Annotated in this window: 43 protein-coding genes and 1 pseudogene (1 of these 44 running past the window's edge); 18 read left to right on the top strand and 26 right to left on the bottom strand. The window is 53.0% G+C overall.

From position 1 onward, the window contains the following. The coding region (locus tag CA54_RS29925; protein WP_231963225.1) for a hypothetical protein at positions 1–347 on the top strand (347 nt) is incomplete at its 5' end. A 98-nt stretch (positions 348–445) separates the two neighbouring features. Here the strand turns inward: CA54_RS29925 and CA54_RS27455 are convergent. Then, entirely contained in the window at positions 446–2,557 is a 2,112-nt protein-coding gene (locus CA54_RS27455; RefSeq protein ID WP_146374225.1) for a hypothetical protein, read from the bottom strand. A gap of 385 nt (positions 2,558–2,942) precedes the next feature. Between CA54_RS27455 and CA54_RS27460 the strand changes: the two genes are divergently transcribed. The 3 genes and pseudogenes from CA54_RS27460 (at position 2,943) to CA54_RS30285 (ending at position 6,253) form a co-directional block, all read left to right on the top strand. Continuing rightward, a complete protein-coding gene (locus tag CA54_RS27460) occupies positions 2,943–3,494 on the top strand; it encodes an RNA polymerase sigma factor (RefSeq protein ID WP_146374226.1) in 552 nt (183 codons plus the stop codon). 14 nt (positions 3,495–3,508) lie between these two features. Next, positions 3,509–5,971: pseudogene (locus CA54_RS27470) on the top strand (protein kinase domain-containing protein); the annotation flags it as partial. Between the two features lie 33 nt (positions 5,972–6,004). Continuing rightward, on the top strand, positions 6,005–6,253 hold the full coding sequence (locus CA54_RS30285; protein WP_390817713.1) for a hypothetical protein: 249 nt from the start codon (positions 6,005–6,007) through the stop codon (positions 6,251–6,253). A 49-nt stretch (positions 6,254–6,302) separates the two neighbouring features. Here the strand turns inward: CA54_RS30285 and CA54_RS27475 are convergent, their stop codons facing one another. Next, positions 6,303–7,913: a mechanosensitive ion channel family protein gene (locus CA54_RS27475; protein ID WP_197532894.1), complete on the bottom strand. Its 1,611-nt coding sequence runs from the start codon at positions 7,911–7,913 to the stop codon at positions 6,303–6,305. 704 nt (positions 7,914–8,617) lie between these two features. After that, positions 8,618–9,037: a potassium channel family protein gene (locus CA54_RS27480; protein ID WP_146374230.1), complete on the bottom strand. Its 420-nt coding sequence runs from the start codon at positions 9,035–9,037 to the stop codon at positions 8,618–8,620. 436 nt (positions 9,038–9,473) lie between these two features. Here CA54_RS27480 and CA54_RS27485 point away from each other — a divergent pair, with 436 nt between their 5' ends. From CA54_RS27485 to CA54_RS27495, 3 genes are all read left to right on the top strand, one after another. Further along, entirely contained in the window at positions 9,474–9,878 is a 405-nt protein-coding gene (locus CA54_RS27485) for a hypothetical protein (protein WP_146374231.1), read from the top strand. A 644-nt stretch (positions 9,879–10,522) separates the two neighbouring features. Next, positions 10,523–11,455 carry an NAD(P)H-binding protein gene (locus tag CA54_RS27490; RefSeq protein ID WP_146374232.1) on the top strand — a complete coding sequence of 311 codons (933 nt, stop codon included), beginning with the start codon at positions 10,523–10,525 and terminating at the stop codon, positions 11,453–11,455. Further along, entirely contained in the window at positions 11,452–11,931 is a 480-nt protein-coding gene (locus CA54_RS27495) for a hypothetical protein (RefSeq protein WP_146374233.1), read from the top strand. The genes CA54_RS27490 and CA54_RS27495 overlap by 4 nt, the downstream gene beginning before the upstream one ends. Before the next feature lie 268 nt (positions 11,932–12,199). Here the strand turns inward: CA54_RS27495 and CA54_RS27500 are convergent, their stop codons facing one another. From CA54_RS27500 to CA54_RS27515, 4 genes are all read right to left on the bottom strand, one after another. Beyond that, positions 12,200–13,483, bottom strand: a complete 1,284-nt coding sequence (locus CA54_RS27500; RefSeq protein WP_146374234.1) for a glycosyltransferase family 2 protein — start codon at positions 13,481–13,483, stop codon at positions 12,200–12,202. A 27-nt stretch (positions 13,484–13,510) separates the two neighbouring features. After that, a complete protein-coding gene (locus tag CA54_RS27505) occupies positions 13,511–14,530 on the bottom strand; it encodes a response regulator (RefSeq protein WP_146374235.1) in 1,020 nt (339 codons plus the stop codon). Continuing rightward, a complete protein-coding gene (locus CA54_RS27510; protein WP_197532896.1) occupies positions 14,524–15,828 on the bottom strand; it encodes an HlyD family secretion protein in 1,305 nt (434 codons plus the stop codon). Before CA54_RS27510 ends, CA54_RS27505 begins: the two co-directional genes overlap by 7 nt. A 437-nt stretch (positions 15,829–16,265) precedes the next feature. Next, complete coding sequence (locus CA54_RS27515; RefSeq protein ID WP_197532897.1) at positions 16,266–18,512, bottom strand: ATP-binding protein; 2,247 nt, start codon at positions 18,510–18,512, stop codon at positions 16,266–16,268. A 1,062-nt stretch (positions 18,513–19,574) separates the two neighbouring features. Here CA54_RS27515 and CA54_RS27520 point away from each other — a divergent pair. Next, entirely contained in the window at positions 19,575–21,620 is a 2,046-nt protein-coding gene (locus tag CA54_RS27520) for an FAD-dependent oxidoreductase (RefSeq protein ID WP_197532898.1), read from the top strand. Between the two features lie 100 nt (positions 21,621–21,720). Here CA54_RS27520 and CA54_RS27525 read toward each other — a convergent pair whose 3' ends face one another. The 9 genes from CA54_RS27525 to CA54_RS27565 all read right to left on the bottom strand — a co-directional run bounded on the left by CA54_RS27525 (position 21,721) and on the right by CA54_RS27565 (position 31,926). Continuing rightward, the gene (locus CA54_RS27525; protein ID WP_146374239.1) at positions 21,721–21,912 is read right to left on the bottom strand and encodes a hypothetical protein; all 192 of its coding nucleotides are present in this window, start codon (positions 21,910–21,912) and stop codon (positions 21,721–21,723) included. Between the two features lie 193 nt (positions 21,913–22,105). Continuing rightward, positions 22,106–22,843, bottom strand: coding sequence for a DUF5684 domain-containing protein (locus CA54_RS29635; protein ID WP_197532899.1), 738 nt, complete (start codon positions 22,841–22,843; stop codon positions 22,106–22,108). Between the two features lie 107 nt (positions 22,844–22,950). Next, complete coding sequence (locus CA54_RS27535; RefSeq protein ID WP_146374240.1) at positions 22,951–23,583, bottom strand: hypothetical protein; 633 nt, start codon at positions 23,581–23,583, stop codon at positions 22,951–22,953. Beyond that, positions 23,574–24,413: a DUF692 domain-containing protein gene (locus tag CA54_RS27540; protein WP_146374241.1), complete on the bottom strand. Its 840-nt coding sequence runs from the start codon at positions 24,411–24,413 to the stop codon at positions 23,574–23,576. Before CA54_RS27540 ends, CA54_RS27535 begins: the two co-directional genes overlap by 10 nt. A 19-nt stretch (positions 24,414–24,432) precedes the next feature. After that, positions 24,433–25,329: a TIGR04222 domain-containing membrane protein gene (locus tag CA54_RS27545; protein WP_197532900.1), complete on the bottom strand. Its 897-nt coding sequence runs from the start codon at positions 25,327–25,329 to the stop codon at positions 24,433–24,435. A 44-nt stretch (positions 25,330–25,373) separates the two neighbouring features. Continuing rightward, positions 25,374–26,225, bottom strand: a complete 852-nt coding sequence (locus tag CA54_RS27550) for a hypothetical protein (protein WP_197532901.1) — start codon at positions 26,223–26,225, stop codon at positions 25,374–25,376. A gap of 65 nt (positions 26,226–26,290) precedes the next feature. After that, the gene (locus CA54_RS27555) at positions 26,291–28,189 is read right to left on the bottom strand and encodes a thiamine pyrophosphate-binding protein (protein WP_146374244.1); all 1,899 of its coding nucleotides are present in this window, start codon (positions 28,187–28,189) and stop codon (positions 26,291–26,293) included. A gap of 73 nt (positions 28,190–28,262) precedes the next feature. Then, on the bottom strand, positions 28,263–29,771 hold the full coding sequence (locus tag CA54_RS27560; RefSeq protein ID WP_146374245.1) for a flavin monoamine oxidase family protein: 1,509 nt from the start codon (positions 29,769–29,771) through the stop codon (positions 28,263–28,265). 184 nt (positions 29,772–29,955) lie between these two features. After that, the gene (locus CA54_RS27565; protein ID WP_261343782.1) at positions 29,956–31,926 is read right to left on the bottom strand and encodes a serine/threonine protein kinase; all 1,971 of its coding nucleotides are present in this window, start codon (positions 31,924–31,926) and stop codon (positions 29,956–29,958) included. On the opposite strand from CA54_RS27565, the gene CA54_RS29640 reads away from it, so the two are divergent. Continuing rightward, positions 31,819–32,118, top strand: a complete 300-nt coding sequence (locus CA54_RS29640; protein WP_197532903.1) for a hypothetical protein — start codon at positions 31,819–31,821, stop codon at positions 32,116–32,118. The two genes, CA54_RS27565 and CA54_RS29640, sit on opposite strands and share 108 nt — an antisense overlap. An 89-nt stretch (positions 32,119–32,207) precedes the next feature. Here CA54_RS29640 and CA54_RS27570 read toward each other — a convergent pair whose 3' ends face one another. The 3 genes from CA54_RS27570 to CA54_RS27585 all read right to left on the bottom strand — a co-directional run bounded on the left by CA54_RS27570 (position 32,208) and on the right by CA54_RS27585 (position 35,083). Continuing rightward, positions 32,208–32,810, bottom strand: coding sequence for a sigma-70 family RNA polymerase sigma factor (locus tag CA54_RS27570; RefSeq protein ID WP_146374247.1), 603 nt, complete (start codon positions 32,808–32,810; stop codon positions 32,208–32,210). Positions 32,811–33,571: 761 nt separating this feature from the next. Beyond that, positions 33,572–34,180 carry a hypothetical protein gene (locus CA54_RS27575; RefSeq protein ID WP_146374248.1) on the bottom strand — a complete coding sequence of 203 codons (609 nt, stop codon included), beginning with the start codon at positions 34,178–34,180 and terminating at the stop codon, positions 33,572–33,574. A gap of 504 nt (positions 34,181–34,684) precedes the next feature. Beyond that, complete coding sequence (locus CA54_RS27585) at positions 34,685–35,083, bottom strand: DUF4419 domain-containing protein (protein ID WP_146374249.1); 399 nt, start codon at positions 35,081–35,083, stop codon at positions 34,685–34,687. A 100-nt stretch (positions 35,084–35,183) separates the two neighbouring features. Here CA54_RS27585 and CA54_RS27590 point away from each other — a divergent pair, with 100 nt between their 5' ends. Then, positions 35,184–35,867 carry a lysophospholipid acyltransferase family protein gene (locus CA54_RS27590; RefSeq protein WP_146374250.1) on the top strand — a complete coding sequence of 228 codons (684 nt, stop codon included), beginning with the start codon at positions 35,184–35,186 and terminating at the stop codon, positions 35,865–35,867. Positions 35,868–36,080: 213 nt separating this feature from the next. Here CA54_RS27590 and CA54_RS27595 read toward each other — a convergent pair whose 3' ends face one another. Both CA54_RS27595 and CA54_RS27600 read right to left on the bottom strand, forming a co-directional pair. Beyond that, entirely contained in the window at positions 36,081–36,524 is a 444-nt protein-coding gene (locus CA54_RS27595; RefSeq protein WP_146374251.1) for a hypothetical protein, read from the bottom strand. Between the two features lie 175 nt (positions 36,525–36,699). After that, a complete protein-coding gene (locus CA54_RS27600; protein WP_146374252.1) occupies positions 36,700–37,752 on the bottom strand; it encodes a class I fructose-bisphosphate aldolase in 1,053 nt (350 codons plus the stop codon). Positions 37,753–38,002: 250 nt separating this feature from the next. On the opposite strand from CA54_RS27600, the gene CA54_RS30040 reads away from it, so the two are divergent. Beyond that, on the top strand, positions 38,003–38,137 hold the full coding sequence (locus tag CA54_RS30040) for a hypothetical protein (RefSeq protein WP_261343771.1): 135 nt from the start codon (positions 38,003–38,005) through the stop codon (positions 38,135–38,137). A 56-nt stretch (positions 38,138–38,193) separates the two neighbouring features. On the opposite strand, the gene glgX is transcribed toward CA54_RS30040, so the two are convergent. Continuing rightward, entirely contained in the window at positions 38,194–40,242 is a 2,049-nt protein-coding gene (gene glgX / locus CA54_RS27605) for a glycogen debranching protein GlgX (protein WP_146374253.1), read from the bottom strand. Positions 40,243–40,835: 593 nt separating this feature from the next. On the opposite strand from glgX, the gene CA54_RS27610 reads away from it, so the two are divergent. From CA54_RS27610 to CA54_RS27635, 7 genes are all read left to right on the top strand, one after another. Then, positions 40,836–41,450, top strand: coding sequence for an RNA polymerase sigma factor (locus tag CA54_RS27610; protein ID WP_197532904.1), 615 nt, complete (start codon positions 40,836–40,838; stop codon positions 41,448–41,450). 189 nt (positions 41,451–41,639) lie between these two features. Further along, positions 41,640–46,271, top strand: coding sequence for an FG-GAP-like repeat-containing protein (locus CA54_RS27615; RefSeq protein ID WP_197532905.1), 4,632 nt, complete (start codon positions 41,640–41,642; stop codon positions 46,269–46,271). Between the two features lie 325 nt (positions 46,272–46,596). Further along, the gene (locus tag CA54_RS27620) at positions 46,597–47,889 is read left to right on the top strand and encodes a PEP-CTERM sorting domain-containing protein (protein WP_146374256.1); all 1,293 of its coding nucleotides are present in this window, start codon (positions 46,597–46,599) and stop codon (positions 47,887–47,889) included. Between the two features lie 109 nt (positions 47,890–47,998). Continuing rightward, positions 47,999–48,607, top strand: coding sequence for a hypothetical protein (locus CA54_RS27625; protein WP_146374257.1), 609 nt, complete (start codon positions 47,999–48,001; stop codon positions 48,605–48,607). Beyond that, positions 48,604–48,702: an H-X9-DG-CTERM domain-containing protein gene (locus CA54_RS30290; protein WP_390817715.1), complete on the top strand. Its 99-nt coding sequence runs from the start codon at positions 48,604–48,606 to the stop codon at positions 48,700–48,702. Before CA54_RS27625 ends, CA54_RS30290 begins: the two co-directional genes overlap by 4 nt. Before the next feature lie 24 nt (positions 48,703–48,726). Beyond that, positions 48,727–50,577 carry a retropepsin-like aspartic protease family protein gene (locus CA54_RS27630; RefSeq protein WP_146374258.1) on the top strand — a complete coding sequence of 617 codons (1,851 nt, stop codon included), beginning with the start codon at positions 48,727–48,729 and terminating at the stop codon, positions 50,575–50,577. Positions 50,578–50,640: 63 nt separating this feature from the next. Continuing rightward, on the top strand, positions 50,641–53,136 hold the full coding sequence (locus CA54_RS27635) for an SUMF1/EgtB/PvdO family nonheme iron enzyme (RefSeq protein WP_146374259.1): 2,496 nt from the start codon (positions 50,641–50,643) through the stop codon (positions 53,134–53,136). A 275-nt stretch (positions 53,137–53,411) separates the two neighbouring features. On the opposite strand, the gene CA54_RS27640 is transcribed toward CA54_RS27635, so the two are convergent. From CA54_RS27640 to CA54_RS27655, 4 genes are all read right to left on the bottom strand, one after another. Next, positions 53,412–54,605, bottom strand: a complete 1,194-nt coding sequence (locus tag CA54_RS27640; protein WP_146374260.1) for a PEP-CTERM sorting domain-containing protein — start codon at positions 54,603–54,605, stop codon at positions 53,412–53,414. A 135-nt stretch (positions 54,606–54,740) separates the two neighbouring features. Continuing rightward, positions 54,741–55,235: an EF-hand domain-containing protein gene (locus CA54_RS27645; protein ID WP_197532906.1), complete on the bottom strand. Its 495-nt coding sequence runs from the start codon at positions 55,233–55,235 to the stop codon at positions 54,741–54,743. Between the two features lie 36 nt (positions 55,236–55,271). Continuing rightward, complete coding sequence (locus CA54_RS27650) at positions 55,272–56,240, bottom strand: AAA family ATPase (protein WP_146374404.1); 969 nt, start codon at positions 56,238–56,240, stop codon at positions 55,272–55,274. A gap of 14 nt (positions 56,241–56,254) precedes the next feature. Continuing rightward, positions 56,255–57,671, bottom strand: partial view of a transglutaminase-like domain-containing protein gene (locus CA54_RS27655; RefSeq protein ID WP_197532907.1) — the 3' portion only. 1,022 nt of this gene lie beyond the right edge of the window; 1,417 of the gene's 2,439 nt are visible here — the last part of the coding sequence; the start codon falls outside the window, past its right edge — the gene reads right to left on this strand; it ends in the stop codon at positions 56,255–56,257.

The following is a 57,671-nucleotide window of genomic DNA, read 5'->3' on the forward strand; positions in this document are numbered from 1 at the left end:
TGCAACAGCGGGTGAAACAGCCGGGACATCCCGTGCCTGTCTGTGATTTCGATAAGGTGTTGTCGAATTGGGAGATCGCATTGTTTTTGTACCCCGCCGGAACGTGCGTCACAACAATTCGGCGCCGAAAGCTGGGGGTGTCGAACGTTGAAAAACGTCTCTTTGTCGCGCATGCTGTTGACCAATGGATCAAAGGTTTTGGCACTCCCCTCCGGTTAACACAAAGCGAGACATTTCTGTTCACCAGAAATCGTGCGCGACACAGTCGATTTTGTCGCGCTAAGCCGATTTCGCATCGCTTGCCCTGCCCCGCTCTCTCCGTCACCTGCGCACGTTCCATGCTTTAGGTAGCGGCGTCCGTCAAATATCTCTTTGCACAAAGAGATATTGGTTCGAAGAGGGTTTCGAACGGGGAGACTACTGGCGTTTCCGAGATTCCGCCAAATCACCTTCCCGCAAGCGCGCGATTGATCTGTACGATGGCCTCCGCGAATTCTCGACGGGAATTCTCCAGTTCGCCAGGTCGCAGACTACACACGTATTCGAACCACCGTCCACGAATTGACTCGTAGCGCTCTTGGCGGACATGTTGCGCCTGCGCGATTGCGACTCTCAAGTCATCTGAAGGGTTGGATTGCTCAAGTCGGTGCTTCGCTGCGGCGATTGCGCGGTCGAGGGTCTCGAGGTACCGCACGTCATTGATGCCTGCGCGATGAGCTTCCCAGGCGAGTGTTGGAATCGGTTCGCCGAACTCGTCCGGATAGCTGACCTGGTGGTTGATGGCATCGGGATCATAAATCCGCTCATCAGGTGCATCTCGGTAGGCCCACGGGCTGGAGCCGAGATAACCGCAGGATTTGTTGTACAAGCCGGTGAAAGCTCGATACCAAAGCGGATAGATCGTCGCCGTGGTCCAATACGAGATGGGACGAAAACCCTTCTCTCGGGCGTACATGGCCGCAGAGTTGTCTTTGCCACCGAACACGTAAATGTTGTAGACGGGGCGATCGACGAAGTCTCTCGTTGCAAGTTGCGCCTTCGTGCTATTGATCGCGGTGAGCATGTGCAACCCCAATCCGGCTCGCCGCTCGGCTTCCTTACGGCATCGCTCGATCTGAGCCGGATTCCTCGGTTCATCGACCCCATAGTAATAGAGATCCTCCAAGCCGATCTTCTTGGCGTGTTCCACCTCACCTTGCGCCGAATCACCAGGCCAATGCATCAGGCAAGGTGCTCTGGTCATCCCAGCCCGTTTGGCCAGGGAAATCGTGGAGAAGCCGCCGTACAACGTTGTCGCGTTCAAACCGTGCCGTACCTGATCCTTTAGTTCCGCAAGGAACCGTTGCTCGGAAACATGCAAGAGTTCGGTGGGTTTGGCCGGGTTGTTGGGATAGTAAATGCCATAGTAGCCTTCGGCGGGAAGAAGTGTCAGAGGAAGCACTTCCAACTCGATCGGCAGATGCTGCAATCGCTCTTCCCCACCGTTGGCGCGAAGTATAATTTCGCCGCGATAGAGACCAGGGGGTGATTCAGGCGGCACGCGCACAGTCAGCCAGAACTGGCGGCTGTGGTGAGCCGGGATCCGCGTGACACAAACTCCGCCGCCATAGCCGCCTTGTTTGCCCCCCGGCGGAAGAGCCGTACGGTCGTCGCGAAGCAAGAGTTCGGGCACGAGAATTCGTCGGCGGCTGTGTCGAAACAGGGCATGCTTACGCTCGCGGACATGAACGACGCGCAGGTCAATCTCATCGGCCGCAAGCAGGACGCCGTCGGGACCGGCCAATTGATTGAGTGACACGCGAAACTCGTTCGTTGCATCAAGCATACGGACAGCAAACGTGGAGTTGACGTACTGGTTTGCCGCTCCCCAAAGTTGAACACGCTCCAGCACACGATCGCGTTTCGGTATCCAGTCGTAGAGCAGCTCTTCATAGGGAATTGACGACCCCACGATAAAACCTCGTACGCCGGCATCATTCTTCAGGAGAACATCGTCTCGATAAGTACGCAAAGCCCTCAAGACAGGCTTTTCGACCGGATCAGGAAGGGAGCCTCCTTCGGGTTGTAGATCGGCATCCAACGTGAAGAGTATCGCGTCGAGCATTCCACCGGGAACGGCCACATCAACATGATGCCGACCTTTGGTGATAGTGTACGTTCCTAAATGGGTCCAAACATATCGCGCGCCGCCCGGTCCGCCTTTCCCCTCAGCAAGAGATTGTTCGTCCACGAAAACTTCAACCTGACCGATTCCACCGTATTGGCGAGCCCATACGTGATATTTACCAGGCAGATCGAACGCGTGGACCCATGTCAATGATGCCGGCTTGCCACTGCGATTCCAGGCTGCGACCTCCTGCAAGGGTTTGGTCCCGTTGTAAGCCTGGCCCAGCGGATAAAATCCCCAAGCAGGCATGAGGGCGGCTCCGGTAGTCCAGACCGTATTTTCACCAGACTGTAACTCCGCAACCGGTTCAGCACGGTCCTCCGCGAAAGCCTCAGTGAGAAGCGAAATTGCAAAGACAGCTATGAACAGCGCAGATTTCATTGTGGGCATAGCATTCCTTATGCTAGTGAACTGATCACTCTCCTATTGAACAATGTAAGACATAAATAGTCCATTGGGCACGTGACGGTCTTTCGGATGTTCACGCAACTAACAGACTGGCAAGGAATGTCTTCTTCTGCTTGGCGACACTCCGACAAAACTTGGTTCATCAAGCCGTCAAATGCTCAATGTTTTTGGAAAGCCGTAAATTTGCCCCTGCTCTTGACACAGACTCCACGCTCTGAAAAACGGTTGGGATTTTCGAAATCCGCGTGATACAGCTCAACGACATTGCCGTACTCGCAAAAAAACTTTTCGAAAACTGGTAGAATTGTGTGTTTTCCCCGTAATCCGTATCGCTGCGAACACGCTTACTTTCGTAGAGGACGTGTGAATGACCGATCACACCGGCAAATTGGAGAATTACCGTGAATTGCTGGGGTTGCTGGGGCGTATGCAGTTGAGTGTAGAATTGATCGGCAAAGTCGATGTATCAGGTGTTGTCCAAGTGACATTGATGGAAGCCCACCATGGCGGATGGGAAAAACTTGCGGAGGATGATCGCGCCCCGTGGCTGCGGCTTGTCTTTGCCAACAACTTGTTGGACGAAATTCGCAAATATCGGACGCGAGCCCGCGACGTCGAGTTGGAACAATCCATTCAAGCGGCGGTCCATCAATCCGCGTCGAGGCTTAACAGATGGATGGTGTCGGAGCAAACATCCCCCAGCGAGAAGGCGGTTCGGGCGGAGAATGGTGTGCGGCTGGCAAGTGCACTCGCTTGCCTCCCATCCGCACAGAGACAAGCAATCGAGTTGCACCACCTTCAGGAGCTGCCACTGGAGGAAATCGGAAAGAGGATGAATCGTAGTAAGGGCGCAGTGGCCGCGCTGATCTTTCGCGGAACGACCCGGTTGAGGGAATTGCTGCGAACCGGAGAGGAGTAACGAAAATGGCGAGCATGCACGACTCCAAGTTTCTGGATAATCCCAAATTCGTATCTCGGCTAGTCGCCTGCATCGAGTCGCTCCAGCAAGGCGAGCCTTTCGACCGCGACTCGCTCTGCCGCGACTTCCCCGAGTATGCCGCTGACGTGGATGAATTTCTGCATGGCCAGAAAGATCTCAACAAGCTAGTGACTGATCTCGGCAGGCTGAGCGGCGATCCTTCTGTCGAAAAAACAGTCGGTGCAGATGGCAGCATTGATGAATACCGCATCGGTGAAACAATTCGCTTCATCGGTGAGTACGAGCTTCTCCAAGAGGTTGCACGTGGCGGCATGGGAATTGTCTTTAAGGCGCGACAGCAATCATTAAATCGTATTGTTGCACTAAAGATGATTCTGGCGGGGCGTTTGGCAGATGCATCAGAAGTTGAGCGGTTTCAACGCGAGGCCCAAGTCGCTAGTCGCATCAAGCATCCCCATATAGTTCCCATCCATGAGATTGGGCAGCACGAGGGGCGGCACTACTTCACGATGGACTTCGTGGAAGGGAAGAGTTTAGCGGAATAACTCCGTGAAGGATCACTCGCGCCGGACCAAGCTGCGGAAGTAATCCACAAGATCGCATTAGCCGTACAAGCGGCACACGAACATGGCGTGCTGCATCGAGATCTAAAGCCGGCGAACATCTTGATCGCACAGGATGGAATTCCTCATGTGACCGATTTTGGATTGGGGAAGGTGCTCGACTCGATTAACGAGGAATCACGCGCCGACCTGACAGCTTCCGGTGAGATTCTGGGGACTCCCAGTTACATGTCCCCTGAGCAAGCAGCGGGAACGCCCAAGGCGGTCGGGGTTCAGTCGGATGTGTACTCCTTGGGAGCGATTCTCTACGCCTGCCTCGCCGGCCGTGCACCGTTTGTCGCGAATTCACCGGTAGACACGCTGTCGCAAGTTATGCACCAGGAGCCAGTCGCTCCACGCATCTTGAATTCGTCGGTACCCAAAGACTTGGAAACAATTTGCCTGAAGTGTCTCGATAAGGCCCCCCGGAGACGCTACCAATCGGCCGAGGAATTGGCCGAAGAGCTCAAACGATTCATGGATGGAGAAACGATATTGGCGCGGCCAGTAAATCGAGCAGAGCGGTTGTGGCGGTGGTGCAAGCGCAAGCCCGGTGTGGCTGCGGCCTGGGCGACAGCCATAACCTTATTGCTCACGCTGAGCATCGGCGGGCCGCTGGTCGCCTATCAGCAGCGACAAATAGCCAAACAGCAACAGGACTTCGGAGCACAAGAGCATCAATTTGCGTTGCAACAAAAGAAAAATGCGGAAGAAGAACGCGCCTTGCGGTCACAGGCTGAATCGGCACGGGAAAGCGAAGCGGCAGCGCGGAAACTGGCGGACACCAATGCGGCGCTGGCCCAGACTGAACGAGATGCCAAGGCTCGGCAGCTGTACCTGGCCCACATGAACATTGCCCACCAGGAATGGCTCAATAGTCACGCCGCCAGAACGCGCGAACTGCTGGCGCTAAATATGCCGGAGCATACCTCTGGCGAAGACTACCGCGGCTGGAAATGGAATTATCTTTGGCGGCTTTCTCATGCTGAACTGAACGCGATTGAAACGACACCGCCCGAACTCAAGTCCTATCCGAACCAGCAAGACTTTCACCTCAGGCTGCTTTTTTCGCCTGATGGTCAATACTTACTGACGGCAGGCTATCGCGGCGAGTTGACGGTTTGGAACGCGGACGGGGCAAAAAAACTTAGATCCATACGTGCACATAGCGAAGCAATTAGCAGTATTGATGTCAGTTCAGATGGGATGTACGTGGCCACCGGCAGCGCCGACAAAACAGTCAAGTTGTGGAACGCAAGAGATTGGACTGTCGTACGCGAATTCTCCGGTCATGAGAAATCTTGGTACGGAATGGCATTGAGCCCTGAAGGGGACCGCATCGCGGTTGGAGACAAACAGATCGTGATCTACGACACGTCTGCAGGAAACGAAATCGTGCGATTGTCGGGGCATGGTGGTTCCGTCAAAGAATTGCGTTTTTCCAGTGACGGGCGACAGCTCGTTTCAAAAGGCATGCATGCCACCGGCATTTTGTGGGACGTGGAGACCGGCCGAAAGCTTCATCGATTTCCCTCAGTGGATACGATCAACATCAGTCCCAACGGAAACACGATCGTCACTGGATCCCGAGGTGGAGATGTTACATTTTGGCAAGCGGATTCCGGGAAAGAAATTGCCACCTTGAAAGAACACGCTGGAGCGCTAAAACGAATTCAATTTCGTGCCGACGGAAACCGCATGGCGACTACGGGAAATGACACCACAGTTAAGGTCTGGGATGTGCACTCTCGACAAGTGATCCACACATTTTACGGACACGACGGACCGGTCACCGACGTGGCGTTTTCGCCCAATTCCGATCACGTCGCTTCGTGCGGTTGGGATCTTGTCAGCCGCGTATGGGATACTGCGAGCCGGCACGAGTTGATGTGGACTGGCCCCAATCAACTCAACGGGATTTGTTTCAGCCCCGATGGAAAGTTCTTGTTGGCTGGAACCGGAAACAAACTGATGGTGTACGATGCCAACAGTCGCGAGCTTATATGGGAGCGGAAAGAAACTGGTTATTCTTCACAATGGTCGTTTCCGGCTCGATATGATGAAGCGGGCCACCTTATTGCCAGCGGGCGAAGTGACGGGTCGGTCAGTCCAGTCGCATCGTCTAACGATGGGTGATATCCAGCATCGAAGCTTGGAGTCCGACTGTTGATATCCCTCGAAGCCGCTAACTGCCACGACTGTTGTCGACCATTCGCACGTCGAGGGGAGCCTGTTCGCTGTTGAGAGAAGTGTGCGTGACCCGATTTGGTAACGAAAAACGGATACCTTGGTTTTCGAAAGCATGAAATACCGCTAGATTGAACTTTTCGCCAAACGCGAGGTAATCCCAGTAGTTCGGTGGGTGATACCAATAGATCACGCGAATCGTGAACGCAGTCGGCAGAAAATCCACAAAGTAGACGCGTGGCGGATAGTCGGGATTCATTCCTTCATGGTTGTCGAGCTGCTCCTGCAGAATTGCCACAGCAGCTTCGACCTTTTCGGAAGGGGTGTCCAAGGGAATGTGAATGTCGGTCACGCGCTTGATGCATTGGCGTCGTCCGACATTTTCAATGTCACTTCGAGCCAACTCGTCGTTAGGGATTGTGACTTGATGACTTGTGAGCAATCGAATTCTCGTTGAGCGTAGCCCAATATCTTCGACCACGCCGTCGTAACCTTTAATAACGATTCGCTCACCCACCCGAAACGGCTTGTCGGCCATCAGCATCAAGGTGCCAAACAAAGTTTTTAGCGTGTCTTGTGCTCCCAGCGCCAGCGCTAGGCCACCAATTCCAGCACTCGCTAAAAGAGTTCCCACCGGGATGCCTAAGTACTGTCCACCGACCATCAGCACGATGACCGCTAGGACAAGACTCGTTAACTTCGACGCAATGCGTATCAATTGTGCGTTGAGGCCCTGCCGATTGACTCGAGGAGACGCAATCACCGTCTCGGCAACACGGTTGGAGGCTGCAAAGACAACAACAATACCCGCCAGCGTGGCTGTCGCATTTGCACAGAAGCTAACAATGTAGAGAGGAGTTCCTCGGATCGTTAAATAATCACGTGCGAACCACTCAAAGAGTAAAGGCACCATCGTGGCGGCGACTGGATAGACAATTGTCAGGCAATAAGCCAGATTTCGGCGTCCGCGCGTGCGTTGTGTGATCACTAAATGCCATCGGTAAATCAACACCATGAAAGCGACCGTAATTAGCAAAGCGACAAGGAGAGCTGGCCATTTCCAATTCGTTAAGCCGAGAGTGCGGCCGAATCGCATTCCATCCGGCAAACGACGCACGATTGCAGCAACGAATGGGTTGTGCGGCGTAGACATGTACCATTTGTGCAAGTCTGGTGAGGTGAGTGGTCCATCGGTGCGATAGGGGCTTGCCTGGACGTCGCTAAAGTAATCGACTGCGCGATCAACAGTTCCAGTCGAGAACAAGTATTCATGTTTTTGCGGGCCTTCCTCGATGCGCGCAATCGTGATCCGCGTGCCAGGGACCCTCCAGATTGAGAATTGCTCGAAGCCACCGGCGGACTCGATTGCGGCTGTGTCGGGTATTTCGTCCCGGGACGGCAACTGATGGCGATCGAGAATCTCCTTCAAGCAGATTGCCGCCTCAGCGGCTCGCTCTTCGCGCTCGAATGCTGGAAGATTACTCGCATCGATGCAATCCAGAATCCGCGTTTCAACTGCTAGATGTTGCGGGTTTTTCGAATCAATGTAATGCTCAGTTAGAATTAGCTGGTGCAATTCATTGCAGGCGTCAATGAAACTCTTGAGCATCGAGCGTGGGCTTGACGTATCCGCAACCGTGGGCTCCATGCTTTGCTGTGCGTATAAGGGCGCAGAATGCAGAGAAAAACACACGAATGACAGCAACACTATCCCGCTAAATCGCCACTTCATGATTGATGCCATAGTTGAATCGCTTGCGCTCATTCTGCAACTAGAGGTTTTTCGACATTGTAGTTTCTCTCATCGTCGGAGCGAGATCGCGTCACCACGGAAAGGGAATATGGGACTCTGACGCTCCGCTCAGCGGAACTATCTTCACAATACGTGATTCGCCTTTGCAGTAGCAATATCCACCGGGGATTCTTTGAGCGATTACGTACAAGCCCCGGTGATTTGTCTGATTGCGCGGCCACGGAGAGGCGAATCAAGAATGCCGGACAACACCCTTGGTTGAATCCCACATGTTGTGAGGTTTGTAAGCCAAGCGGCATTGCCTTGGTCACCTCTCAAGCTGACTTCCGACCAGCGTAACCTCCGGCAGAATCATTAGAGTTGCCGCGCGACTTGCGCCTTGACGAACGATGCCAATCGGAGCGAAGTTCAGCTTCGTGGTTTCGTGGAACCCAGCACCCAAGGAACATTGGGAATAACTTGCCAAGTCTTGAAGCACGGGCACGCACAAATGACGCCTGACATCGCTGCGGCTCATGCCTAAGAACCGCTCGCTAAGTGACGTTTACGTTGCCATACGGCTAGCCATTGGATTCGGGTTTGCCTTGAGCGTGCAGAGATTCCTTAATTGTTTCCGTGAACGCTCGCGTTGCTACGGTAACCATGAGTCCAAAATATATTGTGCCGACAAACGCGAGGAAGACACTGATGCACTGCCCGATTCCGGTTTTGGGTGTGATGTCGCCAAATCCAACGGTTGACGATGTGATCAGTGGAAAATAGATCCCTTGCGAATAGGGGATGCCTTGACGCAGGCCGCACGGTGATGATGGCGGACTGAATCCCAGCATCCCCAATACCCAAACAAGGAAAACGCCACCGACAACAACAAGAAAAGCGACAGTTGACCATGCCGGATGAAAGCCCGAAATGCCCATCACAATCAAGGTACAGCACAAGACTGTAACAATGGCCAACGGGATGTCCCAGTACCATTTCATGACAAGTGCTCAGTACGCGCAAAAAGGCATTGCTGTGTTTCAACAAGTTCCACGACGACTCTTTTAACAATCTCCAGGTTGACGTCCAACTTAAAGATGCTGCCCGGATTAATATCGCCTTCTGCAAGTGTAGGCCCGGCAGACCGACGTAGGTTGCACAGCCCACGAATTAGGATAGTTCAGCGGATCGTCCCAAAAAATCGTGGCGACTGAAACACATTGAAAAACGACCGATTTGTCAAAAAACGTTGCCCGTTAGGTTTTTGACACTTGCCGACTGTCCAACGTATATCGAGACAATCATTCGTCGCCATGGTTCTTGGCCACAAGCATTTGATTCCGCTAAGATTGTCATCCATCGTCGCCGATTTGGTGCATCACAATCAGCACGATTCCGAAGACTACAGATGAATCTCAAATCAAAGATCGAACTGCCATGAAACACACTCTCATTCTCTTCCTCGTTCTGCTGCTGACTCCGCTGGCCCCGATCCAGGCTGCTGAAACCTTCCTTGTCGAAGACGGACAACCGCGTGCGGAAATCATCGCGGACAATCCTCAGCGATCCGTGCGACTCGCGGCTCAGGAATTGCAGGACTACGTGCTGAAGATATCCGGCTCGAAGCTGCCTCTGGTCACGCAGCCGAGTGAAAATGCAACGAAGATCTTTGTGGGCCGCAGCCCCAACACGGATGCCCTGAAACTCACGCCCTTTGAATTGAAGTACGGCGCGTATCGCATTGTGTCGGGCAGAAACTGGCTCGCTTTTCTGGGCGATGATACTGACTTCGTTCCGATTGAACCTTGGGCGAAGAACAACAATCACCGGGCCAGCGGCTGACTGCAGTCTGAGTGGGACAAGTTCACCGGCCATCAGTGGGGTGTGCCCAATGGTGGGATGTATAAGAATCGCCTCCGGCTACCGGGTGCCATCGGCTCGTTTCGGGTACATCCTGCGAGCAGAAACAGTAGCGGCTGGAAAACCCGTCCCATCTTGATAGATTCCCTTCAAATACTGCGGATTCATGGGGGTGTTCAAAACTATTGATACACCGCTGAGACGCTCGCCACACCCGGTTGAAGGGCCGAAATGAGCCTTCCCAACGCATTGACCATCGCTGGTCCTCAAAGCCTGCGCAGATTACCGCTTCGATTTTACGCGCGGGCTGTTAACCAACTTCCAAACAGTTCGAAGAGGGTTGGTTACGTTTCGAGCCACCGTGACGGACTCGAAATTTTGTAAACCCTTGCTACTACTGGGTTTTAAAAAACAGTCCCAAAGAGCATGGTTACGAAGAGGGTTTGACACGGGGAGGCTCGAATCAGGCTACTGCAGGGATAGCATTTTGACCTCTTTAACGTACACTGGGCACTGCATGGTACTGATGCGAGTTGAATCGGGAACTGTACCGGGAATTTCACCAGAACAACGTTCTTGCGATCACGCGGTGCGAGCGAGGCCACATGTCACCGGATGAGTCAACAATGAGTTCACAGCCGGTTGTACTTTTGACAGGGGCCACAGGCTATGTCGGAAGTCGACTGGTTCCGTTGCTGGAACAGCGAGGTGTCGTTCTGCGATGCCTAGCACGAAGTCCTGAAACACTTCGGCAAAAGGTGTCCGCATCCACCGAAGTTGTCCAAGGCGATGTGCTGGACAAGAAATCGCTCGAATTGGCTCTTGCTGGTGCGGAAACGGCTTACTATCTCGTCCATTTGATGGCTTCTTCGGCCGACTTCGAGGCAAATGACCGTAAAGCCGCAGAATACTTTGGCTCCGCCGCCCATCAGGCGGGCGTTAAAAGAATCATATATCTGGGTGGACTAGGTGACGAAACTGATCCCAAACTCTCACCACACCTGCGCAGTCGGCATGAGGTGGGTCGAATTCTGAGGGAATCTGGAGTGGAAACGGTTGAGTTCCGGGCCTCTGTCGTGGTGGGAGCAGGGAGTCTCTCATTTGACATGATCGGTTCCCTCACCAACCGTTTGCCTATTATGCTCTGTCCACGGTGGTTGGCAACACCGACGCAGCCGATCGCCGTTGATGACGTTCTGAGCTACCTTTTGGCTGCTTTGGATTTGCCACACGGCAAAAGTCAAATTTTCGAAATTGGCAGCGCCGATGTCGTGACGTATGGCGACTTAATCCGTGAATATGCCCGTCAACGGGGTTTGCGCCGATTGTTGATCTCCGTCCCGGTGCTCACCCCCTACTTGTCGAGCTTGTGGCTGGGATTGGTGACTCCGGCCAATGCAGAGGTGGGTCGTCATCTGATCGAAGGATTGAAGAATCCCACAATCGTGCGAAACAAGACTGCGTTGGAAGTGTTTAATGTGCGTCCTCTGGGAATTGGAGAGGCAATTCGAAGAGCCTTGCAAAGTTGTGACGAATACTCGTCAATGGCGATTAAATGAACGACACGAGACTCAACATTTACTTGAACGATCACTTAGCTTTAATGGTGGGCGAAATCGATGTGGCGGCACGCTGTGCGTCCAGCAACCGCGGGACTCCATTGGGAGACTTTTTGCATCGATTGGAAGTTGAGGTCGAGGCTCAAAAATCGATTGTCAGCAATCTCATCCGACGAGTGGGGGGAACAGAGAGCTCCGTAAAGAAGGGAGCAATGTGGTTGGCTGAAAAACTGGGACGGTTCAAATTGAATGATTCGCTGCTGAGTTATTCTGACCTCAGTCGAGTCATCGAATTAGAAGCGTTGGCTGCGGCTGCTCAGGAACGGGTCGCTCTGTGGGACACGATGAATGCCGTTGTAACCAGTGACGAGCGGTTCGCTGGAATCACGTTCTCTTTTTTCCTTGATCAGTCTCAACAGCATCTCAACGAAATCTGTACCCGGCGAAGATACGCTGCCACGCAAGCGTTTTCTTGAACCGAATTCCGTCTGTTTCCCACCAAGCACATTCTGGTCGAACCAGGGGTGAAACTGAAAGCGGTGGATCTTCCAGCACGAATTCGTTCACAAAGGCAGATCGGCTTGAAGCGGGGACTGTTCGGAGCGACTCCGCTGTGGTCCATCGAATACTTTGCGAATGGAATGCCACAAAAAACAGCCCGAAAGAGAATGGTTACGAAGAGCGTTTGGTAGGGGAGTTGGCCTCCGTTAAAGGAGCCCTAGGTCACTTGGGAATGGGCGTGTATCACCACTTCCACGTCGCTTCGCGAACATGCTGAGGCACGTAGTTGTCCTGGAATGATGCCCGGAAAAACAGTTCTTGCAGATTTGATACAAATCGCACGCCAAGCATCATGATTTGGTAGAACGGCATCAACGGAAACACGGCACAGATGAGGCTGTCGCGGCGGAGATTGTCCGAGTAATAGGCCAGCGTGCACACCTGCAGCAACTCGAATAGGGCGGCCAAAACATAGATCGTCAAGCTGACGTTGAGGAGGTCGTTCGAAAAGGTAAATGCTAAATAGATACTGTAAAAAAACAGTGCAATTGGACAGGCAAATTGTGTGATGAATGCCTCCGTCGCAACCATTGCGTTGGAGAGCGAATGGTTTTTTTTCCAAAATTGAAACATGCCGGCGTGCTTCCGCATATAGTTTCTGACGACGGCGCCCTGTTCCCAACGCAATCGCTGCTTGATCAAGCTCCAAAGCGTTGTTGGCATATCCGTAAAGCATTGAGCAAAACGCGTGAACTCGATGCGGTACCCGCTTCGCAGCACGCGGAGCGTCAAGTCAAAGTCTTCTGGGGGACCGACGTCCCAGGCACCACTGCGATCCATTGCTTCGCGGCGAATTGCAGCAAATGCTCCCGACGCGATTGCCAACACCCCGAGTCGCCGCGCTACCTCGCGCCCGACAACGATGCTGTGCATGTATTCGTAGGATTGCATCCACGTCACCAGATTGTCCCAAGGGTTTCGCGGAAGAATGCTCGCAGACACGACTCCCACGCGCGGATCTTGAAACGGTTGTACGATTTCCCACAACGCATTGGGGCCTAACGATGAATCCGCATCGACGCAGACAATGATTTCGCCTCGTGAGTAGTTCAGCCCGAAGTTCATCGCTGAGGATTTTCCGCCACGATGTGGGCGGGCCAAAACGGTGACATCTTCGTGTGTTTCGGCGAACTTGTTGGCGACGCCTGACATGTTATCTGTCGAACCATCGTCGACGACGACAAGTTCCAATCGCGGATAGCTACCATACAGCGATTCCAATGTGCCATGGATTGTTTCGCCTTCGTTGTAACCGGCAACGATGACCGTCAGCGACGGGCAATGCGTGAAACGCGTCCTCAACGTTCCGTTCAGAGTGCGCCAAGCGTGCCCGGTCACATCGATTGTCAACACAATCACGCGAGCGACGGCATACCGTGGGCCGTCCAGCAGCATGAAACCGGCCATGAGCGTCATCAACTCGATGGCATGGTGGCCGCGAATCCAGTGATACCATTGCTCAAGCATCGATGGAAGACTCTCGCAAGGTGAGGTTCAAGGCGATTCGACACAGTCACTCTGGGAAATAGACGCGTGCTGTGGAGATGCACCGCGACGAGAGTGATAGGCGACCAGACTCTCGACCACGCTTTCGGAGGCCGGGAAACGATAATTGCATGCGAGGCAATGTGCGATGTGTTCGAGTTCCGCTGCGGACCATTGGCAATCCAAACACCGGTAGGGGCCGGTCAGGTACTCAAAATCAGAGCCAACAATTAGGTTCACCGTCCGGCATTTGGGACAGGTGATCCGGCCGTCATTGTCGAATGCATCAATTCGTGCGACGTGTGCGCAGGCAAAATGATGAATGAGCCGTTCATTGGTCACGCACCCTGATCCACACGACGCACAGCCAAATCGAAAGGAGGGCAGCGCACGACATTTTGGGCAGACTTGCACGCTGTCCAACAACACTTTTTGGAGGGTTCCATCATCCTGCCACGCGCGGAGCATTGGAGACGGGACACCGTAGTTGAATTTGAGCGATTGGGGATCAAAAACGGGAGTGAGGAATCCGCTATCTGCCAAGGCGGTCGTCGCTGGCGACGGTGCATCCATCCAGAGGTCCATCGCCCGGTTGGCGGGTGACGCGTCATGGGGTAGGGCTGTGTTCTCATTGGCGACAAGCCGTTGTCCCACCATTAGTCGCGCACGTAATTCTTTGGCGTCGAATGGCTTGCTAATGAAGTCATTGGCGCCCGCCTCTAAGGCACGAGCAAGGTCATCGGAACTGGAGCGGCTCGTCAATATCAAGATGTAGACATCGGAAGCGGACCGGTGTTGGCGAACGGCACGACAAACGTCAATACCGTCGAGCTTAGGCATATTCCAGTCGATAATCGCCAGTCGAGGGCGGCGTTCCGAGAGGAGTGCTCGACAGGACTCCTCACCGTCGTCCACGCTCTGCACGTCGAACCCCCATTTTTCTAGGGAGGCATTTAACAAATGCCGGCAGATGGGGTCGTCGTCTGCGATCAAAATATCAGTGTGCTGGCACTGGTCCGCGGCTACCATGATTTCAACTCCGATATGTCTTTCAGGGCAATCGACGACTTTGGCAAACGGACCTGCGCCCCTGAGCGTACGCCGATCGCTTCGAACACTGTGTGGACCGGGCGCAACTCGATCGCGATTAACTGTTCGTGTGGAGCGTAGAATGTTTCGATTTGCGCCGGAGCACGTGAGAATTCATCAGCGACTCGTTCCACAACGCAAGCGATCGTTTCCGTATGTGGCCGAATCTCGATGTTGACCGTGTCCCCAATGGCGAAACGGTCGCGAGCTGCTTGTGGGAGGAAAAGCTTGACGTACTCGGACTCCTCTTCGACGATCGAAAACAGCGCATCGCCTTGTTTGGCGAATTCCCCCGTCCGTAAGTCCCACTTGGTGAGCCGTCCATTGACGGGTGATCGAACCTCACATTGGCGTATCAATTCCTCAATCCGAGTCGACTGGGCCTGCAGCGAATCGATCCTTGCAAGAATCGGGTCGATATGGTCGGTAGACATGCCGGCTTTGACCGCGCCTTCGGCGCGGGTGCGCCACGCCTGAAGCGCATCGCGGCGTTTCTTTATTTTTTCATCGGCGCCTTGCCGTTCGTAGAATAACTCTTCGTATTGATCGGAAGTCAGCACGCCGCTTTTGTGCAGTCCTTCTGCACGCGCTAATCGTTTCTCCATTGCTTTTTGATCGGCGACTTCACTTTCCAGACGCGCCCAGGCTTCGTAGTAGTCCGCAATCGCTTCGTCATTCTCCAGTTGTTGATTCCGCATCTGCCAATTCATTTTTGCTGTTTCCGCCGACAATCTGGCTTGTTCAATTCCCAACTCGTCGCGCGTCTGTTCCAGCTGGTGTTCAAGTTCGACGTTGTTGATTGTGAGAATCAACTGTCCTTGTCTCAACGTTTCTCCCAAGCGGGCATGAACCGACTGTACGGTGCCCTGTATCGGAGCCGAGACTTGCACGCGATGACTGTCGACAATGCCATAGGCGGAAAACCGAAAAAATGTCGACCAGACTTGCCAACTGCCAAAGCCAATCATTCCCAGCAGCAATAGCCCGGTCAGAAGGCGTCCCCTGGGGCGTACGGGCGTCGGGTGCGCATCCGCCTGGGGCTGAGGGGAATTTTCCGCAGTCTGCTTGGGAATTGCGGTCCCTGTGTATTGATAACCCCGAAACTGGGGTGCCGAGTCCGGTGGATTCGGGGGAGCCGCCGCCGAATCTTCGTTTTCGCCGAGCTTTTGCCGACGACGCATTTCGGTGTAAAGCTCCATTTCCTCAAGTACTTGATCAATATCCGGTTTTTGAATCATGCTTCGCGATCCAGGGTGAGGCTGACGACGTGTTGGCCGGCGGGAGGGCAAATGATGCAAGCTAGCGGAGGGCGCTCCATGATTGTTCATCGGAAACGGCGACTAATCGCAATAGGATTCCAGTCGGCTTATCCCAACGGATCAAATTATCGTTCCATTTCGGAGGGAACATCCCGCACATACGTCGTATCGTAAGGCTCAAAAGAACATACGTAGTGACTCAATAACCCGATACCAGCGGAACAACTGTTGTCAGCCACACAAATCGCACGACGGACCCAAGAGTTACGACGGGATCCCCAGCAAATAGTCACGTTGAAATGGGGGGGCCAAGATTTGGCGAGTGTATTTTTTGCCCGGCGGCGTTGGGACGCTGAATTCAGTTTTACTTGGTAATGAATGCCGACGGCGTCCACTCTCGTGGTATGAACTCGGCATTAGTCTAATGAGGCAGCGTACTGATCAATTTGTTGGATGGCTTCTTTAATTGCGCGATAGATACATTGTGCGTCGCCGATCTGAGCTTCCTCAAGATGTTCCATCTGCCGCGTGGTCGCTGCCAATTTATTTGCGCCGATGCTCCGGGCTGCCCCCTTCAATTGATGTGCAGCCAGCAGGGCAGCTTCGAGGTTTTGGTTTTCAATAGCGCCCCGTAGATCGGAAAGATATTTTTCCCCGCCGGCAACAAACATCTCCAACAGCTCCTTGGCAAGTTGTACGTCACCCTCGACCCGGGCTAACAACTCCTCATATTGAACGACCGCCAGGTCACAAAACGCATCCTTGCGGTTTTCTTTGTAAACGTGGGAAGATTCAGTGATGTTGGCGACTGCTTTTCGCAAAACATGAATATCGATCGGTTTTTCTAAGCAGGCATCCATGCCGGCATTGAGGCATCGCGCTGTTTCGCGTTCCCCCTCTTGGCCGGTCATGGCAATGATGTTCACCCGACGATTTCTTGTGCATTCCCATTCCCGAATCTCGCGTGCTGCAGAAACCCCATCAAGAACCGGCATTTGGATGTCCAAAAGCACAATGTCAAATTCGGTACGTTGAACAGCCGCTACTGCCTTGGCACCGTTGTCGACGACCGTTACCTGGTGCCCATGTTTTTGTAAAACCTCCAGGCCCACACACCTGTTCACAGGATCGTCGTCGGCCAGTAGTACACGCATGCTGCGAAATGTAAGGGCGTCGGAGATTGTATGGTGATCGGTTTCCAAAGAAGCGGACTGGCCAGGCGACATTTCGAACCGCGCGGTAAAGCTGAACAAGCTTCCGTGTCCGAGTTCGCTCTTTGCGAGAAGTTCCCCGTCCATGAGTTCAACCAATTCCTTGCAGATCGACAAACCCAGACCGGATCCACCATAAGAGATGGCAGTGGAGCGGTCGGCTTGCATGTATCGTTCAAAAATGTGCGGCATTTTCTCCTCTGCAATGCCGATTCCCGTATCGCTGACAGAAAACTCTAAGAGGACTTCTGAATTCATTGTTTTCTTGATGCAAACCGATAATACGATGCGTCCACGTTTCGTGAATTTGAATGCGTTACCCAGCAAATTGGCCAACACCTGCTTGAGGCGATGGGCATCGCCGGTTAATACATTGGGAACGTCGTGGTCGATATGGCAGCTCAAGTCCAATCCGTTTTTAAGTGCGAGATGCCGGAATGGCAACAGCATTCGTTCCACCTGCCCACGCAGCTCAAATGCCGCCAATGCCAACTGGAATTGATGCGATTCCAGTTTGGAATAGTCAAGAATGTCATTCAGCAGCGTCAGTAGCGTCTCCGACGAGGATTGTGCCGCTTCCAGGTATTCACGTTGCTTGCCTGTTAAATTGGTTTCCAAGGCCAATTGGGTCATGCCTACAATTCCATGCATAGGATTGCGGATTTCGTGGCTCATTATTGCCAAAAAGTCACGTTTAGCCTGCTCGGCCTTGGCTAGTTTTGGATTCTGTTGTTCCGAGTTGGCTTGCGGTGACTGCTCTTGCGACAAAACTGCAGTTGGCAATGCAAGCTGAGCGTCGTTTGTTGTGGATTCCAAAAGAGACGCCAGTGCGTCTTGAATGCATTCGCTACACCCCTGAGCCAATTGTTCAGCGTGCAAGGGCATTGATAAACGGTTCCGCGACGTCACGCAGAGCACGGCAAACACTCGATCGCTTTGCATCACGGGAGATACGACCGCTCCGCCAATCAATGATTGAATCTCGAATCTTTGCAACTCGGTGATATCGAAACTCAATACCTGTCTACGGTCGGCACAGACGTGGGCGAGCCGATCTTCGTGCGCTTGCCAAGCCAACTCAATTCCACGTGGAACGGGGATTGCACCTACCGCCAGCCGCGACATGGGCGATGAATCATGCAAAACCAAAAGTGAGACACGATCGACTCCCAATACTTCACGTAACTGATTCACATAGTGCGTGATCAGGTTTACGGGACTGTCGCCAGCAGCTTGGGTGACTGTTTGGATTTTTGCGATCGCGTCGCCGATTCGTGTCCCAAATTGTTGCGCTCGGTTGTTTCTATTTCGGATTCTTAACTCGGACAGGCAATCTATTATCTCTGTTGTGAATCCTGGTTGTTGCGGTGATGCAACATCCATCGAAAATCCGTTGGTCGCCACAATCACATCGAAGTCGCCACCAGCGTCCCCCAGGCGAGTGAGATACAATTCGTTCACCTTCCGGCGGTCGCACGTCGTCAAGCATCGGAAAAGTGCGCTTTCACGGAGTTCGCGTCCGCTCAATATTAGGTGTGGTTGAAATCTGAGTTGCTCGTACAATTCATGATCGACCGTAAGTTTGCGGCGGGATGCCTGCGAGAGCCCTCGGCTCCGGACGGGTAAGTCATCAATGGGGTTCGACTCGAGAAGTACCGCGAAGCCCTGCTGCTGATCGGGAATTAGCCAACGCAGAAATTGCCGAATAGATTTATCAAAATCGTTTTGTGATAAGAGTTCGTCTAAGAGCCTGCGATTTACATCTTGGCGTTTTTCCAAAGGCGATTCATGACATGATTGCTTCAGGAAAAGTCCCCGGTAGCGGCAAAAGGCATCACGCGCGCCGTCGGTCCACCGTGCACGCATCACCGCCCATAATCTGCGCAACAATTTGTTCGACGCAGAATATGCACGACTTGCAGGCAATTTATCACGGGTCTGATTGTCACCGACTTGACGCATCTTGACCGTTCACTCCAAGTGAAATCAACAATTGTGAGCTTATAGATCTTCCGTAAAAGAATATGTTGGAAAATGTCAACGTGCCGCGAGCATGTTTCTGAAATGCGACATTCATGACCGGCTAAAAACTAAAGTGCCGAAAGTGTCGGTTGGGTCGCTCGTACAGATTGTATCAAATCTGACAACTTCGCTTGTGATCAGGAACATCGGACATTTTTACAAATCCCAGACGCTCAATAATTATCCCATACTGCCCGTTCGTAGCATGAAAGATGACGAATTGGAAACGCGTGAATTCCACCGACGAGTTTGTGGCGACGACGGATTAGCAAAACGACATGTCACTGGTGTCTCTACCCGATTCCGGTTTCGGGTTAACGGATTCGCCCCAAGGCGAATTGAGTTGTTGACTTGAAGTTAACCATTTAGAATCGATGTCGGTCCGCAATTATTCTTTTCAGTTGCGTTCCTATCGAAACGTCAAATGGAATCCAGCCAAGGCATGCGGTTAACAACGCTAGCCGATCGAACAAATTTGGGGTAATGAACTCAATGCGTATTTCGCGAGGCAATCTCTGGATTGGTTTACTGGCAACGCTCGTCGCCTGCGCAGTACATCAAAAAACCATCGGGGCACCGGAGGCGAAATCACCAGAGACAAACGCTGCGAAGAAATATGATCCAATAAAGTACGATCTTGTTATCTACGGAGCCACACCAGGCGGTGTGGCGTGCGCGGTCAGGGCTGCCCGCGAAGGTCTCAATGTCCAATTGGTCAGTCATACGAAACACGTCGGCGGAATGTTAACCAATGGGTTGAGCACGATGGACACGCTGTACAACGGCGAACGCGCACCGATCTATGACGAACTCCGGGGGCGGATTTACGCGTTCTACCGCGAGAAATACGGGCCGGAATCATTGGCATACCAAGCAACACAGCCCGGCCACCCTAAAACACGTTATGAGGCGCATGTCGTAGAGCGATTGATCAGTGAACTTCTTGCGGCGGAGCCGCGAATTTCACTGGTCACGGGATATTATCCGGTGGCTGCAAAGCGTGAGGCATCGCTACTACGGTCCGTCACGTTTCAACAACTCGATGGAAACCAAGAGTGGACGGTTTCTGCCAATGTATTCGCCGATTGCTCGTACGAAGCTGACTTGGCAGCCGTAGCAAAAGTGCCCTATCGAGTAGGTCGCGAGTCTGGGGATGAATTTAACGAGAGGCATGCCGGCGTGATTTACATGCGTCGCGCGACTTGGCCACCGTTGAATGCTGACGATGAAGACTTTGTTTTGAGTCGTCGGCTTAACTTGTACCGCTACAACGAGGGATACGAGATGATCGAAGGCGCGAGTACAGGGGCCTCACATCCGGCAGTGCAAGGGTATAACATGCGCACTGTCATTACCAATAACCCTGCCAACCGTGTCGAAATCAAAAAGCCGCAAAACTACGATCCTGAATCGTATCGCAAGTTCGGCTACGGGAAACCACAACGGCCCGGACTGAGTATGCCGAATCAGAAATTCGGCCTGAATGAACCGAAACTCGTCGGTGAACAAGATCCGTATGTCGAAGGCGACTGGGCGACCCGACTCGCAGTGATCCAGGAACACAAACAGGCGACACTCGGGCTGTTGTATTTTCGTCAGCATGATCCAGCCGTCCCAGCATCGATTCGCAAACAATGGCAAGAGTACGGATTGCCGCGCGATGAATTTGCAGACAACGGACATATGCCCTACGAGATCTACGCGCGCGAGACACGGCGAATTCAGGGACGCGCCGTTTTCACAGAAAACGATGCTCAACTCGCGCCCAAGCTACGTCGAACTCCCGTACATGCGGACAGTATTAGCATTACCGAATGGTTCCTGGATTCACACGCGTGTACCCCGCGGCAAGTCGACGGCAGCGAACTTGAGGGAATGGTCATGCTGAAAAATCAAACGTTCCCTGGCCAAGTTTCGTATCGCACTATCCTGCCGGAGGGAATCGACAACCTGCTTGTCCCGGTCTGCCTTTCATCCTCCCATGTCGGTTGGGGGACGATCCGGCTTGAACCGACCTGGATGAGCATTGGAGAATCCGCTGGTCATGCGGTGGTGCTGGCAAAGCGGCAAGGTGTGCATCCCGCACAGGTTGACGATAACGCCTTGGTCCGCCATTTGGCAGAACAACATGTGATGATTTCGTTTTTCAATGATGTCGAAGGGCATGCGAACGCGAACTGGTATCCCGCGGTGCAATATCTCGGCGCAAAGGGCTATTTTGCGACGTATGACGCCCGGCCTGCTGAATTGTTGACAACCACTCTGGCCGACGCATGGATCGAGCGGCTTCGACACCAAGTTCAAGGGCACAAAGAGAATCCGACGATTGCTGCTCAGAAGGTTTTAGCAGACAAACAAATGCCCGGGCTGCCGATCACCGCACGTGATTTTGTCGAACGGTTGGCGAAAGTCGTTGCCGACACAAAGTTGGGCCCGAATTGGGTGCTGAAACGGTTGTCAGATTTAGAAATCTCTCCGGACAAATCGATCAATCGCGGCGATGCATGTCGTTTGATATTCGCCGTGGAGGCGATTTAGGTCGAAGACGACGATTCGAAAAACATCCTCACTGAGTTTCCACTGGCGTTAAAACGAGAAAACCCCCCAACGTGGCGGAACGTGGGGCTTTGTTCGAGGCCTATTTCTTGATCGCAAACAACCCGCAATCAGCCTTCACAAACCGCGAGTCTTCGCCCTCGCGTTGGATGTCGCGGAGTATAGCAGCATAAAGCGTCTCAGGCGACGTCTTATCGCCGGGGCTGGTCCAATTTTCCATGGCCGCCATCCGCTCGATCAAGCCTCCTTTAGTTTGATTTTTCGGTGACGACACGGGCAGTTCTCCGATTGCGAACAATTGACGTATACACTGGGGCAACAACCAAGGTCGAATGAAAAGTAAAAGGGACCGACACAACAATGTTGTTGGGCCAATCGTTTGACAGAAACCATTTGAATTGAATGCACGAATTCTCAATCCGCTTAGCAACGAAACAGGCGACAATTAGCGTTCGATGGCGATTCGATTATCCAATAATATTTGTATTCGGTAGCGAATGATTGAGCTGGTTGATTCCCTGTCGACTGAGATTTGTATGCGAAACATCCAAAACTCGGAGCTGAGGCATTTTTTGAAAATGGGCAATCGATTCATCACTGATTTTTGTGCGACTGAGGTAGAGTTCGGATAGACCTAGTGGGATCAATGCGGGGAGATCATCATTTGAAATCCCGCTCCCGCGCGCGAACCCCACATTGATGGCGCGATGTTGGTAGTTTTCGACAATAGAAACGCCTAGCTGATCAAAGTGTTTTTTGGTGATAGGGTCCATCCTCTGAAACAGTGCTGTACGGTTGGGACCGCCTGCAGTATCACCATCCGCCGTCGCAATGAATGGTGATTGGCCGAATCCAAGGATCGGGTAGAAGATAAAACCAAGACAGGCAAGCCCCCATCCAAATCCTGACCCTTTGCCAAAGGCTCTAGCAATGTCGACCGAAACGACAAAAAAGACCACAACATTCACCAACGGGATCATTAACAATATGATCCACCACAGGGGCCTTTGGGCGACCCGAAGCAGAAGAACAATGTTGTAGATCGGAATGAAGGCTCCCCACCAGGGCTTGCCAGCCTTGGAAAATGTCAACGCCAGGCCAATGAGTTCGAAGATACAAAGTGCGATGAAAATGATTTCGACGCTTTTGCTGCCGGTTCCGCTAGTGCTCTGTGCAAGCACGAGCGATTCATGGGATTGGTTCATGGCATAGCCTTACTTATGTGTGTTGAGAAGTGTCTCTTCGTCGCCCGCTGATACGTAGGCAGTCAGCTGCCGAGTGCTCAGGGTCTGAGCCATAAGTTGGCGTGATCTCATGTGAGATGATTGAGTTCCGACACGCTGTCCGACAAACTGGCAAACGAGGGAAACACAACAATGCGAAATCGTGTTATCGAGCCGATGCGAAACCAAATGCCGGCACTCGGACGGAACACCTCCTGTGCAATCTGCCGTCCTTCCTTGACCCTGAAAATTGACTGCCTCACGTCGTGACGAAACAGCCGGATGAGAACCCGGTCCGAGTATTGGCTCATTCTTAATGCGGCCGCCTCGAAACGGGCAATGTCGATCACATTTGCCGCGACATTCTGACAACGAGCGTTGCGGGTAAGATAAACGACAAATTGCAAAGCGTCGTCTCGATGTTTGTGGCATCCTTGCGGGCAAAACGTTTCGGAGTACGTTGAAAATATTTGTCCGAACGATTTGCCGAGTGCGCGACAGGTATAAGGCAGCAGGCTGCGCACCTCATCGGCCCGTTTTCTGCGCAACGATTGAGCAAAACATTCGATTTGTTGAACTGACACCGCGGTAAGCTGAACCGCCTCCACCGTCGATAATCCCAAAGTTACGGACGTGTCGTCGGGATCAGCTAGAAACTCCGCGCGCAACGTCGCATCGGTGTATAACTTCGCCAAAGCTTGTTGCAATTGCTCTAAACCCATTGACGTTGTGCCTTGCCAATATGCCGCACCCTTTTCAATTCGTCTATCAGATTCTCAAAAGGGGGCAGATTCTTATCTCGCTCAAGAATAACACCCTGGACCGTGAACCGTTCCAGCACCTGTTCCATCAGTGACCAGACTTCCGCAGGCGCCGGTTGTGAATGGCTGTCGATCAACGTACCGTCGTGCCAGTGCCCTCCCGCGAAGTGCAATTGCACGATCCGCTCCATAGGTAGGCGATCTAAAAATGCAAGCGCGTCGAAGCAGTGATTGGTTGAATTGGTAAATAGATTTGTGACATCGAGTAGCAATCCGCAGTCGGTCCTCTCTAAGACTTCAGTGAGAAAGGCTGCTTCATCCATTTCGGAGTACGGAAACTGGACGATGTAAGTAATGTTTTCCAAGATCAACGGCGTGTCGATCCGGCTGCGCACGTGATCGATGTTGCGGCAGAGTGTCTCTATCGATTCATGAGTGGTTGGGAGTGGTGAGAGATGCCCAATCGGCACGCCGCCGGCACGTGTGAATGCGATGTGTTCACTCCACCACGGGGGCTGGAGATGATTGATTAACTCCGCCAATTTGTTGAGATAGTCCTCATCAATACCTTCGGCACTTCCGAGAGAAAGATCGAGTGTATGGGGAATGATCGGAAAATGGTTGGCCAATAGATCGAGTTCACGTCGTTTTTCACGGGAGGCGTCGAGATAATGATCTGCGACGATTTCGACGAAATCGACATCCTCGCGATGCAGAAACAATTCGCTGAGGAAAGGCTCGCGAAACCCGATCCCGACGCCTAAGTTTGGAAATTCAGCGAAACGCGACATTGCCATAACTCCTGTGTTATTAATCACCACACCCACCGCAGCCGCCTCCGCCCCCTCCACACCCGCCGCCGCAGCCACCACTGCCACCGGCGGCAGCTTGTTTGAACATATCGTGAAAGGATGAGTATGCTGTCCCCTCTAGAATCGTGACGCCAAAGATACCCATCGTCAGCAGAAGCGCGGGATCGGGCTCACTGGTTGCATTGATCCCTTCGGATGCCTTCACACGATCCTGCAGCTTACCAAAAGCAAGTTGCAATTCCTCAAGATACCGTTTCCCACGTTGCGAGAGCCGCGGAAGCTGGCAGATTGCGGCAAGTACAAGGAGCGAGATCGCACCAATTGCAATCAAAAACCCCACATTCGTTCGTCCAGCTGACAATGCTACCGCGAGCTTGAATCCGCCTAGCCCCACAATGATCAGACCGCCCACGAGAAAGGTGGGGACATCGAATTTCACTTGTGATGACGAGGTCAGGAGTTGGGATTGTTCGAGCTCGTCCTGCCAGTCTTCAAAATAGGAATTCAGTTCGTTAGGCAACGATTTGAATATCTCGCCCGCAGCGAGTGGAGAGGAGAAGTAGTCGAATACTTCTCGCCGCATTGCCGAAAGGTGACGAGGAGAGGGATGGTCGGCGGCGCGCTTGATCTGCGAAGGTTGGGTCTCGAAAACCAGAATTTTCTTTGCTTCGTTCAGAACCAAGTAGCCTCGTTGGATCAGGTCGAAAATCAATAATCGCGTGACTTCATTTTCACCTCCCCGTAAAAACGCAGCTTTATAGGGACCCGGATTTTCGGGAATCTTGGGGAGAGGCAAGTCTCTTGTTGAATCCCGGTTATGAACCCTCCACCAACAACCCACAAGCGTACTCGTAACAACAACTCCATAGATCACGAGAAATTGCGGACCGGGCATGTTCACGATTGCAAATGGCAAATGCATGATGGTTACCCCAACATCTAGATCGTATCGATGAGTTCGGCCGCCCGATGAACGGTCCGCATGAAGGAATCGTAAAGTTGTTTCAACTCATCCGTGGTCAATTCTAAATCGCCACGCCGTAGCGACAGGCACTTAAGCACCGGCCCGACATCGAGTCCGAGTATTTCGGCTCGTTCAAAGACTTCTTCGTTGTTCGCAGGTGTCGTTCCCGTTTTCAACTCGACGAGCACTCTGAGGCTAATAACGAATGATGCGACCCCTTGGATCAAGGTTTTTTCAACTCGCTCAAAATAGGGTGCTTGTTGCAAGTAAAAGTGATGCAGGCGAAGCATGAGGTTCTTGATTTCCTGCTCGCAACGCAATCGCAGATGATCGTGCGAAATCTGCAAATTGGCAAGCACGTCCCGGCCCTGCAATAGACGGTGGCGACGCTGCATACCGAGAAACTTTATCGGAAAGACGTCGGTTGACCGGCGCAATTCGTCTTCGCTGAGCAAAAGTACCGCCAGGCCAAATTCCCGGCATCCCACCTGAACAGGTATAGCAGCCTGATCGAGCAGTTCGACCGAGACAGCTTTGAGTACGACCATGACATTGACGGAAGTATTCTCTGGTGTGAAATCCTCACCAACAAATCCGCCGTAAAGCACGATCGAGATGATCTGATCACCGAGCGTGCTCTGCATCTTCTCACAGAACTGGTCCAAACCGGATTGAACTGCCGCCGGCAACTGACCGTCCAAAGATTCATTTGAGGCCATTGAGTCGACCTTTCGTAGGATGGACTTGAGAATACAACGTCCCGTTTTTACGCTTTTAATGATGCTGGCCTGTGATTTCGATAATGTATTGACGAAGTGAGCGATCACATTTATTTTCTCCCCCACCGGAATGGCAATCTCAACGATCTAGCACGGGGAGGAGGGGTGACAATCTAGGACTGTTGCTTGCGTTCATCCGCGAGGCTGTATCTCTGATGCCACTTCGAGTCCGCTCCAACCCCAATGCAGCGAACATTGACGTCAAGAATATACGGCGCCCCTTCGCGTGTCGCGTCGATTCCTCTTTGGATGGCATCTTTTAATTCGCTAGGATGCTCAACGGCCGTCCCTTCAACTCCCTGGCTCTGGGCAAGCTTAACAAAATCAATTTCAGGGTCGCCCAAATAGGTGCCCGTGAATTGATTCTTCTTCACCATCTGGCCGCCGTATTCGACATAAGCATTGCGTACCGTCTGGTAGTTTCGATTGTTGCAGACGACCGTTAACACTGGGATGCCATATCGTGCCTGAGTCCAGAACCCTGCCGCGCTGTACATAAGCGACCCGTCCCCAATATTGCACACCACTTGCCGATCGGGTTGCCCCAGTTTCGCACCCGTTGCCGCTCCCAACCCCCAGCCCAATCCGGATGAAGTGTTACCAATCCAAAGCTTGTCATCCTCCCCACAGCCCGTGGAGAAAAATTGATTTGATCCGGTAATGTTCTCACTCACGATGATCGCATTTTTGTCTAGCATCTCTTCGAGGGTCCAACCGAGTTGATCGGGATGCATTGGCGACATGTTGAAGGGAGCGTGCTGAAGTTTGGTGGACCACGGTTTGATTGGCCGACGTTTGGCAACAGTCTTGGCACGACGCTGTTGGGTTGTGCTGCTGAGCAACTCGTCGATCAATCCCCGTAGTGCTAACTTCGGGTTAGCAATCATTGCGACATCAAACCGCTGTGTGCGTCCTATCTCAGAGGTATCGAGGCCAATGCAAACAACCGTGGCATCGCGGTCATATATCGACTTTTCTGGAATGCTTCGCCCTCCTACGTCCAAGGCACCACAGTTGATCACCAGGTCGTGTCCCGCGAACATCGACCTCGCAGAGTCTTTCTCACGTTCGACCCAATACTCGCCAGCATAGAGTCGATGGCGTCGAGGAAAATTGTGATAAACGCATCGGCGGGGGTGAGCGACAGGAATATCGAGCAATTCTGCGAACTCCAATGCCTCGCGATGTGCGTCCATTTTGGCAATTTCGTCACCGACCACCAACAGAGGAGAGCGGGCATTCAGCAGCTTTTCTGCCACATGTTTAACCAGTTTGTCGTTTGGTGGGATCTCATCAGGAAGGATGAACTGTTCCCAGGGATAGACGCGGGCCGTGACGTTGGGCTTTTCCAATACCGTATTAGGCACGGCCAAATAAACGGGTCCTTGGGGAGCTGTCGTGGCAACCTTAAAAGCGCGCCGAAGCATCACGGGAAGACCGGCCGCATCGTGCGAATCCCAGGAAAGCTTAGTGAACTGGCGGTTTATTTCTTTCTGACCGAATCCTGGGCGAGCCCCCAGCAGCAAATTGTCGCTGAACGTTTCGTTATCGATCATCCCCGCGGTGACAATGAGGACAGAACGATCGCGGCTCGCATTATACATCTGGCCTGCGGCCTGCGCTGTGCCAGCTACGGTGTGAACGTTGACGAAGCCGGGCTTGCCGCTGGCCTTGTGGTAGCCATCGGCCATCGCAATCACGAGTCCTTCGTGTAGTCCGACAATGAGTTGTAGGCCCTCTCGACCGAGGCAGGCATCAAACAGGCCAACCTCGAAAGAACCGGGATTCGTGAAGAGATAACGAACCCCGGCATCTCTCATTTGCTCGACCATCAGTTTGCCGCCGGAACCTGATACCGTTCGACCAGCCCCCGTTTTGCCTTCGGCGACGGCTGCCGCTGAAGCCGCGACTTGATCCGCTGCAACCGCTGTGAAGCCTGCGACAAGCAGCGACTGGACGAAACCACGGCGCGACAATTCGCCCCGGAGATACTGCTGAAGCTGTTCTTTCATCTTTGCACCCGGTGGCTTGAAGAATCGATCGTGTAAGGAACTTCAATATTCGTTCGTGAGTCTGGCTCCAGGGCTAAGTTGAGGCTTCTGAGATCTCCTTCGCGGTGCGAATCCCCGACTCCACCGCGCCTTCAATCCAACGATGATCGAGAGAGGTATGTTCTCCCGCGAAATGAATGCAGCCTTCGGGGCGTCTTATCTCTTGGTAATAACGCTGTTCCTGCCCGGGATTGAACAGCGCAAATCCCCCGCCGAAGTGCTCCATCTCATGCCACATCACGGACGTGCCCCCCTCGATCAGATTCTTGTTCTTGATGTTGGGGTGAAGCCGCTCCAGGTCTTCGGTCGCTTGCTGAACCTGGTCTTCCACGCTTAAGTGAGACCAGCGTCGCGTGTCCCGGGCCCAGGTGTAGCTTGCTAACAATACGCCTCTCTCTCCGGCACCTCGAAATCCATTCGCATGCTGGGGATACCAGGTAGAGCGGATGCCTAGGTCCGACTGGCTCCCCCCGCCAAAAATCTTCTCTTCTTCCCAGAACCGTTTTCGGCATTGCAACAGGATCTTGCCGGACTGATCGTAGTTAAGCCCCGTGATGGCGTCCCACTTGTGTGGACTGAGTTCTCGAAGCCCCTCGACGTGTCGCAACATCGGGAAAGGAATCGCGAGGATCGCATGGTTGGCCTTTAGCGTCTCGGTTTTATCGAGAGACGTCTTGTACTTCACAGTAACGGCATCTTGTTCTTGATGGATCTCAGTCATTTTCGCATCAAAGACAATGTCGTCGGCAAGATCCGGGTAGAAAGACCTCGGAAGCCGATCGCTGCCCCCTTTGATTTCATACAAGTTCTGGAATGAACCAGAGAGAACTTCCCACAGGAGCGCAGTCACTGAATTGTTCAGCCTGGCCCGTTGATTCTCCACGATGCCGAATATGGTAATCGCATCCTGTGACCAACCTTGTTTCTCAAGAAACTGACGTGTTGTGAAGTTCCCCCATTCCTGCAAGATGACCTGCCAGCCACCAGCTTCAAATTGCTTACGGAGTGGTTCGATCGTCTCATTCCAAAGATCACGAGGTGTCTTGCCACGTTCGGAGTCCTTCAGATTCAACCCTGCTGCGGTAGGATCACGATGAAACTGGCTCCATGTCCTTCGTTGACGATTGAGATGCAAGAATTGGTTGTCGCGGGCCATAATGAATGGCTGCGTTTCAAGACTAAATTGTTTGATATATCGCAATGTCAAACGATGTGCATCAGGGATTCTCATTGCCCCACCCTCGGCGTACAAGCCATGGGTGAATGGCTCGCGGAGAGTCCACACCCTGCCTCCTACACGGCGATTTGCCTCAAGGATTGTGACTTGGTGCCCCGCCTTTTTTAATTCGTAGGCGGCCACGAGCCCCGCCATGCCGGCGCCAACTACGACCACAGACGTGGGTTTCTTGGCCTTTGGCAACCCATCATCGATAACGTCCAGCAGTTCTCCTTTTTCGATGGCAGCTTCGGCAAGCTTCTCCCAGAGCACAGCAGTGGAAACGGTACCTGCGGCAACTGTTTTAAGGAAGTTACGTCGCTTCATCGGATTCCCCCAAGTGATTGCGTTTTAGAGAGCCACACATCCCACCTGTTATCTAGGCACGAATGGGCAAACTATCAGGCGCAATAAATCAGGAAAAAACCAAAATAACTTTCTCGACCATAGTTCTGAGAAGCGGCGAAATTAGCCTTCAGGCTTTTAGAAGCACGCCCCAAGGCTTGGCGACTTAGTCGATGACGTCCCCTTCCTCAACGACCACTACCAATCCAGTCCACACTCCATTGACTACGACCGGAGCAATGGCTGCTTGACGCGAAGAAATGCCGGGTGGGTCCACTGGTCCGGAGTAGTCGGCCACAAGAATAGCGTTGAAATGATCGCTGTTCGTAAAGTCTTGGGCATCGATCTTTTCCAGCAACTCGGTGGAGACTCGTTTTAAAGATTGAGGGTTGTCATTCACATTATACTTCAGGTAAATCCCTCTGAGTGACTCCTTCCCGCCAAACGTATTCTCCCGCATGTCGATGAGATCAGCGTCTTCCAAGAAACCGAGGTCGATCGTCATAGTCAAGACACCGAGACGATCCTCGACCGGACCAATAGGAACAGAGAGCGCGACGCGATAGGCAAGTTTCTCTCCCACACTTCTGTAAACGGCTGAAAGCTTTGGCCTTTCGAGCATCGGATAGGCGACTTCTGCTGGCTCTTTCTTGGGTAAGTCATTCTTTCCCCCGTGAAAATATGTTCGGTAGTCGAACCGAACACCATGAAATTCAGATTTGCCTGGTAGATTGGGATCGTATAGCGCAACGATCCGGCCCTGGCTGTCATTGACATACCAACTTGTGACTTTTAAATCACCGATACCTTGAACAGCTCGTTTCGTTAGCCAGTCTTGAACCTCGTCAGCCTCTGCAATTTGCAGATCATTCATCTCGTTGACTCTGCGCAGTGCCTGATGTAGTTCCCCATCGTCCGCCCAATGCTCCAACTTACCCCAGCGCCCCCTTAAGTCAGACGACCAGCGAAGCGCGGCAGTATTGGCCAGATGGAGCAACAAGCTCTTGTTGAGTTCGACGGCCCTCGAATAAAATATTGAGGAGACAATCAATCCTGCGGTGACGCTCAGCAGGATCAAGATCGTACTAACACCACCCGTTAGAACAGCAACTGGGTGATGACGCGACCAGCGGGCGATTCGTTGGGAGGCATTGTCGGGGTGGACTGAAACCGGTTCGTCGGCAAGAAAACGCTCGACATCTTCAGCCAACTCAAGGGCTGTTGTGTAGCGGTCTTGCGGCTTCAACTCCATAGCTCTCAAGCAGATGGCTTCCAGTTCCGGGCTCACGTCGTGCCGCACTTCACGAGGACTTGGGTAGTCTCCCCGAATTATTTTTTGTATTGCGCTCGCGAATGTTTCACCTTTCAAAGGCGCCTGTCCACAAAGAAGTTGGTAAAGGGTGGCCCCCAAGGCGTAAATATCTGCCGCTGGTGTAAGTTGCTGTTCGCCCGCTGCCTGTTCCGGCGCCATGTAGGCTAGTGTACCATTAATGACGGGGTGTCCCTCAGAACTCCCTCCGTTTTCCGGAAGGATTGTCCCGTCCCCTTCGGCTCGAAGATCGCGCGACGGCTCTATCGGTATGGACAGTCCCCAATCCACGACTATCGTCTCACCGTAACTTCCCAGCATGATATTGTGTGGTTTGATGTCACGGTGCAGAATTCCACACGAGTGGGCGTAGGCAATCGTCTTGCATACCGAAACATAGCAGGCCAGCATGTTCCGAAAATCGACCGCACGTTCACTTTCGTCTTGCTCTACATGTTTATGATACTTACTAAGTTGGTCGCGAAGCGATTCGCCTGGCAGAAACCGCATCACGTAAAACCGCTGCCCCTCCTGTGTTTCTCCAATTCCATGGACCGGTGTGACGCCGGGGTGATCGAGGCGCCCCGTGATTTCTGCTTCTAGCGCGAACGTGTCACTTGCTGTCTCCGTCGCTCGGTCGGGGCGAATAAATTTGATGGCGACTCTGCGATTGAGAATCGAGTCTTCCCCGGAGCAAATCACACCGAGCCCACCCTTTGCATGAAACGCAATCTCCCGGACGACCGTTTCGAAAGCTATGTCATCGGGAACGTCGTGATACGATTCGACATTAGCATTCGCGGGAAAATCAACCGTTTGATCGTTGATGTCGTTTGCACTGTTCCCGGAGGGATCCTCCGCTCTATTCGAGGAGGGCTCTCCATTCAATCCGATTTGATTAGCAGCTTCGGCATGGCTCCGAAGCACCTCCGCATACGCCGCACACGCGGGCGATTCTTGGAGGAAATCGTCCACGTTCGCATTGCCGGTGCTTTCCTTGTAACGCAGATAGGCCAATAAAGCCTCGGCGTTGGGTCCGCTAACAGAATCTAACGTTTGCTCATTAGGGTCGTCAGTCATGTCTTACTGCCTTGCAAAACGGCATCCGACTATTCGTTTACCATTAGCTTTTTTAGTTTCTTGATTCCGCGATACAGAAGCCCAGCCACGGCAACGGGTGACTTATCCATTTCGATTGCTATGTCATCTATCTTCATCATCTGAAAGTGCTGCAATTCCACAGCTCGTCGCTCGTTTTTGCTCAATTCTTCTATTGCCCAAGACAAGCGGAGGATCAATTCATTTTGGGATGCACGATTCTGCGGACAGTTGGAAGATGCTGCACGGCACGTTTCGGCGAAAACGATTGCACTGCTGTACGACTCGTTGATCGTGCGGTCCACGTCCCTCTTTTGTGCCTTCTGGAAACGAACACAGTTTTGAGCCGTCCGGCTCAGAATGGTCTTCAGCCAGTCGACGAACTGCGCCTCGGTTTGCCCTTGGAATTGATTCAGGTCTGCGACTGCTTTTTGCATCGTTTCTTGTGCGATGTCGGATTCATCGACCCGGACCAGTACCTTTTTTTGCAACATCCCTACAGCTAGGATTCGAACCAAGTGACGGTATTTTTTAAAGAGCTGCTCGGTGGCAGATGGGTCACCAGCCAACACAAGTTCAATGAATTCACGAAAACTGCATGGTGGATCGGTCATTTTGGAATCTTAGGATATAGATATAGGCAAGAAAGAGGGCTCACCCCGGCGCTTAATCGGTTAATTTTCCCGACGATTAGATAAATAGTCGCGGCTGAGCCTACCCGCCTTGTCCCCAAAAAATGAACGACGGAACGAGGTTCGTGTGAAAATTGCCTGGCGGAACTCTTGGCGGAGATTTTGGTAGCAAGCGACAAAGGTGCTTGCAAATTGGGAGGTTTTGCCTGTCTGTGGTTTCGATAACGTCTTGTCGAAGCGAGAGATACCATTGTTTTTGTACCCCGCAGGAATAGTAATCGCAACGAATGCGCGCCGAAACTCGCGCGGTGCTAACCGCCGACAACGTCAATTTGTCACGTTTTCTGTTAACCAATCGTGAAAAGTTTTGGCACTCCCCTCCGGTTAACTCAAAGAGAGATTTCTGTTAACTAGAAATCGCGCGAGAGACAGTCGATATTTGTCGCGCGAAGACGTTTTGCGTTGCCTGCCCCGCTCTCTCCATAACGTGCGCTCATTCCAAGCTTTAGGTCGCGTCACCCGTCAAATATCTCTTTGCACAAAGAGACATTAGTTCGAAGAAGGTTTTGAACGGCGAGGGGGCGCGTAGAACGTGAAAAACTCTGCCGGTCGATACAAATCGAGAATCTCGTCCGCTACGCGTCGCTTTCGGACCTGCGAGAGTCCTGGGCTGGATGACACCCGGGACGACCTGATCGTGGGTCGTGCTTGCGAGAACTGTAGAGGCAACTTTGCCTTACCCATCAGCCATTGGGCTGTGCCCATCCACGTGCCATGAATGATAAGCCGCCCGCCAATATGGGGGAGCCAACAATCTCCATGAAATCCGTCAGAGTTTCACCGACCTCGGCGACTGCCGCGACATGATCGAGGTCACCAGGAGAAATCTCGTTACAGTCGGCCTCAAGCATTCCGATGAGATATCCAATGCTCATATCGCGAGCCCAAATCACCTCCCGTGCGTCGCACTTATCCTGGACCGCTGCAATCAGGTCGAGCAACCGACCTCCGCGAACAGCACTGTCAAGCTCCGCAAAATCACTTTGCTGGAACCGTAACACTACCCCCCGCCGTTGCCCGACAGTGAAAGGTCCGACAACCAAGCTCGCTTCTCCTGCTTGCGCTCGCCAACCGATGTCCTCACCGCCGTCCGCCTTGTCAAGCGAACTAACCGCGTCGGCGAGGGTGGCGCGCGTATCGGACGGCGACACGCCGTCAGCGCCGTCATTGACAAGGGCTACCGCCGTCTGTGCCTCGACGCCGAACTTGTGCAGTATTTGACGGATACGATCGCCACGCCCAGGTGCATCGCCGGGGGGCAGTGTCATCCATACCAAGTGCAACATGTTCATCACTGGCCTCGTAGACGGTGGAATCAACAGGTTCGATTATAGACGTATCCCGAATCTTTTGCGCCTCCGATGGTCTCAGAGCTGGCATATTCGGAGTAGGCTTTGCCATCAACGTAGCTCCCTCGTTGCCGACAAAATGAAGGCGATGACTCGAAAACACCCTAGGCGCAACGCTTCTACGGAGGGCCAAGGATTTGACGTCGATTGGATTGAGAGGCACCATAATCGAGACTTCCTCGACAGAATCCACGCAATGGCGGCTTTGGGAACACATGAGAATTGCCCAGTGGGGCATTCTGGAGTTCTCCCGAAATTCCAACCACGTCTCACCCGATTTCCCAGACGGCTATTGGCGGGATGGCGATGCACCACCGGATTCAGATTCGTAGCGTGATTCGAGAATGACAACAGCTGCACTGGAGGTAATACTCGACGAAAGGAAATTGCCTCATGCTTCTCCGCCCCGAAGAAGGGTATCGAGCTGAGCACCGATAACGGCTCCGATCAAGACGATGACTCTTCATTTACCTCTCGAATAGCCCATCCGATTTTCGGTCGGACGGAGAAATCTTCTTCGTCTTGAGTGAATGCGGTGAACCCAGCGATAAACTCCATTGACAATGGTTTACCACGAAAATGCCAAACGAATGGCATTTTCGAAAGACTACCGGGGAGATCGCTGGTTTGAATTTCGCGATCCTGCTCAAACGACCAATTGCGGCAGTTCCTGCCTTCCCGATCCTCAAGATACGGAAAGAAGTCGGTGATCCATCCGGTAATGAGGTCGCCACCGCTCATTAATTCCCGTTTGTATTTGAACACTTCGTCGAACTGTGCCGTGAACTTTGTGTCGCGGTCGCGAATCAGATAGGATGGCTTTTCGTCGCGATCGGCGGTGTGCATCAGAAAGTGATGAATTCGTGCAGAAATAAGTCAAATCAGCTATCAATGTAAAGGGAGTCAAAGCAACCACGTCTTTTACAACTCCTGGAGGCAGTTGAACATGCGCGATCCGACAAAGGCCAGTCCATCACAGCGCCGATCTTATCACGCAAGAACTTGGGGTTGGGTCGGGGTGCGGGCCTTACGTATTCTCACTGCTACCTGGAGCGAGCATCACGAAGGACTGCACCTCCTGGATGAGTTGCTAGAAAACAAGCGTCCACACATCATGACGTTCTGGCATCGCAAGTTCGTTACACTCTTTCCGTTACTGCAAGGTCGGCCTGTTTGCGTTGCTACAGCGGCCTCTCCGCCTGGTGACATCATTGCAGACATGTGTGACAGATTTGGATATCTAAGCGTCCAGATTCCCGACCATGGCAGAGATCATTCGTTGAACTTGATGGGAAAAGCATTCGCCCATGCTGATCAAGCCAGCATGGCTGTTGACGGACCGCATGGTCCTTACCATGCCGTGAAGCAGGGTGCCATTCAGCTCGCATCTGAACTTGGTCATTTGATTGTTCCTGTCTCAGTTGCCACTCGACGGAATATCGTTCTCTCGCACCGATGGGACCAACTCGAAATTCCCGTCGCATTCACACGGGTGTCACTGGTCATCGGCGATCCGATCAATATTCCTGCGAATCTTTCCCAAGACAAATTACCCAGCTGGACCAAACGGCTGCATGATGTGTTGGAAGAACTCGACGAACGTGCAGAAAGAAAAGTTCGTGAACTCTGAGTTGCTAGTGGCTTTCACAACCGGCAGACTGATAGCAATCTGTCGATACGCATGCAGGACCTATATCGCGAAATAAACCTTGGCTGATTTCAAAGCGATTGACAAGGTTCGTTGAGACTCGACAGAGGATCGGCTCAAAGTCTGAACGCAGTTGCCAGCGGTATCAAAGGTTTACTGCAACTGACGCTGGAGGGTTCAAGCAGGACCCAGGCCTCACTCGTCTGTTGATTCACCGGCATCGCCTAATTTGACAACGTCGCGTACATGCTGATGGCAGGCAATGCAGGTTCCCGTCATATTTTGAAAGGTGTATGCTGCACCTTCTAGGTTTTTGGACTCTGACATGCGAACCAGCTTTAAAGACAGACGTCGAAACTCTACGTGAAAGTGCCGATAGGCAGGATCTGCCTCCGCCACTCCCCAGCCGGGTTGTTCGGAGACATCGTGGAGATCTCGCGCGCCATGCAACAACAATTCGAAGTCAGCGCTCACCAGGCCCTTCAGTGCCTGATTGGAGCCGTTTAACTTCTGACACATCAATTCCGTAGTGGAGAGACCAGCGCGGTCGGGAATCAGCGAGACTTTCTGTTCCGCACGAATGTACTGCGGGGGCCAAAACAAGCCGGCGAGCACAGCGCCGCTTGTGCCAACAATCATAAAAAATGTTCGAAGGGCCGCAGACATCGCACCAATTTTCGGTTGAACCAGATACCCGCTATGAGACCGTACAATCCGACTTATCTTCCTTATCGGAAAATCCTGTAGAGTCCCTTTAATTTTTCATCCGGCACGTGCGCCTCGCCAAGCTCCGGTAGCGATGAGCTTGTCCGCTTCACGCAATTGTGATCTGCGGGTCCAGATAAACATCTTGAATCGCGTTTAACAACTCGACGCCTTCGGACATGGGCCGTTGAAACGCTTTGCGCCCGCTGATCAGTCCCATGCCGCCCGCACGCTTGTTGATCACAGCCGTACGCACAGCTTGGGCCAAATCACCGGCACCGGCTGAGGCCCCGCCAGAATTGATCAACCCGCTACGCCCCATGTAACAGTTGGCCACCTGATACCGGCATAAATCAATCGGATGATCACTGGTTAAGTTCTCGTAAACCAATGGAGATGTTTTACCACATTTCAAGGCCGTATAGCCGCCGTTGTTCTCGGGTAGCTTTTGTTTGATAATGTCAGCCTGTAGCGTGACACCCAGATGGTTTGCTTGCCCGGTCAGGTCAGCCGCGACGTGATAATCTTTATCCGCTTTGAACGCGCTGTTACGGAGGTAGCACCAGAGGATGGTTGCCAGACCGAGTTCGTGCGCCTTTTGGAATGCTTCAGCCACTTCGACGATCTGCCGCGACGATTCGACAGAACCGAAGTAGATCGTAGCTCCAACAGCGGCGGCGCCCATATCATATGCCTGCTGCACGCGTCCAAACATAATTTGATCGAAAGTATTTGGGTAAGTGAGCAATTCGTTGTGATTAATCTTCACAATGAACGGGATTTTGTGAGCGTAACTGCGGGCAACCACGCCGAGTACGCCGAACGTTGATGCGACGGCATTACAGCCACCGGCGATAGCCAGCTTGACGATATTTTCGGGATCAAAATAGGCGGGATTCGGAGCGAATGAAGCGCCAGCGGAATGCTCGATGCCTTGATCGACCGGCAAGATGGAAACATACCCAGTGTTTTGCAATCTTCCGTGGCCGAAGAGCCGCTGCAAATTCACCAATACACGAGGATTACGGTCGCTCTGCATGAAGACGCGATCGACAAAATCGGGCGATGGCAGGTGCAAGGATTCCTTCGTGATGCCCGTGCATTCATAATTGAGCAATGCATCGCCGTCAGCACCGAGTAGATCGTTTACCTGGAGTTTCATGGATAGGTCCGTTCGATTGAAAATCTTGTTTATGATTCTGGGATGATCGCTCGGATCGCAAAAACGTGCGAAGTCGTTTGATTGATAAAAGCCCGCGCGGTCTAAAAACAATGTCCAATGGAAGCCAAACTCCAAAGGCGAGTTCGACGATCAAAGTTAGGTGGAACTGACGACAAATTTGATAGTAGCCTGCGGAAAATCTTATTGCAATTCGGTAGCTTTTTAGATGAAGCGCTCATGGAGAACGCTGATGTTGCAATCACAGACAGTTATATCGGTGCGCGGTACTTTCTTGGCATTGATTCAGGACGTAGAATTGTTTGTGACGGACGATGTCATTGAGAACGATTGGGTGGCTCTCCAGCGGTGGATGGCTGTGTACTGAATGCGTGTCTACGCGGCCCTCTTCAGAGGGGGGGCCCTACAATGCATAGGCACCCCTCAATGAGCGGAAAGTACGACAACTGAACGAGGCTCGACTCGATAAGTATTTCCGGATACTGGCGGTAGATCCGGCCATTCACTGATGTCCTCGGGCGAAGATCGCGATGTGTCAATCCACCGTTGCCACGGCATGCCATTTGACGCCGCGGGCAATTCGAATTCCAACGGTTCCCAGTAGCTGTTGAAGATCAGGTGATAGGACGAGTTTCGATGTTCGGCCGTTAGGGCAATGCTATGCGAATTCTCGCTCCAGTCTGGTTGATTCAGTTTCACTCCGTGCCAAGAATTACTAGCCTGGCCGATCATGTCAGTCAGGCTCACTCGCTGTTCCTCATGATTGACACCCCGTAACAACCTTCGTGCCAAGAGTAGCTTGACGAATCGATGCACGTCCGCATGCTTGTCTACCAGTGACCAGTCAAACCAGGTAGTCGCATTGTCGTGGCAGTAGGCGTTGTTGTTCCCGACTTGAGTCCGGCGGACTTCGTCTCCCATGACGATCATCGGGACCCCCAGTGAAAGCATGGTGATGGTCAAAAAATTCTTAATCTGCCTGTTTCTCAACGTTTCGATGGTTGTGTCATTTGTCGGACCTTCGACGCCACAGTTCCAACTCTTATTGTTATCGGCTCCATCACGATTTTGTTCGCCGTTTGCCTCATTATGTTTCTGGTCGTACGAAACCAAGTCATTGAGCGTGAAACCGTCGTGACAGGTGATAAAGTTGATACTTTGTTCAGCCTCTCGTCCCTTATGGCCATAGATCTCATGACTGCCAAGCATCCGATCAGCCATACGGCTGGACATGCCAGGTTTGCCTCGGAAGAAATCGCGTGTGTCATCTCGGAATCGCCCATTCCACTCTTTCCAAGCATCACCGATGAATCGACCGACCTGGTAAAGACCAGCAGCGTCCCACGCTTCAGCAATTATTTTGGTGCCGGCTAATGCAGGGGCCGATTCGATATCCCAAAGCACTGGTGGGTTGGGCAATACACGACCCGATGAGTCACGTGAGAGAATTGACGCGAGATCAAACCGGAATCCATCGACATGCATTTCGGTCACCCAATAAAGCAAGCTGTCGAGGATCATTCGCCGGACCACCGGGTGATTGGCATTGAGTGTATTCCCACAGCCAGAATAGTCCGCATAACGCGATCCGCCGTTTTCCAGGATGTAGTAAGTCGGGTTATCAATTCCACGGTAGCAGAGTGTTGGCCCGTCGTGGTCTCCTTCTGCGGTATGATTAAAAACCACATCCAGGATCACCTCGATTCCCGCTCGATGAAGTGCCTTGACCATGTCACGGAACTCGGTTACTGGGCCAAGCGGATCTCGACGGGAGCTGTACGCTGGGTGCGGAGAAAAATACGAAACTGGCTGATAGCCCCAGTAATTAACAAGACCTGCAGGGCACGCTTGCGTATCGAATGCTTGAATCGGGAGCAGTTCAACCGCCGTAATCCCCAGGTCTTTAAGGTATGGGATTTTTTCGACCAACCCAGCGTAAGTGCCACGGGTCTGGGCCGTAACGCCAGAATTGCAGTTACGCGTGAAGCCACGAATGTGCGTTTCATAGATGACGGTACGGGCCGAGGGACGGTGTAGCGGCACATCCCCTTCCCAGTCGTACTCCGCGGAATCCACCACCACGCTTTTCATTGCGGTCGCGCAATTATCGCCTGCGGTTGACGCGGCAACGCGTGTGTAATCCTGCGGGGTCACAACGCCACGACCGTAAGGGTCCAGCAAAACTTTTGCCGAGTCGAAACGTAATCCACGAGCGGGATCTGTTGGGCCTTGAACGCGATAGCCATAGATCTGACCTGGCCGAACATCCGAAACAAACGTGTGCCAATAATAATACGTGCGGTTCCTGACAGGCTCCAGGACGACCACGCGGGAAGGCTTGCTATCGTCTTCGCGGTCAAACAACAGCAATTCCACACAATTTGCCGTGCGCGAAAATAAGCTGAAATTGACGCCGCCATCCAAAACTGTAGCCCCCAAGGGTGAGGACTGGCCCGGTCCAATGGTATTCACGCTGCTGCTCCGGTTTGACTTAATTTTTGTTATTCCGTTTTCATTTCGTCTTGTTCCAACCAGTCAGTATTAACAGCCGGCAAATTCTTGTTTTGGAGTTGGAATTGTAACAGCTATCAGGCGAAGATGTGCATTAGACAAGCGAGAGTTTCTGCCCAGAATACTTACGATGTCGCAAGAGACAGAATGTTCCCAGACTGAAAACTGCCATGCTGCTTTGAACGCATGGAGCATGATGTGCTCTTGTGAGACACAGGGCTGCGTAAATTCTAACCCGGTGGTGAGCAGTTTGATCTGCGGGTTCAGTTTTAATGTCAGCAGAATGCCGCAAATGGATTCTGAGATCAAAGGATCGCCACGTAAAATACGCGCTCGATTGCTAATTCGCGAATCAAAGCATGCCGGTCAGCAAGCAATCTGATCTCGATTTCACGACTGAATCGACACCTAGTCAATTTGAAACCCTAGGTCATTGGGGCAAAAAGTGATTGATTTTTCATTTGGTGATTGGGTACAGTCAGTTTGTAGACGAGACAATGGGCTTAACGAGGATGAATTCCAAGATCCGTATTCGAAGATCCATGGGATGCCTAATGAATCACCGCCAGCTCGGACGACACCGTGACGAATCCACGCGTAGCAGCCTGCTCAACAAGGCACGAGCGAATGATGAAGATGCATGGCAGCGGCTCACGCAGTTGTACGGTCCGTTGATTCGCTGCTGGTGTCGACGCCGGGGATTGCGGGACGAAGCGATTGACGACGTCGTTCAAGAGGTCTTGTTGTCCGTTACCGGTGCGCTGGGGCGTTTTCGTCGTGGTGCCAGCCGCGGCAGCTTTCGAGCTTGGTTGCGGCGCATCACCGAAAACAAGATTCGTGACCACTTTCGTCGCTGCCAACACCAGCCCAATGCACCGGGTGGTAGTGCAAACATTGCACAGCAACTGAATATCCCAGCGGAGCCGATTTCGAATGAGACGGGATCGAATTCGCTGACTGGCTCGTCGAGCGAGGTCATGGCAGCGCTGGACTCGATTCGCGAAACAATTTCCGAGCGGACCTGGAGGGCGTTTGTCTTGGTGACGTTTCGTGATTTCTCACCGGTGGAGGCAGCCACCGAACTAAATATGACGAGCAATGCAGTACGACTTGCCAACGGCCGTGTTCGCAATCGACTTCGCAGTCTAGTGTCCGACTTGCCGAGTTGAAGACTCGACCGCGGGAGAGATGCTGCAATGTGGGCACAAGTGATCTCCAGATAAAATGTTATGGCCGGCGACCTCTGCAAGTCGAGGCTCGTCTTGGTCAGCGCGACGCGCTTGAGCGTTTTACCAGGTGGGGAATTATTTCCACTCACCCAGAGGCTATATGCCATAAATCGTTCAAGAGACATTCGCATGCTTGATCAACCGCAACTTTCTCCACAGGAAGAGACATGTCCTTCGCTCTCGGAACTCAGATCACTTTTGATTGGCGATGTGCCCGGGGCTGTGTTTGACCAGTTGGAAGCCCATGTGGATCAATGCGAGGCATGTCAGAAACGATTGGAGACAATCGGCGATGTCCCTGATCCGGTGTTCACTGCCATCCGTGAAATGTTGGGCCCCGCCGCCGCTGTATTTGAATCGGACCTAGGTGCCGACGAGATAGTCGATCTGGTCACTGAGCAAGTGACGCTGGGTGATTTTAGGATTGTGCGAGAATTGGGTCGCGGCGGGATGGGGGTTGTCTATGAGGCGGTACAGCTTTCGCTAGGCCGCCGGGTTGCGTTGAAGACGATGACTTTTGCCGGCACGCTCGATCCCCGCCAGTTGGTCCGCTTCGAGAATGAAGCTCAAGCAGCGGCACTCTTAAACCATCCCAGTATCATTCCTGTTTATTCGGTGGGGAGCGACCGGGGCGTTCATTATTTTGCCATGCGGCTTGTGGACGGATTTGATCTGCGGAAAGTCCTTCGAAACGTTTTTAGTGGCGGGTTGGATATTGATCCGCACGCGACCACCAAATGTGCCGCTATTGAGACGAGCGACGAGGGAAACAGCGTCGATTTCATTTCCAAAATACCAAACGGCCCGGCGGAGAGTGTTTCTCCAGAGTCGAGTTGCTCTAGCAGACCAAATCCAAAGATACTGGCTGACTTCTCTGCGGATGATGTTGCTACAGAGCAGGACTACATGCGCTGGGTGGGGAAAATCGGCATTCAAGCGGCCGAGGCACTGAATGCCGCCCATGAAGAGGGCGTTCTTCACCGCGATGTGAAACCGTCCAATCTGATGTTGGAAAAAACCGGGAGTTTGTGGGTGACCGATTTCGGATTGGCCCGGCTTGAGGCGGGTGCAGATATGACCGCCACTGGCGACGTCTTGGGAACGCTGCGCTATTCCAGCCCAGAACAGGCACTCGGCAAACGGGGGCTTGTTGATCATCGCAGCGACATCTATTCGCTGGGGGCGACATTATACGAACTGTTAACAGGCGTCCCCCTCTTTAGTGATTCGCAGCGCGAAGCACTCGTCGCAAATATCGCTCATGATGAACCGCTCCCGCCGCGGAAGATCAACCGATCTGTTCCTTTGGACTTGGAAACGATCGTGCTCAAGGCGATCTCCAAAGACGCAGCAATGCGTTACAAAACAGCGCAGCATTTGGCGGACGACTTGCGGCGGTTTTTAGACGGCATGACCATCGAGGCCTCACGACCTTCTGCCTGGAACCGCACGGTCAAATGGGTGAAGCGAAACAAGCCGTGGGCGGCGGCGATCTGCACGGCTCTTGTGGCAATCACCAGCCTGCTGGCAGGGTTAGCTGTGCATAATCAAAGTCTGGGCACTTTTAACAAAAAACTGAGGGACAGCAACCAAAAACTTGAGGCGGTGAATGCGGCTTTGTCCGAGGCGGTGATCGAAAATCGAGAAAAGCAAAATGAATTGGAGGAAACCCTCTATGCGGCCGGCATGCAACTTGCGGAGGAGGCTTGGCGGGAGAGTGACCCTCAGCAGGTGATGACGATACTGAATCGCTACGTCCCCCGCGAAGGACAACCCGACCGCCGCGGTCCGGAATGGCATTATTTGCAATTACAAGCGTCTGGCCTGGAGACCACGATTGCCCAATTTGAAGCGGCAGTCTATACGCTGGCGTTTTCGGCAGCCGGACGTTGGGTGGCCGTCGGCGGCGAAGAGGCTACCGTGTACATATACGACACGGTTACTTTGACCGAAGTCGTCCGCTTTGCGACAGAACAGGGCGAAGTCAACGGGGTGGCCTTTTCGCCTGATGGGACGCTATTGGCGTCATCCGGGGACGATGGGACGGTCCGCCTTTGGGACTGGCAACAACGACGGCATGTGCGGACGATACAAGCGCATGCGGATGAAGCTTACGAGGTCGAGTTTTCGCTCGACGGAAACCGACTGATTACATCGGGAATCGATCCTATTATTCGCGTTTGGGACGTCGCAACGGGTGCGGTCGTAGGCTCGTTAGAGGGCCATGCGGAAGCAGCCGGCGCAATTTCCGTCTCACACGACGGCCGACGTCTCGCGTCTGCTGGTCGTGACGGGACAGTTCGGCTCTGGGATCTGGATACGTTTAAAGAGCTTCGCATCGTGCGGCAGGCCGAGAACACAAAGCTGTCATGCATCGGCTTTTCCAATGACCGACGCTGGCTGGCGTCCGGCGGTCGCGACGGTCTATTGCAAGTTCATGACGCGGACTCAGGTGAATTGGCCTTTGTGGGAAAACATCACGACGGTGTCCAAAGCGTGGCTTTTTCTTCCGACAACCGACACTTGGCGAGTTCGGACCGAGGCGGCAACATTTACTCTTGGACTTTGCCAAGGGAAAAGCCGAATGAGATTGTCGAAATGACCGCCGAGAGACAGTTTTCAGCACATGGGCAAGATCGCGCGTATTGCCTGCGATATGCGCCGGACGGCCTTCACCTAGCGTCGGCCGGATCAGACGGCGCGATTAAATGGTGGTTTCCCACGAAAAAGTCGGTCTGGCAAACCATTTCTGGTGCCGGTGAATTTGCGAACGGCAGCGCCTTTTTACCCAACGGGAAGGAGCTGATCACGTGTAGGGAAGGCGTCTTCCGAAACGACGTAGCTGAGTTGCGGACGACTGAGACCATTTCGGCAACAAAAAAGAACTTTCGTTCTATCGCCGTCTCTCCCGATAGCCAACGGATTGCCGCGGGCGACGCGCAGGGCAACCTAAGCCTGTATGATCTGAACAGCAGACACGAAATTCATCACACGCATTGGGACACCGAACCAGTTTTAGGGCAGTGCGTCTTTGCTCCCGATGGCTCAAAACTGGCCATACAATTGGGCTCAAGCGAAACAGTTGTTGTTGATGTGAATTCGCTGGAAGAGCTGCCTTTTGAAGCGGTGATTGACGGACACCACGCCGTGTTCACGCCGGACGGACAACAGCTGGTTGTCACCTTCGATAACAACATTATCTTCTGGGATGTTGCGAGTCGAAGTCGTGAGAGAATGATTGTGAAGGCGCACCACGAGGGAATCAATGCAATGGCGATCAGCCCTGATGGCCGCATTCTCGCCAGTGCAGGCGGTGATCGCCACGTGCGATTGTGGAACGTACAGACAGAGGACTCCCCTTTTGAATTGACCGACCATCGACACAGTGTAAACGCTTTGGAATTTTCCCCAGATGGTCGAACGCTGCTTAGTGGGGATGCGGCTGGAACACTCATCGCCTGGCGTATCGCAGGTGACCGCATCAGCGGGCAAAAGACATTGCAGTTCGGGGAGTTACCGACTGGAATCTCGCAAATTGACTATAGCCCCAATGGCGAAATCATCGCTTGCCGGTTGCTCGATGGCCGTATTTATGTACTCAAGTTGCGCGGCGGGGCACCTGAGTTGCCAACGTCAGACGTTCCAATTGCCCCCAGAATTGCGACCGGTCGACCGATTTTCATGCAAGGCCCCCAGACGCTCGGCAGCGGGGATACCAATTACGCGGACGTGGCGTTAGGCGATTTTAATGAGGATGGTCACCTCGATGCATTGTTCGTCACAACGGATGAACCGGGCAGCCAAATCTGGTTAGGCAAGGGTAACGGGACATTTTTCGAGCCGCCTCTTAATGTTGGCGACCCGACTGCTCCGAGTTGGAGTGTGGCTGTTGGTGATTTCAACAACGACCGCCATTTGGATCTATACTTCGCGAACTCCTACGTTACGGTCGCATCTGGGGGCGAACCAAATACCGTCTGGCTCGGGCGTGGAGACGGAACGTTCAGCGCAGGGCAACAGGATCTCGGAAATGGCATGAGCAAACGCATCACGCTCGGGGATTTGAATCAAGACGGCCACTTGGATGCAGCCGTGGCCAATATCAATGGTGATTCGGTGATTTGGAGAGGAGATGGGATAGGTGGCTTCAAACTCCAAACCCAGTTGGGCTTTCACGGTTCCACTTCACAGATTGCCTTCGGTGACCTGAATGATGATGGCTATTGGGATTTGTTCGTTGCCCATCATAATCTTAATAAGGTACGCATGGGACAGGGGAATGGGACGTTCGGGTTACTGCATCAAGCGACCCACTTCGGAGGTGCGCTGAGTCAGGGGGTCGCACTCGGGGACCTAAATGATGACTCCTACCTCGACGCCATTGTGGTCAATGCAACTCCCTATCGGAGCGCAGTGTGGCTTGGAAACGGCCTTGGCCGTTTCCAAGCCACACTGATCTTAGGTGACCCCGTACAAAGCGAATCTATCGCATTGGCAGATCTGGACGGAGATGGTCACCTGGATGCGTTCATTGCCAACGGCGCTGCTCACGGACCACCGGCGAACGACGTGTGGCGGGGCGATGGTCGCGGCGGATTTCAATACGTGCAAAAGTTGGGGCACCGCTATTCAAGCGGCGTCGCGCTGGGGGACGTGGATGGTGACGGCGATTTAGATGCCGTTGTCGCGAACGGCGCCCCCCCCTCACCGGCCAATACGATCTGGATCAACCAGACGAAAGCCCCGTTGAAGGTTGATTGACGTCGCCACGCTTGCCACAGCGACTCGCGCGCAAAGCCCACGCGGTGTGTTCGCCTTGAAATCGAGATTTGCACCGATTTCTAGTAAATATCGCAACGCGTTTCTGGACAGGTTGTTGCAGTGCCAGCGCATAGCTGGATTCATGCTTAAATCGGCCTCCGCGATGCTAAAACATGCCTGGAAGCGACGCGCAATTTCGTTCTCTTTAGTAGGGGAAACTGGTGTACCCATTTCCTCCCTTGTCAGCCTGAACGCGCTTTGTCGGCGACTCGTGATGTCAGTCTTCACAGTGCCGTGTTTGTCCTAGACTTCGAGGAGCGTGGAAATGACAACAAAGAGAATTGGTATTAGCGGCATCTGTCTCTTGAGTCTGGTCTTAGCCTGTTCACCTACACGTGCCAATTGGATCGACACGTTTGACGGTGGCTTGGATCAGACGTGGTACTTCGGCAATAGCCCCGCATCCTCGACATTTTCCGCCAGTACGGTCGGCAATGTCCTTCGGATTGAAGACCCGGCGCCGGTTTTTAGTGGTGGATCGGCGTTTGGCTTCGGGTATGTCAACGAAACGTTTTCTAACGTGCGTGTCTCGGGCATTGTAAACCCTGGCGACCTGACCAATGTTAACTCCGATCACACATTAATAGCGCGGGCCAATCCGAGCGTACTTTCGGCTTATGCTTTGACCTTAGACTACCGAAATGACGCCACAGGTGATTTGCAGGGCACCGTAATCCTCTCCAGAATTGATCCGAGTGCTGTGACCAACGATCTGGTCATCGAAAGTATCGGAGAGAGCGACTCATTTTACCTTGAATTTGATGTGTTTGGATCAACTTTGACAGGACGCGTTTATGACCAACCAGGCGGGACGCTTTTGAAAACGGTTTCTGCATCAGACAGTGCCTTTGCAAATGGAGTCTCTGGAGTTGCGGCCAGTGCGGATTTCTTTGATGAACCTCTCCTCGCAGAGTTCGACAACGTCGCATCGTCGGTTATTTCTGCCGCACATTTTGACGTGACTATCCAACCCAGCGCAGATTCGAACGACATTGTCTGGACCGTGAAATGGGATTCCTTGAATGGCATCCCGGCAGACGACTTCGGGAGTTATGCCTGGGATGCCATGGACCCGATGACCGGTGATGTTGTCGCGACCGCCCCTTGGGGGAGCGCCGTGAAGGAACTCTATTTTGACGATATCGGCGACCCATTCGGGGCTGCCTACTCCTTTGGAACCAGTCGGGGGTTTGGCGATGCTATTGGTGGAGTGAGCAGCGATCCATCCGGATGGGGCGTCGGTCCCGACTACGACGGTGGTGTTTCAAATAATGATGACTTGTTCATTTTCAACACGCTCTTAGATTCAACCGCTTCCTTTCCGACAAGTGGGGAGTTCGTTCTGACGGTTTCTGGTGCCAATTTGAGCAATTACAACCTCGGTACTTACACGAACAACCCGTTCGTCACTGTTACCGTGACAGATACACTCTATATCGCTCCTGTCCCCGAACCCAGCACCTTTGCTCTACTCGGTCTCGGCAGCCTTGCCTTGGTCGTTTACGGCTGGCGACGCAAGCAGCATGACTCAACGTGCGTTGGGAAGTCGCTCTCCTAATTCCCTAAAGAAAGAGTCGAACGTAGATTTCTTTCTAATTTCACCCTAAACATCCAGAGTATCTGAGATGGCGAAGCATTCACGAAACCGACTTTCTGCAGCAGTCACAATGACGGGACTCATGGTGTTGCTCGCGTGCTCGAATGAATCGGTTCAGGCCGGTGATTGGTTGAGTTTCCACACTGGTGGCGAAGGCGTATTTGTGCCGGCTAACTTGGGTGTCGGTGATCCCGCTGAACACCCGACAATCATCGGCGATGGGGATGGATTGGCGACGTATGACGGTACTCCGACGGGCAACGAGTTCCGCCTGGACGGTGAATTGGTCGGTGACGGATGGGACCGCCATTTTGGAGCTGCCCAAAGCCGCACTGCAGGCATCGCACGTGGCGATCTGGTGTTTTATCCGTATCGAACCGCTGCCAATCCAGACGGTTCGGGACAAAAAATCCACATTATGGAAACCCGTGCCGGCGAAGTGTGGTTCAAGTACACGGGCGTCTTCACGCTCGATCCGAATGACGGCGAGGCAGGTACTTTGATCAGCCGCTCAGGCTTCAGAATTGTCAGTGGCACCGGGTTGTTCGAAGACGCTCGAGGATGGGTGTTTGTCAGGACCGAAACCAGTTTGGCCGATGTGTTTCCCGATTCGGATGGGAATTTGAACGCGCCGTTCCGCTACGACTTTGATGGATTTATTAAATTGGCCGACGACTGACGCTCAGTTGGCAAGGGGGGCCGCATTGGGCCCCTTATTTCCGCAGCTTTCATACGGGCGGCGCGTTTTTTCTGTTTTGTGATGGGTCGCCTTAATGCTGGCTCATAGGGGGAATTGTGATGGGAGCGGGTAACGCACAGAATCGTCTCCAGGGGCAAAGTCACGAACCCAATGCCTATGAACTGTGGTTGGGAGTCCCCGAAAGCGAGCAGCCCCCCAACTTTTATCGGCTACTCGACCTTCCGCCGCTGGAATCCGATCTTGCCAAAATTGAGCAAGCGGCGAAACGTTGCGTTAGCCTAGTTGAAGGTCATCTTGACAGCGGAAACGATCGTGCCGCCAAGAAATTGCTGAAGCAGATCGGCCATGTGCGTCAGACACTGCTTAACGTGGAGGACAAGGCACGCTACGACGAAAAGCTTCGCGCGAAACTGAGCGGCGATTCAGATAAAATGCGTTCCGAATCAGCGGAGCGGTTCATTCTGAATATGAGCAGTGACGATTTTAATAAGCCCCGTTGGCTGCCCGAGCAACTCCTGGCGACAATCGCCGTTGCCGCATTAGGAATTCTCGCCATCAGCGTCGCGGTGATTGTTTGGCAGTCCGCGTACGAGAACGTGGCCGTTTCCGTTACCGAAAATTCGCCACCTGGCACGGATCCACCCAAAAGACCTCCTAATTCACAGCTAGGTCCACGGGGATCTGTCGAAGATGACTCTTCACCTGGCGCGTTGGAAAAGCTGCCAGTTGAGCCAGTGGTTCCCAATTCGACATCGGTTGCTCAAAACGATACGCTCCCAACCGACGTCGCTCACAAACCTGAACCGGGTGAGACGCAACCCGGCGATGCGAGCTTGAGCGAATCGGACGATTCGCTCAAGGGGCCCATTCCCGGGACGCCTGCAACAATATCCAGTATGAAATACCCATCCCGTTTCAAAAACGTTGGCCCGAAGATCGAGCTCACCCCTCAGGACGTCTTGGCGGAACGTGACTTAATAATTATCGAAAATCAGTTAGTGCTGCGCGAGGAACTCGAAATCAAGACTTCGATGAAAGCAATCGAGGAACTGGGAAATGACATCAGCAAAGCACAGAAAGCCCAAAAGAGCATCCAAGGGAAGATCGGCGGTGTCGATAAAACAGTCGCCCGGCTTACTGGCCAGATGATGAAATTGAATGCGCGGATGACAAAGCTCGGTCCGAACAATGTGCTGGGAAACAACAAGATTGTCGCCGAAATGAACAGCATAAGCGGCAAGCGCGACATTGAACTGAAGGACAAGATGAAACTCAACGCGGACCTGGAGGCAGCCCGCGTAAAAGAAGGCCAAGCACGTGGGACTTACATCGAGAATATTTTGCAGATGCAACGCTTAGCCGAGCGAATTGATGAAAAATATCGACAGCTCGTTGATGACCCAGAAGTACAGCGTTCTCTAGCTGCATTCAACCGCAATCTTAACGATGACCAGAAATTTACATTCCAGCGATCCACTCAACTCGAACAACATTTGGCACAACTCAAGACCATGGCGACCGCGGTGTTGTCCGCGGTCATTCCGATTCGACAGGGACGGGGCAATAGTCTGTATGTCGATGTGACGTTGAACGGCGACAAAACGATTCCAATGGTGCTTGATTCCGGCGCGAGTCTGGTTTGTCTACCGCACAAAGTGGCGATCGCCGCCGGAGTGGAATCGAAAGATTCGGATGCGAAGATTTTGCTCCAGATTGCCAATGGTGAAACAATCAAAGGGACAGCTGTGACGATCCCAACAATGCGCGTTGGGAAATTCACGGTACAGAATGTAGACGCTGTTATCATTGGTCCCGAAGCACCGAGTGCTCCAACCTTGCTGGGGATGAGTTTTCTGCGCAACTTTCAATTCAAAATCGACCCCGCTGCAAATGAGTTGAAACTGATTAGCATCAACATCGAATCTCGCAAAATGATCAAGAACAAGTGACGGTGGCTGCGTGTGGAGAATCTATTATTAAACTCGGGCGGACAAGAATAGGGGTTGCGTGCCATGGCCATTTCCTTCTGCTGTCCTCATTGTGAGAATATTCACATCTTTTCAGACGATCTGGCCGGCAAGCGGATTCGTTGCCAGAGCTGTCAGCAATTCGCGACGCTCACGACCGATGGTTCTGATGTGGATTCCTCGCCGTCAACACGCCGCTTGTCTCTATTAGCACGCATGAATCGGTGGCACGTTCTAATCGTTGGATCGGCAATCATGGCTTGCTTGCTCATCGCGTTAGCGGTGTTTCGTGTTGGGCACGAGAAAGACTTGACTGCCGCGGATACAAATGGCAGCCTACCCTCTCCTTCCGGCGCCCCGTCGCTAAGCCCCAAAGTTAATAACGACGCCGAAAACGATACTCCCCCCAGATCAGGAGATGTCGCTAGTAATGTCGAAAAGCCCGACGTCGACTTACCATTGCCCAGCAAAGTTTTGGTCTCACCCCCCACGATCCCCCCGAGCCCACCAGAACGGATTACAAACTCAATTGGCATGCAACTGACACTCGTCCCTGCCGGTGATTTTCAAATGGGGTCACCCATAATGGAGAGTGGCCGCGATGAGGACGAACTCTTGCATAAAGTCGCGCTGAGCGAACCGTATTACATGGGGGTTTTTGAGGTCACGCAAGAAGAATACCGTACGGTTATGAATCGGAGTCCGAGTTACTTCTCCTTACAAGGAAAAGGCCGAGAGAAAATAAAGACACAAGACACCGCACAATTTCCCGTAGAGTGGGTTTCGCGTGCGGAGGCTATGGAATTCTGTTCCAAGCTGTCTCTTCGCCCGGACGAGCGTGCCGCAGAACGTATCTATCGCCTTCCGACGGAAGCGGAATGGGAGCGCGCGTGTCGGAGTGGACAAGAAAGCCAACCATTCAGTTCAGGAGATTCGTTATCCTCCACCGAAGCGAATATTAACGGAAAGTACCCCTACGGGGGTGGCGCTGTTGGGCCTTATTTACAGAGGACGGTGAAGGTCGGCTCCTATGCGCCAAACCCGTTCGGGCTATACGACATGGACGGTAATGTATCTGAGTGGTGTCACGACCAATACGACGCATCGTATTACCGTTATGCGACTGAAAGTGACCCCCAAGGTCCAACTCACGACATTCGAGTCTACGCCTGTCGAGGTGGAGCGTGGTGCTTTGGAGCGACCACTTCGAGATCTGCACACCGAAATTACCGTCCGCACTTACGAGCAGATAAGAATCGCGCATTCCATTGCAATTACATTGGATTTCGTGTTGTCTGCCCCGTTCCGATTGCCTTCCGAAAACCGATTTTCGGTGTCGGAAATAAGGATGCACCCAGTCTTGAAGAGTTGTTGCAGAAATCCAATGAGTTGGAGCAGAGCGGCGATCTTCAAGGTGCTGTGCAACGTGTTGAACGGTACTTGAAACTATTCCCGCACCAGCGGGAAGTCGTCCTCCGGCTCGCTGAGCTTGAACAACGGTGGGCTGAATCGCTCGAAGACACTGGCAACGCGGAAAGGGCTGCAGAGCATACTGCCCTGGCAGGTCAAGCCATAGACAAGATCGTGGCATCGTTCGAGACCTTGTCTGAGTCCGAACGAATGACCCTGCGACCGACGTTATTCTGGCTCGCACGAGTTTCTGCAATAAACGGCGATTCCAAACAGATGCGAACCAGACTCAAATTGTTATTCGGCGCTGCATATGCCGCGATTGAGCCGATTGCTAGTGAAACAATTCGTCAGGCTTTGAGATCCAGTCCTGGGTTCCCGGCTTTTGATAAGCAAATCTATCAGGAAGCTCTGACACATCAGGAACAAGGCGCCTACGAACATATTAAGAAATTTGAAGGGTTCGAATTTGACTTTCAATTAACAGATTTGGACGGTAATAAGGTCAACCTCGACGACCAACACGGTAAAGTCGTCATTGTCGAATTTTGGGGAACGTGGTGCCCGGACTGTCGTGATGTCGTGCCGCACCTGATCGGCCTAAAACAAGACTATGAACAAAAAGACTTTGAGATCATAGGAATCAGCTATGAACGCATGCCTCCGGATAAAAGCCAGAGTTCGGTCGCAGAATTTCTTGACAAATCGCAGATCAACTATATTTGTCTGATTGGGGACGGGAATGATGAAGTGCGCAGCCAGATCCCTGGTTCTAGTGAATACCCGACACGGTTGTTTGTGGATCGTAATGGAAAGGTGCGAATGCGAGTTACCGGCTATCAGTCGCGACTTGAACTGGAATCGTTCGTGAAGGCCTTGCTCGATGGGAAGCAAGGAAAAGGTCTCAATATAATTGAGCCAATAGAACGGAACTTGCAACCACAGCCGAATCCGGCCGCACAAAAGAAAGCTGCAAAAAAACTTCAATTGGCCAAAAAGTTTGAGTCCCGTCAGAAGTCTGAGGTATACAAGAAGTGGTTGTTGGAAATCGTGGAGGAGTTTCCAAATACAAGTGCGGCTGCTGAAGCGGCTAAATTATTGGAGAATTTGGGAACCGCCTCTAAACCATGACTAACGCAGTTTGAAATCCGGACAGAAAATGTGAGCACAACAACCCGCGGAAGTGCTCATCGCTATCGCAGATTGCGGTATTCGTAGTGCTCAACTGGTACACTCACATGGAATACGCTAGGCCACGACGTGAGCTTCATTTTCGCTCCCGTTTAGTGTCCCCCAGAGCGTCGATGGGTTTGGTACGCGAGGCCGTCCTGGGTAAAACTCTCTGGGCCGAAACATTTGGATAGGGCGCCGTCGCGCAATGTCACACGAGTACGTTTGCCCAGTAATTAGCGGCAGCGTCGGGCGCGTCCAGCGAAGGTGCCAAGTCCGATCACACCGACTGCGAACAACACAAGTGACGAAGGCTCAGGGACAGCGTGTACGACGCCCGAGATCGGTGTGTCGCTTACGAGCCAGGAGCCGAATGTCGAGCTGCCGCTAGCATCCAGTGGGTTGGCATACTGGGCGAGCGTCGCATACCCCAGCGTCCCGGCCGTGTCGACACCCATGCCAGGCATTGCAACGCGGTCGTTTCCCAGTACATCGATAATGTCCGCCGACAAGCCATAAGTCATAATCGAGTCGATTCCAACATTGAACCCAGCATCGGGCGCGCCCATCAAGCCTTGCAAATACGAGGCTCCCGAAAAGTTGGCGGTCGTGTAGTTGGTGGAGCTGTTGCCGCTCGCTGCAATATCGACGAAGCCCGCACTCTCCCATAGCTCCCGCACCTCATCGCGCGTCGCCAGCCGAAAGCCCTCGAACTGCCCACCGGGTAGCAGTTCGGACTGGATTTCCTGGAAGCCGAGCCCAGTGGACAGGGGCATGTCGAGCCATACATTGCCCGTCACCAAGTCCAGCGACCGTGAACCGTCACCGATCGAAATAACCAGTGGCAGATCGGTGTCGCGCACCAACCAGGAGCCGAATGTCGAGCTGCCGCTAGCATCCAGTGGGTTGGCGTACTGGGCGAGCGTCGCATACCCCAGCGTCCCGGCCGTGTCGATGCCCATGCCAGGCATCGCAACGCGGTCGTTGCCCAGTACAGCGATAATGTCCGCCGACAAGCCATAGGTCATGATCGAGTCGATTCCAACGTTGAACCCATTGTCGGGCGCGCCCATTAGGGACTGAAGCGCATTGATCGCTGAATAATTCCCCGGCTGATAGTTGATCGACGAGTTGCCGCTGTTCGCGATGTTCGTGGCGCCAGCGTTCTCCCAGAACGTGCGAACCTCGGCGCGCGTCGCCAGTCGAAAGCCTTCGAACTGCCCACCGGGCAACAACTCGGACTGGATCTCCTGGAAGCCGAACCCTGTCGAGGCGGTCATGTCCAGCCATTCGAGGCCAGTCTGGCCGTCGAGTGTCACAGTTCCCCCTCGTGCGCTAATGATGGCGGCATTCGCCTGCTGGGGGAAGCCCAGCCAGCTGGAGGCGCCGACCACGAATGCCATCAACAAACCCGCAGTAGTTTTCCGCATTACTCAGATCCTCCAGAAAAGTACCCGGTGCAGTACCGTGCCCCCACCGGTTACGAGAGAAATGTTCGCGAATATCGCCAAGCTAGCACGTGTTGTCTCCGTTAAGCAAGTAAAAACTTTCCACGGTGGTCGGTTTTAGTTCGACCGTGTGTGGTAAGCGGTGCGGTTGCAACCCTGTTTGAACTTTTTCAAATAGATCTTTAAATAGTCATCGAGGGAAATCAAACGGTCACCATCACGATCAAGCCGTTGAAATGCCATGCTGTCTCCGATAAATTTGCGGCTCGAAATGTCCCCATCCCGATTCCGATCCATTGCAAGGAACCATTCCGCGGTGCTGACCATCTGATTGTTGTGATGATCCAATATTTTGAGGATCGCCGACTCCAAAGCTGCTGACGATAGAGCAAGTCCCGCACTGATGGTCACCCCGCCGAGCCGCGACCGGCAAACCACAGTTGCCAGTTTGCGAGTCTCGCGAACAGAACCAGCAGCGAGTGGAAACTCCGTTCCATCCTGAATGAGCCCCTTCAAATTCACGGTTTTCTCGGGCTGTTCAAAGCTATTGCTATACCGCTGCGACGCTTGCCACACGCACTTGACCGGCCGAAAGCGGCTCTCTCGGCGCATTAACCCCTGCAGACCAAGAGATGCTCGTTGTTAGCTTCAATTGAGTACCGGTACCGGAACCGATTCGAGGATTTCTTTGACAATTTTCGGACCGGAATCAATGTCGACCGCCAGTCGGACCTCCAGAATTGGGCCGGCGACATGTTGAATGTCATCAGGAACCACGAAATCCCGGCGTTGAAGGTGCGCCCACGCTTGCGCGGCTCTCTGCCAAGTGAGTAATCCCCGCGGGCTCAATCCGAGTGTGACGTCGCGATGGTTTCGCGTGGCAGTGGCAAGTTCAACAAGATACTTTTGGACGTTCACGTCCACACTAACTCCTGCGACGTGCTGCTGCAGCATTTGTAGCTGAGCCGGATCGATGATCGCTTTCGAGGCTGTGGGGTTTTGTTCTTGTGGGCCGACATGCGCCGCTAGCATCGAAAGCTCGCTGCTCGGATCGGGATAACCGATGCGCAATTTCATGGAGAAGCGGTCGAGTTGAGCTTCCGGAAGTGGAAATGCTCCGTGGCTCTCAACCGGATTCTGGGTGGCGATGACAATGAACGACTTGCTCAACGGGTAGGTTTGATTATCGATCGTCACTTGCCGCTCGGCCATCGCTTCAAAGAGCGCGCTTTGTGTACGGGGTGTGGCTCGATTGATTTCGTCGGCCAGCAGCACATCGGAGAAGATAGGCCCTTCGCGAAACTCGAAACTGCGCGACTTCTGATTGAAAATGTTAAACCCGGTGATATCACCTGGGAGCAAGTCGGGAGTACATTGCACGCGGGCAAACTTGCCTCCCACGACCCTGGCAACCGCTTTCGCTAAAGTCGTTTTTCCCAGCCCGGGAAGATCGTCGAACAAAATGTGCCCCCGCGACAGTACGCAGGCGAGCACGAGTTCCACGATATCTGACTTGCCGATCAACGCTTCGTTGAGTGACAACCGTAGACCATCGATGGTTGATTGATATTGGCAGTGGCCTTCTGTGCTCTGGTCCGCTTGATTTCTTGAATCCATTGTTTCTAGCTTCGTCATTGCTGAAGGTCTCCTTGTTGGGCCCAAGAACGTAACTGTGGCGTTCGCAGATGCTGAATGGCGTTTCTGCAAGCATGGGCCGTTTGGTCACGATCGGTGGTTTGTAAAGTCGCGGGAGCATACAGAGTACGCTCCAAGATATTGATAAAAAACGATAATTGATTTCTTGATTTTTCCGACAGTCCTTCGGAGCGATCGAGGTACCATTGACGAACAGTCACTGTCGCCGGGCGCGGCAATCCCGCCAGCCAGGAGCGATACTCCAACATGTACAGGGTGGCTCGAATTCTGTGGATCGGATGCCCCCAACGCCAAAGCCGGATTAAGCTGATGAAGCCCCAATCGAGCCAAGTGAATCGGGTGTACCAAATACTAAAAAGTACCAATCCCCCACTGAGAAGCAGCACAACATTCGCTTTCAACCAGCTCAGCATGGCAGCCGCGAGCTGAGCGAATTGTTGCTTCCAGGTCAAAACTTCCGGCGGAGGTTCGTAGCCGGGTGTCGGTTCTATAGCGACCCACTTGGAGCCACCGACTCCGACTTCCGCCCAAGCATGAACGTCCTCCGGTAAGACGATGGTCTGCCCTCCGGCTCGATCGTAATTTTGGGGATCAGCATAGAATCCGGTGACGAGCCGGGTCGGATATCCTTGTGAGCGGAGCATGACGGCTGCAGTGGTGGCAAACAAATAATCCGGGCCGCGCCCCGCATTCAGAAAATGGCTCACCACATCGTCGCTCGCTTCCGGAACTGTTGCGAGAGAATCACGTGTGAATTCCGATCTCAAGTGCGAAACGATCGCTTCCACTTGCTGCCAACCTCGGGGGACCCCCTTGGTCCACTCCGCGGCGAGCGTGGCCGCCTTTTGGCTCTGAGGAGGAATTTCCAGATGCCGCTTCATGGTTGTAGACGTGATCGCTGCCCATGAATTTTGTTGATCTTCACGGAATTGCCGCGGTGTCCGAAAGCTCTCAGTGAAGTCCAACTCGCGTAAGCTGGTGAGATTCACCTTGGCGGATTGGGTATAGAGCACTGTCAATTGCGGGATCAAGTCGCGTTGAGGCAGCTCCACGACACCATCTGTCGACCAGCCGTAGAAATCCACGAGGTCGATCTTGTCGATATGCACAGCTGTGATTTGGGGAGGAGAGGGGACACGTTTAGTCTTGAGGTTAATTAATTTCACACCATGAGTTTCCAGACCACCCGGAATGGCAAAGTTGGCTGCGGGTTGTACTTGCACCCATGGCTTCTCATCTTGTCTCTGAAGTGAGAGATTGGAATGATTTAATTTTTCGTTGGAATGCTCCCAGTCACGACCGTTGAAGGTGTCGAACCGCTCGATCGCCAAGTGCAGTGGTACACGACCGACGACATGCAATAAAGCCGGGGCTTTGCGATCTTTGAGATCC

It is taken from the genome of Symmachiella macrocystis (assembly GCF_007860075.1).
Lineage (GTDB): Bacteria > Planctomycetota > Planctomycetia > Planctomycetales > Planctomycetaceae > Symmachiella > Symmachiella macrocystis.

Bases quoted from the DNA above. Each gene is read 5' to 3' on its own strand.
- CA54_RS27545 (WP_197532900.1), bottom strand. From the start codon at position 25,329: ATGCCCGGTCCGCAATTTCTCGTGATCTATGGAGTTGTTGTTACGAGT.
- CA54_RS27595 (WP_146374251.1), bottom strand. From the start codon at position 36,524: ATGATTGTTGGCACAAGCGGCGCTGTGCTCGCCGGCTTGTTTTGGCCC.
- CA54_RS27475 (WP_197532894.1), bottom strand. From the start codon at position 7,913: ATGCTCAAGAGTTTCATTGACGCCTGCAATGAATTGCACCAGCTAATT.
- CA54_RS30285 (WP_390817713.1), top strand. From the start codon at position 6,005: ATGTGGACTGGCCCCAATCAACTCAACGGGATTTGTTTCAGCCCCGAT.
- CA54_RS30040 (WP_261343771.1), top strand. From the start codon at position 38,003: ATGTTGCAATCACAGACAGTTATATCGGTGCGCGGTACTTTCTTGGCA.
- CA54_RS27495 (WP_146374233.1), top strand. From the start codon at position 11,452: ATGAACGACACGAGACTCAACATTTACTTGAACGATCACTTAGCTTTA.
- CA54_RS27615 (WP_197532905.1), top strand. From the start codon at position 41,640: ATGCTTGATCAACCGCAACTTTCTCCACAGGAAGAGACATGTCCTTCG.
- CA54_RS27650 (WP_146374404.1), bottom strand. From the start codon at position 56,240: ATGGATTCAAGAAATCAAGCGGACCAGAGCACAGAAGGCCACTGCCAA.
- CA54_RS27575 (WP_146374248.1), bottom strand. From the start codon at position 34,180: ATGAACATGTTGCACTTGGTATGGATGACACTGCCCCCCGGCGATGCA.
- CA54_RS27460 (WP_146374226.1), top strand. From the start codon at position 2,943: ATGACCGATCACACCGGCAAATTGGAGAATTACCGTGAATTGCTGGGG.
- CA54_RS27535 (WP_146374240.1), bottom strand. From the start codon at position 23,583: ATGGGTTTAGAGCAATTGCAACAAGCTTTGGCGAAGTTATACACCGAT.
- CA54_RS27520 (WP_197532898.1), top strand. From the start codon at position 19,575: ATGCGTATTTCGCGAGGCAATCTCTGGATTGGTTTACTGGCAACGCTC.
- CA54_RS27505 (WP_146374235.1), bottom strand. From the start codon at position 14,530: ATGGTAGCCGCGGACCAGTGCCAGCACACTGATATTTTGATCGCAGAC.
- CA54_RS27610 (WP_197532904.1), top strand. From the start codon at position 40,836: ATGAATCACCGCCAGCTCGGACGACACCGTGACGAATCCACGCGTAGC.
- CA54_RS27570 (WP_146374247.1), bottom strand. From the start codon at position 32,810: ATGACCGATCCACCATGCAGTTTTCGTGAATTCATTGAACTTGTGTTG.
- CA54_RS27490 (WP_146374232.1), top strand. From the start codon at position 10,523: ATGAGTTCACAGCCGGTTGTACTTTTGACAGGGGCCACAGGCTATGTC.
- CA54_RS27645 (WP_197532906.1), bottom strand. From the start codon at position 55,235: ATGCGCCGAGAGAGCCGCTTTCGGCCGGTCAAGTGCGTGTGGCAAGCG.
- CA54_RS27510 (WP_197532896.1), bottom strand. From the start codon at position 15,828: ATGATTCAAAAACCGGATATTGATCAAGTACTTGAGGAAATGGAGCTT.
- CA54_RS27635 (WP_146374259.1), top strand. From the start codon at position 50,641: ATGGCCATTTCCTTCTGCTGTCCTCATTGTGAGAATATTCACATCTTT.
- CA54_RS27485 (WP_146374231.1), top strand. From the start codon at position 9,474: ATGAAACACACTCTCATTCTCTTCCTCGTTCTGCTGCTGACTCCGCTG.
- CA54_RS27640 (WP_146374260.1), bottom strand. From the start codon at position 54,605: ATGCGGAAAACTACTGCGGGTTTGTTGATGGCATTCGTGGTCGGCGCC.
- CA54_RS27630 (WP_146374258.1), top strand. From the start codon at position 48,727: ATGGGAGCGGGTAACGCACAGAATCGTCTCCAGGGGCAAAGTCACGAA.
- CA54_RS29635 (WP_197532899.1), bottom strand. From the start codon at position 22,843: ATGAACCAATCCCATGAATCGCTCGTGCTTGCACAGAGCACTAGCGGA.
- CA54_RS27560 (WP_146374245.1), bottom strand. From the start codon at position 29,771: ATGAAGCGACGTAACTTCCTTAAAACAGTTGCCGCAGGTACCGTTTCC.
- CA54_RS27480 (WP_146374230.1), bottom strand. From the start codon at position 9,037: ATGAAATGGTACTGGGACATCCCGTTGGCCATTGTTACAGTCTTGTGC.
- CA54_RS29640 (WP_197532903.1), top strand. From the start codon at position 31,819: ATGAAACGCAATCTCCCGGACGACCGTTTCGAAAGCTATGTCATCGGG.
- CA54_RS27625 (WP_146374257.1), top strand. From the start codon at position 47,999: ATGACGGGACTCATGGTGTTGCTCGCGTGCTCGAATGAATCGGTTCAG.
- CA54_RS27555 (WP_146374244.1), bottom strand. From the start codon at position 28,189: ATGAAAGAACAGCTTCAGCAGTATCTCCGGGGCGAATTGTCGCGCCGT.
- CA54_RS27600 (WP_146374252.1), bottom strand. From the start codon at position 37,752: ATGAAACTCCAGGTAAACGATCTACTCGGTGCTGACGGCGATGCATTG.
- CA54_RS27540 (WP_146374241.1), bottom strand. From the start codon at position 24,413: ATGTCGCGTTTCGCTGAATTTCCAAACTTAGGCGTCGGGATCGGGTTT.
- CA54_RS27455 (WP_146374225.1), bottom strand. From the start codon at position 2,557: ATGCCCACAATGAAATCTGCGCTGTTCATAGCTGTCTTTGCAATTTCG.
- CA54_RS27620 (WP_146374256.1), top strand. From the start codon at position 46,597: ATGACAACAAAGAGAATTGGTATTAGCGGCATCTGTCTCTTGAGTCTG.
- CA54_RS27590 (WP_146374250.1), top strand. From the start codon at position 35,184: ATGCGCGATCCGACAAAGGCCAGTCCATCACAGCGCCGATCTTATCAC.
- CA54_RS27500 (WP_146374234.1), bottom strand. From the start codon at position 13,483: ATGCTTGAGCAATGGTATCACTGGATTCGCGGCCACCATGCCATCGAG.
- CA54_RS27585 (WP_146374249.1), bottom strand. From the start codon at position 35,083: ATGCACACCGCCGATCGCGACGAAAAGCCATCCTATCTGATTCGCGAC.